The organism is Hydrogenophaga palleronii NBRC 102513, from assembly GCF_001571225.1.
Classification (GTDB): Bacteria; Pseudomonadota; Gammaproteobacteria; order Burkholderiales; family Burkholderiaceae_C; genus Hydrogenophaga; species Hydrogenophaga palleronii.
On the sequence record NZ_BCTJ01000001.1, the window covers coordinates 392,611 to 450,281 of the forward strand.

Consider the following 57,671-nt stretch of genomic DNA (forward strand, 5'->3'; position numbering starts at 1 on the left):
ATGAGAAAACCCGAGAACGCGCCCGCCAGCAACCAGAAACGATCACGCGCGCCCCACAGCAGCAAAGCGGCGAACGCGGCGATCAACAGGCCGTGCAGCAAGCCCGGCAGCGGGTGGCGGCGCAGGTCGGCACAGCCGGCGACGAGCCAGCGCAGCGGCGAAATGAGGGTGATGTTGGTGGGGGATGGGGGCACGGTCATGGTGGCTCGGCCGGCGCACCTGCACCGGTCTACGGGTTTTATAGCCCGCACACCCGCGCGCGCGACTGACGCAGATCAAACGCTGCGCACAAAAAAACAAGACCGGATTCAGGCTGCGGCCTGCACCAGGGCGCGGGTATAGGGGTGTTCGGGCGCGCGCAGCACCTGGTCCACCGGGCCGGTTTCGAGCACGGCGCCATCTTTCATCACCACCACCTGGTGCGCCATGGCGCGGATCACGTCCACGTCGTGGGTGATCAGCAGGTAGCTCAGGCCACGCTCGCGCTGCAGGCGTTGCAGCAGGGCCAGCACCTGCTTCTGCACCGTCACGTCGAGCGCGCTGGTGGGTTCGTCGAGCACCAGCAACTGCGGGTCGATGATGAGCGCGCGGGCGATCGCCAGCCGTTGGCGCTGCCCGCCCGAGAACTCGTGCGGATAACGCTGCAGCCAGTCGCCGCCTCGCTGGGGGTCGTCCACCAGGCCGACGTCGGCCAGGGCGGTCACGACACGCTCGCGCCGCTGTGCGACCGACAGGCCGGGCTGGTGCACCAGCAGGCCTTCGCCCACGATCTGTTCGATGGTCAGGCGTGGCGACAGGGAGGAAAACGGATCCTGGAACACCACCTGGATGCGCTGGCGCAAGGCCCGGTCTTGCCCGGCCTTTTTGGCCTGCGCCCAGTCGGTGCCGGCCACCCGCAGGCTACCTTGGTGCGGCAGCAGGCCGAGCGCGGCCAGCGCCAGCGTGGATTTGCCGGAACCGGACTCGCCGATCACGCCCAGCGTCTGGCCCGGCGCGATGTGCAGATCGGCGCCCTGCACTGCCACGAACTCACCTTTCTTGAACCAGCCCTTGAAGCCGGGCAAGGCCACGGGGTAGGACACGCGCAGGCCCTGCGTCTGCAGCACCGGCGCCGCATCGGGTGGCGCCATGACGGGGACCACGTCACGCTCGGGTGTGCTGGCCAGTAGCTTGCGGGTGTAGGGGTGCTGCGGCTGCGCGAACACCTCGGCCACGCTGCCCTGCTCCACCAGGTGGCCGCGCTCCATCACCGCCACGCGGTCGGCGAAACGGCGCACCAGGTTGAGGTCGTGCGTGATCAGCAGCACCGCCATGCCGTGTTCGCGCTGCAGCGTCGACAGCAGGTCGAGAATCTGCCCACGCAGGCTCACGTCCAGCGCGGTGGTGGGCTCGTCGGCCAGCAGCAGCTTGGGCGAGCTGGCCAGGGCCATGGCGATCATGGCGCGCTGGCGCTGGCCGCCACTGAGCTGGTGCGGGAAGGCCTGAGCACGCCGCGCCGGCTCGGGGATGCCGGTGGACGCCAGCAGCTCGACCGTGGCCGCCTGCGCCTGGCGCGGCGTCAGGCCCTTCTTGAGTTGCAGCACCTCGGCAATCTGGTCGCCCACGGTGTACAGCGGGTTGAGCGCGCTCATGGGCTCCTGGAACACCACCGCCACGTCGTCGCCACGCACGCCACGCAGTTCGCGTTCGCCCAGGGCGAGCAGGTCCCGGCCCTGCAACAGTGCCTGACCACTGACCTCGGCGTTGTGCACCAGGCGCAGCAGCGAGAGCGCCGACACGGTCTTGCCCGAGCCCGACTCCCCCACCAGGGCGAGCTTCTCGCCAGCACCGATGGTGAAGTCGATGCCGTGCACCACCGGCTGGCCACCGAAGGCGACGCGCAGGTCTTTCACGTCCAGCAGCGGCGCGTGGTTCATTGGTCCACCTTGCGGGGATCGAGCGCATCGCGCAGCGCGTCGCCCATGAAGGTCAGCAGCATCAGCGTGACCACCAGCACCGCGAAGGTGGAGATGGAAATCCACCAGGCGTCGATGTTGGCCTTGCCCTGGCTCAGCAACTCACCGAGCGACGGTGTGCCCGGCGGCACACCCAGGCCGAGGAAGTCCAGCGAGGTCAGCGCCAGGATGGCCGCGCTCATGCGGAACGGCAGAAAGGTCACCACCGGTGTCAGGCTGTTGGGCAACACGTGGCGCCAGATGATCTGCCAGTTGGACAAACCCAGCGCACGCGCTGCGCGCACGTAATCGAGCTGGCGGTTGCGCAGGAACTCGGCGCGCACGTAGTCGGACAGGCCCATCCAGCCGAACAGGCTGAGCAGGATCAGCAGCAGGCCGATGCTGGGCGAGAACACCGCCGCGAAGATGATCAGCAAATAGAGCTCGGGCATGGCGCTCCAGATCTCGATGAAGCGCTGGAAGGCCAGGTCCGTCTTGCCGCCGAAGAAACCCTGAATGGCGCCGGTGATCACGCCCAGCACCACGCCGATGGCGGTGAGCGCCAGCGCAAACAGCACGCTGACACGGAAGCCGTAGATGAGCTGCGCCAGCAGGTCGCGCCCGCGGTCGTCGGTGCCGAGCCAGTTGTCCAGCGTGGGCGGTGACGGGTTGGGCAGCTTGGCGAAGTAGTTGATGGTCTCCGAGCCGTAGGGGTTGGGTGCGAACAGCGCCCAGTTGCCACCCTGCGCCAATTTCTCCTGGATGAAGGGGTCGAGGTAGTCCGTGGGTGTGTCGAAGTCACCACCGAAGGCGGTCTCGGGGTAGTCCTTGAGCAGTGGGAAGTAGGTTGTGCCTTCGAAGCGCACCACCAGCGGCTTGTCGTTGGACAGCAGCTCGGCAAACAGGCTGCCAACCACCAGCACACAGAAGATCACCAGGCTCCAGTAACCGAGCCGGTTGCGCTTGAAGCGCCGCCAGGCGCGCCGGCCCGGGCTGAGGGAGGCCTGCTGCGGCGCTGCCATCAGTCGAACTTCACGCGCGGATCGACCCACACGTAGCAGAGATCGGAAATCAGCTTGGTGACCAGGCCGATCAGGGTGAACAGGAACAGCGTGCCCATGACGACGGGGTAGTCGCGCCGGATCACGCTCTCGTAGCTCAGCAGGCCCAGGCCGTCGAGCGAGAACAGGGTTTCGATCAGCAGCGCGCCGGTGAAGAAGGCGCCGATGAAGGCCGACGGGAAGCCGGTGATGATGGGAATCAGCGCGTTGCGGAACACATGTTTCCACAACACCTGGCGCTCGCTCAGGCCCTTGGCGCGCGCGGTCATCACGTACTGCTTGCGGATTTCTTCCAAGAACGCGTTCTTGGTCAACATGGCGGTGACTGCAAAACTGCCCAGCACCATGGCCGTGACCGGCAGTGTGATGTGCCAGAGGTAATCGACGATGCGCGCGCCCCAACTGAGCTCGTCCCAGTTGGCAGAGGTCAGGCCGCGCAGCGGGAACCACTGCAGTTGCCCGCCGAAGATCACCAGCAGGGCCACGCCCAGCACAAAGCCCGGGATGGCGTAACCAGCGAGCACCAGCACCGAAGTCCAGAGGTCAAAACGCGAACCGGCCCGCACCGCCTTGGCCACGCCCAGCGGCACGGCAATGGCGTAGCTGATGAGAAAGGTCCACAAGCCGAGGCTGATGGAGACCGGCAGCTTCTCCACGATCAGCTGCCAGACGGTTTTGTTCTGGAAGAAGCTGGTGCCGAGATCAAGGCGGGCAAAACGCCCCAGCATCTGCCAGAAGCGCTCCGCCGGCGGTTTGTCGAAGCCGTACAGCGCCTTGATCTCTTCGATGCGTTTCGGGTCAACACCCTGCGAGCCGCGGTAGGCGCTGCCACCGCCGCCGGCTTCACCGCCCGGGCCCATGGTGGCCGCGCGCGACTCGTTGATGTATTGCTCCACCGGGCCGCCCGGCACGAACTGGATGACGCAGAAGGTGAGCAGGATCACGCCGAACAGGGTCGGCACCATCAGCAGCAGGCGCCGCAGGATGTAGGCGCTCATGGCTGGCGGCCCTCCAGTTGCAGCGGGCTGGCCCACCAGGTGTCCATGGCCCACTGCTCGGCACGCGCGTACGGCGGCATGGGCGCCTGGTGCCGGGTGCGCCAGTCATTGAAGACCAGGCGGTGCGCGGTCATGGTCCACTGCGGGATCAGGTAGTGGCTGTGCATGATCACGCGGTCCAGCGCATGGCAGGCGGGCACCAGTTCTTCGCGCGTCTTGGCGCCGACGACTCGGCGCAGCAGGTCGTCCACGGCCGCACTGCGCACACCGCTGAAATTGTTGGAGCCCTCGGTGGCGGCAGCCCGGCTGCCGAACATGTCCACCAGTTCCTGCCCCGGGTTGTGTGTGCCCTGTGCGTTGATGGTCACGATGTCGAACTCGTAGTGGTCCATGCGCTGCTGGTAGAGCGCGAAATCCACCGCACTGAAGTTGAGCGTGATGCCGAGCTTCTTCAGGTTCTGTATCCACGGCCCCAGGGTGCGGATGCCTCCTTCGCGGCTGTCCAGGTAGGTCAGCACCATGGGCTGGCCCTGGGCATTGCGCAGCGCGCCGTCGCGGTAGGTCCAGCCGGCCTCGGCCAGCAGGTCACGCGCGCGGCGCAGGTTGTTGCGCAGCGACTGGCCCTCGCCCACGGTGACCGGCGTCTCAAACATGGGCCCGAAGGCCGCGTCCGGGATCTTGCCGCGCCAGCGTTCGAGCAGCTGCAGCTCGGCCGGTGATGGCAGGCCTTTGGCCTCGCAGGCCGTGTTGCCGAACAGATCGTTCACACGCGGGTAGCCGTTGTAGAACAACTGCCGGTTCATCCACTCGTAGTCCAGCGCCAGGCCCAATGCTTCGCGCACCCGCACATCGGCCAGCTCGGGCCTGCGGGTGTTCAAAAAATAGCTCTGGAAGCCCGAGGGCATCTGGTGCTCGAACTCGCGCTTGACCAGCTCACCACTGTCGAAGCGGCGGCCGGTGACACGGCGGGCCCAGTCGCCGGCGGAATAGAAGCTCATGAAGTCGAACTCACCCGCCTTGAGCGCTTCCAACCGCGCCGTGTTGTCCTTGTAGATGCGCACGGTGATGCGGTCGAAGTTGGCGGTGCCCTGACGCACCGGCAGGTCCCGGCCCCAGTAGTTCGGGTCGCGCACATAGGTGATGTCGCGGCCGAAGCGCACCGGGCCGATCTTGTACGCGCCGCTGCCCATCGGTGTGTCGGTCACGATCTGGTCGAAGGGTTTGGCCTTGCCGTCCACCACACCCCAAAGCCGGCTGAACACCGGCAGGCTGCCCACCACCAGCGGCAGTTCGCGGTTCGGGCTGGTGAAACGGAAGCGCACGGTGAGCCGGTCCAGCACATCGGCGGACTTCACCTCCGCCAGCAGACTGCCGTACTGCGGCATGGCCTGCGCGCTGCGCAGCATCTCGAAGCTGTGTTTGACGTCGGCCGCCTCCACCGGCTTGCCATCGTGGAAACGCGCTTGTGGGCGCAGGCGGAAGGTGGCGCTCAATCGGTCGGGCGCGACCTGCACGTCTTCGGCCAGCAGGCCATAGGCCGAAGCGGTCTCGTCCATCGATGCCAGCAGCAGGGGTTCGAACAGCAGGTCGAGCAGGTAGGCCGGCGCTGCACCCTTGAGCGTGAACGGGTTGTACTTGTCGAAGGTGGAGAGGCGCTGGTTGCTCACCAGGCGCAGCTCACCGCCTTTGGGCGCGGCCGGGTTCACATAGTCGAAGCGCTGGAAGTCGGCCGGGTATTTGAGGTCGTCCCACAGCGCGTAACCGTGGGCGGCCCAGGCGGCCGCGGGGCTGAATGCCGCCAGCACCACGGCCACGCACAGCGCAGCGAGGCGGCTGTGGTGGCGGGGGGCGGGTGCGTGCATGAGACAATTCTGCTGGATTTTTCACTGGAGTCATGAAACATGGGTTTTCTCACTGGCAAGAAACTGCTGATCACGGGCGTGCTGTCCAACCGTTCCATCGCCTACGGCATTGCCAAGGCCTGCCACCAGCAGGGCGCCGAGCTGGCGTTCAGCTACGTCGGTGAGCGCTTCAAGGACCGCATCACCGAGTTCGCGGCCGACTTCGACTCCAAGCTCATCTTCGATTGCGACGTGGCCGACGATGCGCAGATCGAGCAGCTGTTCACTGACCTGTCCAAGACCTGGCCCAAGTTCGACGGCTTCGTGCACAGCATCGGCTTTGCGCCGCGCGAAGCCATCACCGGCGACTTCCTGGAAGGCCTGTCGCGTGAAGCCTTCCGCATCGCGCACGACATCAGCGCCTACAGCTTCCCCGGCATGGCCAAGGCCGCCCTGCCCTACCTCAACGACAAGGCCTCGTTGCTCACGCTGAGCTACATGGGTTCCATCCGCGCCGTGCCGAACTACAACACCATGGGCCTGGCCAAAGCCAGCCTGGAAGCCTCGGTGCGTTACCTGGCCGAATCGCTCGGCCCCAAGGGCATGCGCGTCAACGGCATCAGCGCCGGCCCGATCAAGACCCTGGCGGCCAGCGGCATCAAGGACTTCAGCAAGCTGCTGAACCTGGTGGCGAGCGCAGCACCGATCCGGCGCAACATCACCATCGAGGAAGTGGGCAACGTGGCCGCCTTCCTGCTGTCCGACCTCGCCTCGGGCGTGTCGGCCGAGATCACCTATGTGGACGGCGGTTACGCCCAGACCACGGGCGTGAGCCGCGACAGCCAGGCCATGCTCTGACGCACCGCCGTGCCCCATGAAGAAAGGCCCCGTAACGGGGCCTTTCTTCTGGGTGGTGGCTGAAGGCCGCTCAGGCCCGCTCAGGCCTTCACGCAGTCGGCGAAGTAGCTCTTGCGGCCGTCATCGCCCACCACTTCCACCAGGCCGTGGATGTCGGTCTCGAAGCCCGGGCACTGCAGGTTGAACTCGCGCGCGAACTTGAGGTAGTCGACGATTTTCTTGTTGAACACCTCGCCCGGGATCAGCAGCGGGATGCCCGGTGGGTACGGCGTCACCAGGCTGGTGGTGATGCGGCCTTCCAGCGCGTCGATCGGCACACGCTCGGTGGTGCGCTGTGCGATGTGCGCAAACGCGTCGGTCGGCTTCATGGCCGGCGTCAGGTCGCTCAGGTACATCTCGGTCGTCAGGCGCGCGATGTCGTAGCGCGCGTACAGCTCGTGCACGTGCTGGCACAGGTCGCGCAGGCCCATCTGCTCGTAACGCGGGTGCTTCTGGCAGAACTCGGGCAGGATGCGCCACATCGGCTGGTTCTTGGCGTAGTCGTCCTTGAACTGCTGCAGCGCGGTCAGCAGCGTGTTCCAGCGGCCCTTGGTGATGCCGATGGTGAACATGATGAAGAAGCTGTACAGGCCGGTCTTCTCCACCACCACGCCGTGCTCGGCCAGGAACTTGGTGACGATCGACGCCGGGATGCCGTTCGCTTCAAAGCGCCCGTCCAGGTTCAGGCCCGGGGTGACGATGGTGGCCTTGATCGGGTCCAGCATGTTGAAGCCCGGCGCCATGTCGCCGAAGCCGTGCCAGTCCTTGTCGCTGAAGGTCACGTCCTTCTGCTTGAGGACCCAGTCGCCGGTCTCGCCCATGCCCTCGTCGGCCAGGTCGTCCGGGCCCCAGACCTTGAACCACCAGTCGTCCTCGCCGAACTCGGCTTCCACCTTGCGCATGGCGCGGCGGAAATCGAGCGCTTCGAAAATGCTCTCTTCCACCAGTGCACGACCGCCGGGCGGCTCCATCATCGCGGCGGCCACGTCGCAACTGGCGATGATGGCGTACTGCGGGCTGGTGCTGGTGTGCATCAGGTAGGCCTCGTTGAAGAGGTGGCGGTCGAGCTTGACGTTCTGCGAGTCCTGCACCAGCACATGGCTGGCCTGGCTGATGCCGGCCAGCAGCTTGTGGATGGACTGCGTGGCGTACACCACCGACTCCATCGGGCGCGCGCGCTTCTTGCCCATGGCGTGGAAGTTGCCGTAGAACGGGTGGAAGGCCGCGTGCGGAAGCCAGGCTTCGTCAAAGTGCAGGTTGGCCACGTAGCCGTCAAGCATCTGCTTGATGGCCTCGGTGTTGTAGAGCACGCCGTCGTAGGTGGACTGGGTGAGCGTGAGCACGCGCGGCTTCACGGTGGCCGCGTCCACGCCGGCCAGCAGCGGGTTGGCGCGGATCTTGGCCTGGATCGCTTCGATCTCGAACTCGCTCTGCGGGATCGGGCCGATGATGCCGTAGTGGTTGCGCGTGGGCTTCAGGAAGACGGGGATCGCGCCCGTCATGATGATGCTGTGCAGGATGGACTTGTGGCAGTTGCGGTCCACCACCACCACGTCGCCCGGGGCCACCGTGTGGTGCCAGACCATCTTGTTGCTGGTGCTGGTGCCGTTGGTGACGAAGAAGCAGTGGTCGGCGTTGAAGATGCGCGCCGCGTTGCGCTCGCTGGCGCCAATGGCGCCGTTGTGGTCCAGCAGCTGGCCCAGTTCTTCCACCGCGTTGCAGACGTCGGCGCGCAGCATGTTCTCGCCGAAGAACTGGTGGAACATCTGGCCGACCGGGCTCTTCAGGAACGCCACGCCACCGGAGTGGCCCGGGCAGTGCCAGGAGTACGAGCCGTCTTCAGCGTAGTCGAGCAGCGCCTTGAAGAACGGCGGCTGGATGCCTTCGAGGTAACTCTTGGCCTCGCGGATGATGTGGCGCGCCACGAACTCCGGCGTGTCCTCGAACATGTGGATGAAACCATGCAGTTCGCGCAGCACGTCGTTGGGCAGGTGGCGGCTCGTCTTGGTCTCGCCGTAGATGTAGATCGGCACGTCGGCGTTCTTGCGGCGCACTTCGTCGATGAAGTTGCGCAGGCTCAGCACCACCGGGTCGATGTCCTCGCCGTGGCTGAACTCCTCGTCGTCGATCGACAGGATGAAGGCACTGGCGCGGCTTTGCTGCTGCGCGAACTGGCTCATGTCGCCATAGCTCGTCACACCCACCACCTCGAAGCCCTCGGCCTCGATGGCTTGCGCCAGCGCGCGGATGCCCAGGCCCGAGGTGTTCTCTGAGCGGAAGTCCTCGTCGATGATGACGATGGGAAAGCGGAATTTCATCGTGTTCTCCAGCCGCTCTGTGCGGCCATGGGGAAAAGGCACCGCGGACCCTCTTGGGCCATCGGTGGCAAAGCAGGCGCGAAGTGTACGGAAATCGTGTGGCACCCACCGGAACGTGCCGGGCTTTTGTCGCAGAATGTGGCGCAAGGCACACATTCACCACCCGGTGGATGGCGATTGGGTCAAACCCAGCCCGTTTCGTTCACAAGACAGGAGCATTCATTCATGGCGGATTCAACCTTGTGGTGGCTGTTGACAGGCGCGACCGTGGCCGTCGAACTGTTCACCGGCACCTTCTACCTGTTGATGCTGGCCATCGGCATGGCCGCGGCCGCGTTGGCGGCTCACGCTGGCGCCAGCACCACGGTGCAGCTGGTGGTGGCCGCGCTGGTGGGCTCCGCGTCCGTGGTGGGCTGGTACCTGATCAAGAAGCGCCGCGCGGGCGATGCATCGGTGCGCTCCATGCGCAGCGTCAATCTGGACATCGGCGAGCTGCTGCAGATCGATGAATGGAACGCCGACGGCACCGCCACCGTCAAATACCGCGGCGCACAGTGGACCGTGATCCAGCGCCCGGGCAACGCCGCCACGCCGGGCAGCTACCGCGTGGCCGAACTGGTGGGCAACCGCCTGCTCGTCGACAAGGTCTGAAGCACTGCCATCTGCTTGCGCTACCCTCCGACATCCTGAAACTCTCTCGAGATCCCAAGCCATGGAAATTGCCATCCTTCTTTTCATCATCGCAGTCATCTTCATCACGCGCTCCATCAAGGTGGTGCCGCAACAGAACGCCTGGGTGGTGGAGCGACTCGGCAAATACCACGCGTCGCTCGCGCCGGGTTTGAACTTCCTGGTGCCCTTCATCGACAGGGTGGCCTACAAACACAGCCTGAAGGAAATTCCGCTGGACGTGCCCAGCCAGGTCTGCATCACGCGCGACAACACCCAACTGCAGGTGGACGGCATCCTTTACTTCCAGGTCACCGACCCGATGCGCGCCAGCTACGGCTCGTCCAACTACATCGTCGCGGTGACGCAGTTGGCCCAGACCTCGCTGCGTTCGGTGATCGGCAAGCTTGAACTCGACAAGACCTTCGAAGAGCGCGACATCATCAATGCCCAGGTGGTGCAGGCCATCGACGAAGCCGCGCTGAACTGGGGCGTGAAGGTGCTGCGTTACGAAATCAAGGACCTGACGCCGCCGGCCGAGATCCTGCGCTCCATGCAGGCGCAGATCACCGCCGAGCGCGAGAAGCGCGCGCTGATCGCCGCCTCTGAAGGCCGCCGCCAGGAACAGATCAACATCGCCACCGGCGAACGCGAAGCCTTCATCGCCCGCTCCGAGGGCGAGAAGCAGGCAGAAATCAACAAGGCGCAAGGCGAAGCCGCAGCCATCCTCGCCGTGGCCGAGGCTTCGGCCGGCGCCATCCGCCAGGTCGCAGAAGCCATTCGCCAACCGGGCGGCCAGGAAGCCGTGCAGCTCAAGGTCGCCGAGAAAGCCGTCGAGGCCTACGGCAAGGTGGCGGCCGATGCCACGACCACGCTGATCGTGCCCAGCAACATGACCGAAGTGTCGGCTCTGATCACTTCCGCCATGAAGATGGTCGGCACGGGCAAGTCGGTCTGACGCGCTGACGGGAACAACAGACAGGAGAGAGCAGCATGAGCTTGTCGCGCAATGTGCTGGGCGGGGAGCTCGTGCCCTGCTCTTACGATCCCCTCACCGGCTTCTATCGCGACGGCTGCTGCGAGACCGGCGCCGCTGACCACGGCGCGCATGTGGTGTGCACCCGGGTCACGGCCGCCTTTCTCGGTTTTTCGCGCGCCCAGGGCAACGACCTGAGCACACCGCGCCCCGAATGGCGCTTCGCCGGCCTGCAACCCGGTGACCGCTGGTGCGTGGGCATACAGCGCTGGCTGCAGGCCCTGGACGCAGGCGTGGCGCCACCCGTGGTGCTGGACAGCACACATGCGGCGGCATTGCAGCATGTGTCGCTGGAGGTGCTGCAGCAAAATGCTTGGCACAAGTCACCCGACGGAAGCCGGGCCGCCTGAAAAGTGTTCTCGCAGCCTGCTACAATCGTGGGCTCCACGGAGAGGTGGATGAGTGGTTTAAGTCGCACGCCTGGAAAGCGTGTGTGGGCTAATCCCCACCGCGGGTTCGAATCCCGCCCTCTCCGCCAGTTATTGCAGTCGGCCCCTTTCAAGAGGCTGTGCAGGCAAGCAGAAAAGCCCCGTATCGCGTTGTGATGCGGGGCTTTTTTGTTTTTGCCAGGGCTTCATGTCAAAGCAAATTCCGGTTCGCGGCCCCGGTGTCGGAGCATTTGATCCAGCGAACTCTGCGCGTGCCCCGGGCGCTCCTGCAAGCCAAGAAGGACCGGGCCGCGCAAGCCCGGTCGAAAGCTCAGTAGTAGGCGTTGCCAATGGGCGCATCGTCCTTGTTCAGGACCACACCCAGCAGATTGAACTTCGAGAGCCGGCTCATGGACTCCTCGATTTCCTTGCGCGTGGACACACCATTGCCCACCACCATCAGCACGCAGTCGATACGCGGCAACAGCGCCAGCACGTCATCGGCCGCGAGCACGGGCGGCAAGTCCACGATGACGATGCGGTCCGCATAGTGCTCACGCAGCTCGCCCATGAGCGCGGCCACTTTGCTGGAACCCAGCACTTCGGCCGAACTGGGCACAGGACGCTGCGTGGGCAACACGACAAACCGCGGAATGCCCGGGTTCACCATGGCGTCTTCAATGGGCGCGCCTTCGGTGAGAACCTGGTTCAGCGAAACCTCCCGCTGCAAGCCGAGCAAGGTGGCCACACGCGGGCGTCGCAGATCGAAGTCGACCAGCAACGAGGTCCTGTTGGTTTGCTGTGCGATGCCGATCGCCAGATTGATCGCCACCACGGACTTGCCCGACTCCATGGTTGGCGAGGTGACCGCCAGGGTGCGCCAACCGTTCTCGTCCATTTTTTGCAGAACCTGCGTCCGCAGCAAATCAAAGGCCCAGGACACCGGGTGCGACTTCTGGTGAGCGACGATGCGGCTGTTCTCGAGGTGCGCCAGATCCAGCTCAACCACCGACGTCTTCTGGTAGTGCACGTCTGGGTCAGCAACTGTCAGCGCCTCGGGCGAGGTGGCGGATGCTTGCCTGATTGCCGACCGGGCTGCCTGTGGCGATGCCTCAGATGCCTCGCGTTGTGTCTTGGCCTTTTCGATGGCCTCTTTGATGCGTTCCATGGAGCAACCAGTCCTCAGTCTAGGCGGGAAGTGACAAAAATCAGGGCGTTTTGCAGCGGCATGACCCAGAAATGGAACATCAGCAGCGCACAGACACCGGCCAGTGCCGCGATCAGGATAGTGCGCTTGCGCCACTTCTCGAGATTCGGGGCCTCGGCTCCGATGGTGATGTAGGGAATCACCGCCAGCGGCCGCTGGTTCACCACCGCCGTCAAAGCGTTGACACCCCAGACCCGCGCCAACAACACCTCCAGCAGGAAGGCCACGGCCAGCGCGGCGCCGACCGCTGCGATAAAGCCGGCTGCAACCACCTTCTTGCGGCTGGGCTTCACCGGGTACTCCGCGAGCAACGGTGGCTCCAGCAAGGTGAAACGTTCGGCCTGTTGGCCACCTTCGAGGTTCTCCACCACTTGCGCCGACAACAGTTGTGTCCGCAGCTCTTCGTACTTGGTCTTTGCCGCGTCGTAATCTCGCTGCAAGCCCGCAAGCTGCCGCTCCAGTTGAGGGGCCCTGCTGGTCTGAACACGAACCTGCCCGATGCTGGCGCGCAGGCTGGACTGCTGGCTGGCCAGCAAATCTGCCCGGGATCGTGCAGCTTCCACTTGTGCTTCCAGGCGGGATGCTGCCAGGCTGGCCTGCTCTCGCGCCGCCGTTCTCGCTGGCGTCTGGATGCGCGCCTCATTGACCACGGCCTGCTCCAGGCTGGGAATCCGGCTCAACAAGGAGCGTACGTCTGGATGGTTGTCCGAGTAAACGGCACGCAGTCCGGCCAGTTCAGCGCGTGCACGCTCAAGCTCCACCTCGGTCTGGCTGGGGCCCAGGCTGGCCACCACGCCTGGCGCCATCACCCCGCGTCGGGCGGCGGCCAGGTCGACCTCCAGCGAACGCAACTCGCTGACAGCCAGACGGTAGTCGCGCTCGACGGTGCGCAAATCAGCCTCCATGCTTGGAAGCCCACCCGCCGCCAGCGCCGTGCTTTCTGTCATGGCGCCAGGCTGCTGCGACTTGAACGTCGCGATTTTGGCCTCGAGCGACTCCAGCTCCTTGCGGACCCGCTCGGATTCGACACTCAGAAATTCCGTGGTGCGCGAAGCCTGGTCCACGCGATCACGTCGGTTGCTGGAGAGAAACAGCTCAGCCAACTCGCGCGTCACGGCAAGCGCTTTTTCCGGGTCGCCGTGTTGAAAGGTCAGGTTGAAGGAAATGGCGGCCGGCCGGGGAGCCCACGGATCACCGGTCACCCCCATGAGATCAAGCCGGATGCTTTGGCGCATGGCATTGACCACATCGGTGTCCGACAGGCCTTTCTCACCAGTTTCTGCGAACAGGTGGTTTTCCTGAGCCACGCGAATCAGGTTCTCCCGCGTCATGAGCCGTTGCCGGATCAGGTTCACGCGGTCTTCAGGGCGAGGCCTGTTGGCATTCTCCTCCGCTGCCACCTTGATCTGAGGTCCATCAACCAGGATGGTCGCCGTGGATTCGTAAGCGCGTGGCAATACAAATGCAAGCACCACCGAAGCCGTCAGCACGGCGCCGAAGGCCAGGATCATGGCAAGCGCACGTCGACGCAAGATGGACAGATAGTCGTGCAAACTGAGCTGGTAATCACCGAACATGAACGTTGCCCTTAGCGGCCTGTAAACAAATAAACCAACCCTGCTCGAACCGCCCAGCCTCTGCCCGAGACGCCCGCCACATCTTTGGTCCTGCGATCTTCAACACCGAGTATCGAGTTCCAGTTCGTGCCGATTTCATTCTCGAGTGTCAGGTTGGACACACTTCCAATCCCGCCCGCGACGTCAACCGCACGACTGCGTGCGGTGCTGGCGGACAGCGTGGCGCCCTCCGTGAGGCGATACCCGACACGCAAGCGCACGGCTTCGGTCTTGACGTAGCCTGTCGTGAAACCGACGGCATCCACGTCTTTCACCCACTCGGCCGAAGACGTCCAGCGGCTGCCTGCGTAGGTCAGCAACACGCCCCCCACTCCACTCGTGCTGTTCTGCGGGCGGCCGGTGCGCGCCTGCCCCGCCGAGGCAGAAAGCGACCATGCAGGAGACAACTCCCGCACTGTCCCAACGCGCCAACGGTTCACGGTCGATGCAGCCCCGCCTCCTGCCGGCGTCAATCGCCCATGAACCGGCTCGACATAGTAAGAAGCCTGTTCGCTCTGCTCCCAGCTCAACCGGGTAGAGATCTCCTGCTCACGGTAGTCCACCAGCAAAGGCGAATCGTAGGTGACGCGGTTGTTCTCGGCACCTACCGCCAGCCGCGTACGTGAAGTCAGCTCTTTGGTCCACGTGGCGCCAGCGGTCAAAGCACGCTCCCGGCTGTCGACCGTCACACGGCCTGAATCCCGCAACTCCGAGTTCCGTGTGGCCGACTCCGCCAGGTTGGCGCGCAGCTCAAGGCTCGCCGTGGGCCAGGCGTACGCCCACGTGTAGCCCAGGCTGGGGTACTCGCGGCTCGCCAGCAACTGGGTGTTGCTCGAACGCTCGATCACCGCGCCCGCGGTGAACCTGGAGCGGATACGGTCACTTTCCGTCTCGAACGAATAGTTGGGGATCAGACGCAGCACGGTGGCGCCACCGGGGCTGACGGGCGCGAGCAGCGGGTTTTCGATCCGCTCAAGCTCCACGGCCACCGTCGTGGAATGCTGCGCGTGCGCGGCACCCGTGCCGGCGCACAGCGCTGCGGCAAAGAAAAAGGAAGGATGGGCGCGCATCATGTTCACGGCACCAGAATGGTGTCACCTGGCTGCAGGACCACGTTCGTCTCGAGCGCGTTGCCGCGCATCAGGTCGTTGTAGCGAACCGGCAGCACGGTCGACACGCCGTTGACCTGGCGCAGCACACGGATGGCATTCGCGTCGGCAAACCGGTCAACGCCACCGGCCTGGCTCAACACCTGCAGCACCGTGGTGGAAGGCGACATCAGGGTCACCAGGCCCGGCGTGGTGACCTTGCCCAGCACATACACACGGCTGCCGTCGATACCGGTCACGGCCACGGTCACCACGGCTTCCTTGATGTATTCCTTGATTTTGGCTGCGATGCGTTGTTCGGCTTGCGGCGTGGTCAACCCCGCCACCTCGACACGACCGGCCAGAGGAAAGGTGATGCTGCCGTCAGGCAACACCCGCACCTCCATGCGCAATGCGTCCTCTTTCCAGACCGAGACCGTCAGGGCATCGCCATGGCGCAACAGATAAGGTGATGCAGATTGCGCAGAGGCCACCGCGCCCACCAGGACCAGACACAGGAACACAAAAGACTGCAGTGCGGATTTCATATTCGACTCCCAGGATGAATGACGCGCCGATGTTGAAATCGGTGCAGGACGACAGCAGCTTCGAACCCGAGCTGCATGCATGGCAGGATAAAGGCACAAGACTCAACCTCTGCGATGAGCAGAAGCCATGTCACAATTTGTTGTTACCCCGAGGATGGTAAACCAACGAGAGTTGGCTCAGGTGTGAACAGATGCACAATCCGTCCACGCCCAACCACCTCGCCGATCGGCGAACGCAAGCTCATCAAAAACGGTCTCATGGCAGACGGGTATGAGTGAAAGACCTGAGATGACATTTTCCACGGTGCCTCCGCACCAACTCAGCGCAGTGGAACCCGACTGGCAACGCGAGCGGTTGGGTTTTTGCGAATGGAATTCCGGCAAACGGTTGCTGCGCAGTATCCGCGACTATCAGCGCCTGCGGCAGCAAACCGTCCTTTTTTACCCATTGCGTGTGCTGGTCGTGTTACGGCATCGGTTCTGGAGTGTGGTCAGCGGGGCCGACATCCCGTTGAACTGCTGCCTTGGTGGGGGGTTGCTGCTGCCCCATCCGAACGGGGTGGTGATCCACCCGGACGCTGTGGTGGGGCCGAATTGCATGATCCACCATCAGGTGACACTGGGGACGGTGGCATCGGGCGGGGTGCCAACACTGGCGGGTCGCGTGGACGTGGGTGCGGGCGCGAAGCTGCTCGGACCAATTGTGATCGGGCCTCACGCCAGCATCGGTGCCAACGCCGTGGTGTTGACAGACGTGCCGCCCGAGCACGTGGCAGTCGGGATTCCCGCACGCTGCCGTCCACGACGAGGCAACGCATAAGAAAAACGCGCCGCCCGTGGTGTTCGGTACGCCGCCGGCGTGCCTCAACGGTCGGTGCACAGCACGCGCTGGCGATAATGGCCCGCCGCTCCCCTCCCCACCCATCACCCATGTCCAAACCGCAGATCGCCGTGGCTTTCCCTGTTCGCGTTCGCAACCGCATGCAGCGGCAGCTCGGTGCCCTCCACGCCGAAATGAGAGGCCAGCGTTGAACGACGGTCTGAAAACCGGTCAGGCCGGCGCTGAGGACGTCTCGGCCCGCCCCCTGGTGGGCGCGGTGGTCATTGGTCGCAACGAAGGCGACCGGCTGCGCGTCTGTCTTTCATCGGTGTTGCCCCACATCCGCGCGGCGGTGTATGTGGACTCCGGTTCGACGGACGGATCGGTGGAAATGGCACGGGGCATGGGCGCCGACGTGCTCTCGCTGGACATGGGCAAACCCTTCACCGCTGCACGAGCGCGCAACGCGGGTTACCAACGCCTGCTGGAGCTCCACCCGCAGCTGCGTTATGTGCAGTTTGTGGATGGCGACTGCGAAGTGGTCTCCGGATGGATCGAGGCAGCACGCCTTCACCTTGAAGCAGAGCCCGACTGTGCCGTGGTCTGCGGGCGCCGCCGCGAACGCTACCCAGAGCGCTCCATCTACAACCACATGTGCGACCTGGAGTGGGATACGCCGGTCGGCGACACCAACAGCTGTGGCGGAGACGCCCTGTTCCGTGCCGAAGCGTTTACGCAGGTCGGTGGCTTCAGAGCGAGCCTGATCGCAGGCGAAGAGCCCGAACTGTGCGTGCGCCTTCGCGGCGCAGGTTGGCGCATCCACCGCCTGGACCAGGAAATGACGCTGCACGACGCGGCCATCACACGCTGGTCTCAATGGTGGCAGCGCACCGTCCGGGCTGGCCACGCGTTTGCCGAGGGGGCCTGGCTGCACGGAGCACCGCCAGAGCGACACTGGGTGCGCGAAACCTTGCGCGCCGTGCTCTGGGGCCTGCTGCTGCCCCTAGGCATCGCGCTGCTGGCCGTGTTCGTGGATGCCCGCGCCGGTCTGCTGGCGCTGCTGTATCCCGTGCAATGGGCACGGCTGGCGATCCGCAGCGGCTCGCCCGGCATTGCGTTTTTCACACTGGCGGGCAAGTTTGCCGAAGCCCGCGGTGTGCTCAAGTTCTGCGTGACCAAGCTGCTCGGGCGCACCGGGCGGCTGATTGAATACAAGTAGGTGGAGAGCAGCTGCGCATGAATCAGCACTGGATTGGCAACTGGTCTCCGGGCATCGGCGACCCGACCATCGGCGGATGGGTCACGGTCGCACTGTACGTCCTGGCCGCCTGGGCGTGTTTTGCGGTGCTGCGCCGCGAAACACAGCAGCGAATTGTGATGAGCGTGAACGAGCGGCTGATCTGGCGCCTGCTGACCGTGGCCATGATTGCGTTGGGCATCAACAAGCAGCTTGACCTGCAGTCTGCCGTCACCGAATGGCTCCGCATCTCCGCCATGCAGCACGGCTGGTATGACAATCGACGCCAGTACCAGGAGGCCTTCATCGCGGCCTTGCCCGTGCTGGGACTGACCACCTTGTCGGCCATCATGATGCTGGTCTGGAGCGCGCCAGCGCCGAGCTTGTGGGCTTGTGCCGGGACGGCGGGCCTGATGATGTTTGTCGCCATCAGGGCGGCGTCCTTCCACCATGTGGACGAGATGCTCGGCTGGCACCTGGCCGGCTTCACCCTCAACTGGTTGCTCGAAATGGGCTCGCTGGTGGTGATCGCCTGGAGCGCATTTGCAAGAGCACGGACAAGAACATGAAGATCGCCTATTTCATCAACCAATACCCCAAGGTCAGCCACAGCTTCATCCGGCGCGAGATCCTTGCGCTGGAGCGCCAGGGCGTTGAGGTGCAGCGCCTGGCCCTGCGCGGCTGGAGCGAGAAGCCTGTCGACCCCGACGACATTGCCGAACAAGGCAAGACCTTCTACGTGCTGCGCGCGGGAGCGGCCGGCCTGCTCGTGGCCGCGCTGACGCAGTTGCTGCGCACGCCCGCCGCTTTCGTCCAGGCACTGCTGATGGCCTGGCGCATGAGCCGCGGGTCGGACCGCGCCCTGCTCTACCACTTGGCCTACCTGGCAGAGGCCTGCCGCGTGGTCGGCCAGCTTCGCAAGCACCCGGTGGACCATGTGCACGCACATTTCGGCACCAACTCGGCCGAAATCGTCATGCTGGCACGCGCCCTCGGCGGGCCGCCCTACTCCTTCACCGTGCACGGACCGGAAGAGTTTGATCAGCCCGCAGCACTGCACCTGAAGGACAAGATCGAGAACGCGGCCTTCGTGGTCGCCATCAGCTCCTATGGGCGCAGCCAGCTGTACCGCTGGGTGGGCCACGAACGGTGGAACCGCATCCACGTGGTGCACTGCGGCCTGGAGCGCAGCTTCCATGAAGGCGCCGAGTCCGTGCCAATGAGCGACACGCCGCGGCTGGTCTGCGTGGGCCGGCTGTGCGAGCAAAAAGGCCAGCTGATCCTGCTGGAAGCCGTGCGACGCCTGAAGGACCAGGGTGTGCACTTCGAACTGGTGCTGGCCGGCGACGGCGAGATGCGGCCTGAGGTGGAGCGCATGGTGGCCAGCCACGGCATGCAGCAGCAGGTGCGCATCACCGGCTGGATCAGCAGCCAGCAGGTGCGCGAAGAACTGCAGGCCGCCCGAGCCATGGTCCTGCCCAGCTTTGCCGAAGGATTGCCGGTGGTCATCATGGAGGCCATGGCGCTGGAGCGCCCTGTGGTCACCACCACGGTGGCCGGCATCCCGGAACTGGTGCGCCATGGCCTGGACGGCTGGCTGGTCGCACCCGGAGACGTGGAAGCGCTGGCCACCGCGCTGGCCGACGCGCTGCGCAGCGACGTGACACACCTGAAGGGCATGGGACGCCAGGGCCGACAGCGCGTCATGGCGCGCCACGACATCGACGTGGAAGCCGCCAAGTTGATCCGGCTGTTTGGAGGCTCGGCATCGTGAGCGCGACGTCCGCACCAGCATCGCCCGTGGCCGCGTCTGGGGCAAGGCCCGGGCTGAGCATCATTCTTCCGGCCAACAACGAAGAGGCTTATCTGGCCAACTGCCTCCGTGCCTTGATGACCTCGGAGCCGGCAGACACTCCGGTCCAGGTGCTGGTGGTGGCCAATGCGTGCAAGGACCGCACCGTGGAGGTGGCGCGCTCGTTCGAAGCCGCAGCCTCCCGCATCGGCTGGACCCTGCAGGTGCTGGACCTCGCACAACCCGGCAAACTCAATGCCCTGAACGTCGGTGACGAGCTGGCGACCGGCGAGCTGCGCCTCTACCTCGATGCCGACGTGCTGGTCAGCCCCGCACTCGTGCGCATGCTGGCCGAGGAACTCGGCAGCACGAGCGCAGCGCGCTACGCCAGTGGCAAGCCACACATCTCTCACGCGCAGTCTGCCGTGACGCGCGCGTACGCGCGCTTCTGGCAGATGCTGCCGTTCGCGCGCAGCGAGGCGCCCGGTTTCGGCGCCTTTGCGGTGAACGCCGCCGGCCGGGCCCGCTGGGGCCGGTTTCCAGACATCATTTCCGACGACACCTACGTGCGTCTGCTGTTTGCGCCCCACGAACGCAAAGGCGTTCAGGCCAGCTACGAGTGGCCGATGGTGGAAGGCTTCAGCCGCCTGGTGAAGGTGCGCCGCCGGCAGGATCAGGGCGTGAAGGAAATAGCCCGGAAGTGGCCCGAACTGTCGCGCAACGAAGGCAAAGCCACGCCACGGCGCAGCGAGCTGCTGGGTATGGCGCTGCGAGAACCCTGGGGTTTTGTCGTGTACGCGGCCGTGACGCTGGCTGTACGCTCACGGCGCGCTTCTGCGCAGTGGACGCGCGGTCGCTGACAACCCGCGCACTTCCCACGCGCTCAGGCCCACGCTAAAGTCACCGCCTATGTCCAAATTCCCGAGCTCTTCCCGCCGATCCCAGGTGTTGCGCTGGGGCCTTGTGCTGGCCGCACTGGGTGGAGCAGCCCTGCTGGTGCTGCGGCGGGACGATGTGCTCGCGCCGGCCCGGCCCGTGCCCCCTGTCACCGACACCGCCGACCGCATGGCCGCGGAGCTGCTGCAAGCGGCGCAGCGCGCCGACATGTGCACCTCCGCCAACCCGGCGGGCGTAGGACTGCGCGGCGAGTACTTCGACAAGGCCTTCCTGAAGGGCTCACCCCGTCTGGTGCGCACAGACGGCGTGGTGGACTTCGACCAGGCGGTCAAATGGCCCTCCGGCACCACTCAAAAGCCGGTCTCTTCCGTGCGATGGAGCGGCTGGGTCCGTGCGCCCATCAGTGGCGGATACCGCTTTCATGCCGATGCCCCCGGCATGCGCGTTCTGATCGCGCGCAAACTGGTCGCAGGCGGGGACGCACCCGCCGACGAAAAGGTCGAGCTGGCCGCTGGGCGCTTCTACCCGATTGAGGTGACCGTGGATCGGCTCGCCAACTCGGTCGCACGCATCCGCCTCGAGTGGACGGCACCACATGGCGCGCGCTACGTGGTGCCCAAGGCGCTGCTGAACCTGCCCACCGAAACAGCAACGGCGCCCAAGGCCTGAAGCCAGGGGCGCCGTCGCGTTGTACGGGCTGAGCGTCTGTTTCAGATCGCTCTCAGCCCGCCTTCCTCAAGATCAATTGATGATCAATAGATGGCCCGGCCGTCACCCAACAGGTGCGAGTGGCAGTCCAGCGCCGTGCGGTCGCAGTTGGCCACGAAGGTCTCCATGATGTCCGGCCTCCAGCCATTGAACCAGTCGCCGTGGGCCGAGTAGCCGCCGGGGATGGAGCTGCTGTAGTTGTCCGACGACAGGCGCCAGCGCCGGGTCGAGTTGGCCTCGCTCACCGGGTAGATGATGTTGAAGGTGATCTCCGGCAGCGGCACCGGATGCGACGCCGGGCAACCCCGGCCCGTGATCGGATACGACATGTGGCTCTTGTGGTCTGGCGAATCCAGGTTCACGCCGTCCCAGCACTGCGGGAAGTAGATGTGCTGCCAGACCTCCGAGCCCACCGGGCAGTTCGGAATCGACGGGCCTTGTTGCTCCGGCACGCTGGCGCCATTGGTGCCGTGGCAGCTGTACGCAAACGGGCCGCTGGGCGAGAAGTTCTTCATGTCGCCCGCGATCATCCGCAGCCCCGCCGGCATGGCGCGCACGGTGCTGGGCACCACACCGCGGTAGCCGGTCTTGTAGTAGAACTGCGACGAGGACGGCTTGAGCGGCGTACCGTCTCGCGTGTCGATCATCGCCGGCACCCAGTAGGAGCTGCGGTTGATGACGCCACCGCGGCAGGTGGAGTTGCCGGTGTTGGCAATCGACGCGGCGGTCGAATTGCCGTTGACCGCGGTGTTGCCGAAGAACGCGTGCAGGTGCGAACGCCCTGGCTGGCCGGGGTAGACGATCGGGTCGTCGAAGGCCATGTGGCTGTAGTCGCACGAGGTGCGGAAGTTGCCCGTGCCATCGCTGGCACTGGGCCTTTCGTTCGTGGCCTGCATGTTCTCGGTCGAAACCCCTGGATTGCCAGACGGAATGCGCGCCGCGTTCACCGCCGGGAGTTGGCTCGGCCCATCGGAATCCGGCGCCGGGCTGGGCGACGCTGCACCCGGGGCTGGGGCTGGGGCTGGGGCTGAGGGGGGCGCTCCCGCACTTAGCCCGCTGTCCGTGGTACCACCGGCGGCAGACCCACCGCCACCTCCGCCACAGCCCGCGAGCACGCTCAGGAAAAGCACCGACACAACGGCCAGCTTCGGGCCAGAGGGTTGCGTGAACATTGAATTCATCATGAATAGAGCATTACATTGATCAGGCACCCGCTTCTGACGGGCGCTCTGTAGAGCGAAATCGGCGAGTGATTGGGTTGCCTGTTTCCTCGGCCGCGCCAACATGAATAAGGTCACAGCGACAGACGGGACTCTCGGCACCATCAAAGCATCGGCATACCATCAAACGGCAATAGGCCGCCAGGCGCTGGCAAATGCAATTGGGGTGCCAGTGCATTGAAGACGTCGATAGACGAACAAGCGAGACTGGCGGTCGCCACTTTCATGGCCAGCGGATTATCCGGCCTTCCGAAGCGCTCCAGAATTCGGATGTTACAAGTTGCTTGTACTGCTAGTGTCGGGGCGCCAAGAGGATGCACCGTGCAAAACCGAGAGTAGACGGTGCTCACCTCGGCAGAAACACCCAACCAAGCTGGTAGCGCCTGGACAATTGCTCCACCTGATTCCCTACCATCAAAACAACGTCTGTTGCGGACGCTTACGAGGGGTGTAATTCCTTCTCTGTACATGCGCTGCGTTAATTCGTGGACCATCTGCTCTCGTGGCCTCTCGCGAAACACGCTGCTACCGCATTTCCATCAACCATTGGAAGACGTTTTGCCCACATTGGACCTCTCTTCAAAGAGCAAATTCGACAGTCGCCGCGCCATTGTGCCCACATTGGGTTCGTCGAGCATCGAAATATGGCCGCCTGGAATCGGCAATAAATCAATACGCCCGGTACCATACCTGCGCCACCCCATTCCAGAGGCGATCGCCTTGTCGAGATCGAAGAAGGGCTCGTCTTCAGGATAAAAAATCACCATGCGACCGGCGTAGGTGCCGGGACTGTAGCGACTGACGGCCAGCGCCAGATTCTGTACGAACGCATGGTCCGCAGGATGGTCAAAGGCTTGGCCTCGCGTCATGTTGAATGCTCTTCCCAGCAAGAGGCCGATTCGCCCCTTCAGACCGCCCGCATTGGTCAGCCGGATCACCGTGCGCTCGATCAAGTAGCGCGGCCCCTTCTTGCGAAACTGTTGCCAGTGCAGGGCGAGGACGCGAGATTTTTTCTGAATCGAAGGCCGCCCATCGGGACCTTCCGAGTCAAAAAGCACAAGGTAGGCCACCTCCCGGCCCGCGTCCGTCAACTGTTTGGCTAGCTCATAGGCGATATAGGCACACATCGATACGGCCGCGAGCACCAGCGGACCCGCTGGTTGGTGTTTCTGTACGTCGTCACGATAGAGCTGCGCCAATTGCTCGACGCTGAGCGCATCCTCGTGGAGGTGCGTGTAGCCGGAAGTCAGGCCGAACACGGGTTGATCTGCACCGAGCCGTGCGGCCAGCGGCCGATAAAAACGCTCGCGGTGTCCGAGACTGTGCACGCCATAGATGGGGATGCCCTTGCCTTCGGGCTGGATGGCCACCAGGAACTGCGGGGCGTCGTCCCCACTGCCCTCGCTCAGCGCCGCATGCAAGGCCGCCGGTGTTGGGGAAGCCTTGAGCGTGCCCACCGACAACTGGCACGAGAATTCGCGCTCCACCGCGGCAATCAGGCTGACGGCCAGCAGGGAGTTACCACCCAGGTCAAAAAAGGAAGCCTCTGGCGCCACTGTCTTCCGTTTGAGCACTTGGGCAAAAACAGCCGTCATTCTCTGGAGCTCGTCTGACAACGGAGCTGCGGCCGAATCCGTGTCGACATCCTGCTCCAGAAGATCGCGCTCCACCAGTTGGCGGTAGTCGATCTTGCCGCCCGGAGTGATGGGCAACTCGTCAATCACCGCCAGTGTGGGACGCATGTGTTCGGGCAAGCGGTGCGCCAGCTCGGTGTTGAGCGTCGCGACGTCCAGCGCCTGTCCGACATGCGCGGGCAATACCCATGCAAGCAAACGGGCCGCGGGCGTATTGGGCATGTCCACCTTCACCACCGCACGCCCCACACCCGGCAATGCCGCCAGCGCCGATTCCACCGCTTCGAGTTCCACGCGGAACCCCCGCACCTTCACCTGCCGATCGGCACGACCGTGGTACAGCAATTCGCCGTCGTCACTCCACGAAGCGAGATCGCCCGTGCGGTAAATACGTGGCTCACGCACGGCCTCCCAGACCGGATCAAGTCCGCCGGTAGTCATGAATTGACGCGCGGTCAGCTCCAGTTGTCCGTGGTATCCAAGCGCCAGGCACGGCCCACCCAGACACAACTCGCCCCTCACGCCAGGTGGCGCCAGAGACCCGTCCGCGGCGACCACATAGGCGCGGGCATGTCCCAGCGGCTTACCGATGGGGATATCTGCATTCGGCGGCAGCGGCTTGTCCGCCAGCGCTTCGTAGAAGGTGCTGGTGATGGTCGCTTCGGTCGGCCCGTAGCCGTTGATCCAGCGACATTCAGGCACTGCCTGACGCCAACGATCCAGCGCCTGGCGAGACGCCTTTTCACCACCAACCACCAGCAGGCGCACACACGCAGGCATCCGTGCCCGCCCATGCTCAAGCTGGTCTACACAGGTATGCCAATAGGCGGTCGGCAGGTTCAGCACGGTCAACTGGCGTTGCTCGACCGCGGCCCACAATGCAGAGACAGACTCTGCCACCGCCGCGTTGCGCAAAACGAGCTCAGCACCCGCCAACAGCGTGGGCACGATTTCCTCAATCGAGACATCAAAGCTCAGGCTTGCAAACTGCAATGCACGGTCGTGCTCGGTGAGCCCGTACGTTGCGGTGACTGCCGCTGCATGAGCGACCAGGGCGTGCTGCCCCACCACCACCCCTTTGGGCTTGCCGGTGGAGCCTGAGGTGTAGATAACGTAGGCTGGTCTGTCATGACCCTGGCCAAGCGGATCGGACCACGTCGACGGGAGCTTCGCAAGCTCATCGGCCAGCGTGTGCAGCCTTACGGTACGGGCCACTCCCGACGCCTCCCCCCCCGCTCCGGCCAACTGCAACACGGCGCCACTGTCGCTCGCCATGTGCTCCTTCAGTTCGGCCGGATAGCCAGGATCGATGGGCACATAGGCCGCACCGGCCTTCATGATCCCCAGCATCGCAACCACGAACTCCGGGCTGCGAGGCATGCAGATCGCCACACGATCGCCCTCTTCCACCGACTGGCGCCGCAGCCAATGGGCCAACTGGCTCGAACGTGCATCCAGTTCGGCATAGGTCAGCTGGGTCTGTTCGCCCAAGACTGAAATGGCCACGGCGGACGGTCGCCGGCGCACCGTGCGGGCAAACCGTGCCATGGTGGCGCAATTGGCCGAGGCAGAGACACCATCCGGAGGCGCAGCCCAAGCCTGCAGGTGACCGCGGTCTTCGGGCGTCAACATATCCAGCGAAGCCACGGTCTGATCACTTGTGGCCCGCGCCATGTGCCCGAGCAGGATTTGCAGGAGCGCCATCAGCCGCTTGGCCGTCTCTGCATCGACACGGCGGCTGTCGTACTCCAGATGAAGGTCCAGGCCACCACGGACATATACCGCCAGCGTCATTTCCGCGGCGCCTTCCTCATGGAGCTCGAAACGCCGCTGCAGCCACGGACCACCCAGGCTTTGCAAGCGCTGCTCCAGCGGCCAAGGTTCGAACATCACGACGCTTTGCAGCCGGCCTTCGCTGGCAAAGCCCTCGCTCCAGGCCTGCAGGTCGCTCAGGAAAACGTGCTCATGTGGACGCATGCCCAGCATGTAAGTGCGCATGGCACGCAGCAACTGGTCTATGGATACGCCCATGCCAAGGGCAACGCGAACGGGCAGCGTGTTGATCAGGCAGCCCACGGTGTCACGAGCCTGCGGCACGATGTGGCGCCCCGAACGGACCACGCCGAATACGGCATCCCGCTGCCCACCCACGCGGGAAAGCAGAATGCCCCAGGCCACCTGCACGACCGTACCCAAGGTGGCGTCCGAGGCCAGCGCCAGTGCCCGCAAGCCATCGACCTCTGCCGGCGTGATGGATCCCTCGACGCTGGCCATGGGCTCCAACGCATCGGTGCCGTCTGCAGACGGCGCATCGGCCTGCCCCATCGTCTCAGCGGACTGCTCGGCAAACACGCCGTGCAACTGCGCCTCAAAAAACCGGCGCGCCTCATCTTGTGCATCGACATTACATCGGACAGCGTCCAGGGCGTGACAGTAGTCGCCGAAGTCCAGCGGACTCAATGTCACTGGCACATGTGCTTCGCCCTGCAATCGAGCGGTGTACCCCTCCAGCGCCTCCTGCAGCAGCAGAGCGAAACTGGTACCGTCCAGCATGATGTGATGGAAGGTCCAGTACAAACTGGATCGGCGATCTCCCCAGCGAAACCAGGTCAGGCGCCAATTGGAGGCCTTGTCGAGACGCACACCGCGCCTGCGATCTGCATGCCTCCACTCCTCCTGTACTTCTTTTTGCTGCTCAGGAGCGAGCGCACGCAAATCGTGCTGTTCAAACTCGAACTCGATGTCCGCAACCACCTCCTGGCTGGGCACACGAACATCCCGCCAAACGTAGACCGATCTAAGCACTTCGTGCCGACGAACAAGCGCCTCCCACGATTGCTTCATGGTGGCCACGTCGAACGCTTCGTCATCCAGGTGACAAGCGACTTGTTCCAGATTCACACTGGTGCGTTGGGACAGCAGGCTGTCGTACAACAAGCCCAACTGCAGAGGCGTCAGGGGCCAGGACCGGACAACTTCTTGCCTCATCGAATATCCCGCTCACGCGGTCGGAAAGTCAACACGAATCTCCCCCTCTTAAAGCTTATCGACACCTTACCGCCTTCAACACCCTTGTTGCGGAAAGATGGGAGCGGCCGTTCTTAGCGACCTCAATTGTCAGAAGATGTAAAACAACGATACAAACCTCTTCATTATGATAAGCCCATGAATGCCAAGAAATCGCTGACTTGCCTCGTTTTATGGAGCCTGGCGGCCTGCGGCTGGCAGAAGGGCCTGGATTCGGTTGCACTGGCAAGTCTTTACACGGTGCCAATGCCGCCACCCACCACACCTCTGTCCGTCTACCACATCGGCCACAGCCTGGTGAATCGCGACATGCCCGCCATGCTGGAACAGCTGGCCGGCGAGGGTCATGGCCATCGTTCTCAACTAGGCTGGGGCGTCACACTGCGCTCGCATTGGGAGCCAGGCGAAAGTATCAATGGCTTCGAGCAAGAAAACGACCATCCCAGATACATGGACGCCATGTCTGCGGTCAGGGGTGGGAAGTTCGATGCATTGGTGCTGACCGAAATGGTGGAGATCAAGGACGCCATTCGGCATTTTGACAGTCCCGAGTACCTGCGCCGCTGGGCGCGGGAAGCGCGCGCAGCCAAGCCCGCAATTCGCGTGTATCTGTATGAGACGTGGCACCAGCTGAACGACCCGAAGGGATGGCTGGAGCGCCTCGACGAAGATTTGCCGCTTTATTGGGAGGGTGAGTTGCTGGCCAAAAGCCTTGCCCACAATGACACGGGGGGCCCGATCTACGTCATTCCTGCCGGTCAGGTGATGGCACAGTGGGTGCGCCGCATCGAGGGGCCGGGAAAACTACCCGGTATGAGTACGCGACAGGATCTTTTTGCGCGCAACGCCGATGGCACGCAGGACAACATCCACCTCAACGACCTGGGCAACTACCTTGTCGCATTGACCCACTACGCTGTTCTCTACCACCGAAGCCCCGCCGGTTTGCCGCACCGCCTCAAACGCGCGGATGGCAGTGAGGCAACAGCGCCGGAGCCGGAGACAGCACGAGCGATGCAGGAAACCGTGTGGGAGGTGGTAACGCGCTATCCCAAGACAGGCGTCCGTCAGGTGGACTGAAACCCGGAGCACACGCAGCCGCAGTCGTCGAGAAATTCACGTTGGAGCAGGTTGTGCTGCTTTGGCGTGAATCATCCCCGAGACTCACTGGTTTTGCGCTGCTACCATCCCGGGCAACACCGACTTTCAACCACGCGGACGTGCCCCTGTTGCTGCAGACACGCATTTTTTTGAAGCTGCTCCAACACATTCCCGTCCCATCCAGGGTATTCAAAACCCGCAGTAGGCTCCCGCTGTCGGCCATTGTGCCAACGGCGGGTCCAGCGCCACGCGGTGACATCGGATGGGCAACGCCGTGCCGACGGCCACTCACTCGCCAGGAAACCCTCGAAACCGGTGCGGCGCAGCCATGATTCAAGACCTCAAGACGCTCGCCATCGTTCTGACACTGGGTTCACTTGCCTTCATTGTTGGCAAGCGGTTCTGGCTGCAGGTGATGTCCCAGGAAGATTTTCGACTGCGACGCAACGCTTGGTTTGGATTGACGATCCTGGCCTTCCTCAGCCCCAGCTTCTTGCTTTTCTGCTTGATTGCGGCACCAATACTGGTGTGGCTGGGGCAACGAGACTCCAACCCATTGGCTCTTTATGTGCTCTTGCTGCACATCATTCCCCCCGTCAGCGTGTATATCCCGCTGGTAGGGGCTGGATACCTCATTGACTTCAACAACTACCGACTGCTAACGCTGACGGTTTTGCTGCCGTATGCCTGGAAATTGATGCACACGCGGCAGACTGAAAAACTTCGGCAACCTGGGCTTGGACTCCCGTACTTCCTGATTTTCTGCTTCAGTGCGCTGCAGATCATCCAATTAATCCCCTTGGAGAGTCTCACAAATACGTTCAGACGCCTTCTTCTCGTCTTTCTGGACAGCATCCTGTTGGTCTACGCATTCAGCCGAGGAGCATCCTCGGAACAGAAAATCCGGGAAATTCTTGGCACCTGCGCCCTGATCATGGCGGTGGCGGCACCTATTGCGATGTTCGAGTCGCTGAGGGGCTGGCTCATGTACGAGAACGTGGTGAGAAACTGGGGTATCCCGATGGATTTTGCCTTTCTCATGCGCGGCAATTCGCTGCGCGCCCAAGCGTCCACTGGTCACGCCTTGGTACTGGGTTACATGACGGCCATCGCCTTTGGCGTGTGGCTCTATTTGGCAAGGTACCTCAAAGTCTCGAAATTTCAGCTGATCGCAGGAAGCATCTGGTTCTGGGTTGGCCTGATTGCTGCATATTCCCGGGCGCCATGGCTCACTGCGGTATTGATCCCATTTGTTTTTGTATTTTTGCTGCCTCGCGGAATGATTCAAGCAATAAAAATGGGAATTCTGGCCACCATTGGCGGCTCTGTAATTCTGGCATTGCCACTGGGTGGTCGAATTGTTGCCAGCCTCCCATTCATCGGGACAATCGACACGGAGAACGTCACCTACCGCCAGCGCTTGGCCGAGGCTTCTTGGGATCTGGTTATGCAATATCCCGTTTTTGGCACGCCCCGTGCCCTTGAGTACCTGGAACATCTGCGTCAAGGGCAAGGCATCATCGATCTTGTGAATGTGTACGCCACCGTTGCCGTATTTCATGGTCTCGTCGGGCTGTCTCTGTTTTGCGGCTATTTCCTGATCAGCCTTTTCCGAACCTGGAGCACGACGGCCTTGTTTCGCAAAACGGACCCGGCGTTCTCCAGCCTGGGGGCTTGCCTGGTGGCATTGCTCTTGGGCACCTACTTTTTCATGGCCACTGGCAGTTTCGGCACCGGACTCGCACAGATGGCATGGATCCTGTCGGCGCTGGGTTTGGCATATGCCAGGCTCCAACCGTCTAACAACAATAGTCAGAGCAACGCTTGATCAAACACCTGGTCAATTTCAAGGGAGAACTCTTCACCGCGGCGGCGACCTCAGCCGGGGTGGCGGTGGTTCGACTGTTCAGCAGCGTCATCCTGACCCGTTTGCTCTATCCGGAAGCATTCGGACTGATGACGATCGTGGCTTCCATCGCCTTCATCGTGGAAATGGTGTCGGATGTGGGCATTGTCGGCCTGACCATTCGCCACGCCAAGGGCGACGAGCCCCAATTCTTCCACACGTGGTGGTCGGTTCGATTTGTACGCAGCCTGTTCAATGCCGGCTTGATGTTTCTGCTCGCCCCCTATCTGGCCGAATGGTATGGTCAACCCGATCTCACGCTGGTATTGCGGATTTTTTCCATCTCCTTTGTTCTCATGGGCCTCGAGTCCATGTCAATTCCGCTGTCAATTCGGCGGCGTCAGACACAGAAGATGCACTACATCGAGCTCGGCTGCCTAGTGCTGTCGACTTGTTTTTCCATCATCTGGAGTTATTTCAGCCGCGACTATTTCGGCATTCTGTACGGCACCCTGCTCAATCAGCTGTTGATGACCACCGCCAGCTACGTACTTTATACCGACAGCCGCGCACAATTCCGGTTTCATCGCGAAGCGTTGCGCGAACAATTCCATTTCGCACGCTACGTCATGCCCTCCAGCATGATCACCCTGGTAGTGAGCCAGTTCGACAAGCTATTGTTCTTGAAGCTATTCGACCTGCAACTGATGGGTCTTTATGGATTGGCGGTCAATATCCTGACACCCGTCGACGCACTGATCACGCGCTTGAGCCGAAACATGCTCTATCCCCGTTGTGCCGAGAATTTCCGAGATGACGAATCGACTTTCGTCGAAAAATACTACACGCAGAGTTGGAAACTGCATGCGCTGGTCTTGGCTGTGCCCGCGCTGTTGTGCGGCGCCGGCGCCTTTGTGGTCCATGTGCTGTACGACTCGCGATACGCCCAAGCCGGCCTCATGGTGCAGTTGTTTGCGATGCGATCGGTGATCCACGTGTTTTCATCGACAGCGGAAGATCTGCTGGTGGCCAGTGGAATGTTGCGTGTACAACTGGCGGGCAACGTCATCCGCTTGCTCTGGTTGGTTCCGGCGGTGTTGCTCGGCTCACACTACTTCGGCCTGCCAGGCTTCCTCGCCGCCATGATGCTGGAGATGGCCCCTACCCTTGCCTACTATTTGCGCACCTTGTCTGCACGCGGCATGGTGATCTGGCGCTATGAAGGCGTCCGCCTGCTGTACACGTTGGGCCTTGTCGCCGTCGGGGCACTTTCTGCATGGGTCGGTGGTGAACTACTTGCCGCCCTTCGCGCATCCTGAGGTCGAGGCGCACGCGATGTATCAGGAACTGGTCAGTTGCAACGATTCGAGAGGCTCAGCTTGCATATAGCTTATTTTGTGTCCGGTTGGCCGCTGTCCGCCCGGGCAAGCGGCATCGTGACATACATCGACATCATGAAGCGGGAGCTCGAACTCATGGGCCACGAGGTGTCGATCCTGTGTGGTGAGGTGAATCCCGAGGCCTGCGACGCGAATGTGCACAAGGTCGAGGACGAGCGCTTTGGAAGTCTTTGGGACCGGCTGGCGGAACGGCTGTCGAGAACGCCTGACCGGGCGGTGTACGCCTACGGTCGTAGCATCGCCAAAGCCGCCGCCAGCATTCATGCGCGCAAGCCGATCGATGTGTTCGAGATTGAAGAGTCCTTTGGCTGGTCTCGTGATCTGCAGGCGCTTAATGCTTTTCCGGTCGTGGTCCGCTTGCACGGTCCTACATTCCTGGTTCAGGGACGGCTTGTCGGCGCCGATGATTCGGTGGATCACAAGATCGAGCGCGAGGGGGCGGCCCTGAAAAAGACCAGAATCATCACCGCTCCGTCCCGGTGCACGCTGGATGAAACCCTTGCCCGCTATGCACTCCATCCCGCCGTGGCCCAGACCATCCCCAATCCGTATGTGGTGCCTGAGACCGAGCCATCGGGGCACAGCACCAAGACAGCGGTCAACGAGCTGCTTTTCGTCGGGCGACTTGATCTCGTCAAAGGTGCTGACTGGCTGCTGCAAACCTTTGCGCTGCTGGCAAAGCGCCACCCAGACTTGCGCTTGACGTTTGCCGGACCAGACGTCGGAATACCCGATGCCGATGGACAGATCCTCAAGTTCGCGCCTTACGTTCAGGCACATTTTGACGAGGGCGTCCGCAACCGCATCCAGTTCCTGGGTCAACAAACGCCAGATCAGATCCGAGCACTGCGAGCCCGGCGCACCGTGACCCTGGTGACCTCGCGCTGGGAGAACCAGCCCTACGTGGCCCTGGAGGCGATGGCGCAACGCTGCCCAGTGGTGGCGTTCGCAGCGGGGGGCGTTGGTGAAGTGGTCCAGCACGAGCGCAATGGGCTCTCTGCGCCGCCAGGAGATGTTGCAGAACTCGCTCGGCAAGTTGAACGCCTGCTGGTGGATGCAGACCTGCGAGACCAACTGGCGGAAGAAGGATTCCGCTACGTGAGCGACGTGCACAATCCCAAGCGTGTCGCCGAAGCCATGTTGGGCATCTATCAGACGGCCAAGACGCCCTGATTTCCAGCCCGATTGGCTCGCCACCCGAGGCTCACAGCCTTACCGGCGTGAATCGTGAACATCAGCACATTCAATGTGCGGCTGCATGCTTTTCCCGTCGCAACCACAGATTGCACACCCCCCCGCACACCTATACTCCGCAACATGGCTCTTCCCAAGAGACCCCTCAGGTCCATCCTCAAACGTCGCGGCAGCATTTCCACAGCAGTACAGGCCGTGCTCGATCTGGCGGCAGTCATGGGGCTGGCGTTGCTGTTGTTGATCCGGCAGGAGATCGGCGGACTGACGGCCGAGTATTCCGTGATGCTGCTCCTGCTGGCCATCGGCATGATCTTCGCCTACGACCAGTTCGGGGTGTACCGCAGCAACAGCAGCTTCGCACGCAAGGCCTTGACGCTGTTCAAAGCCTGGTCGCTGGCGTACGGTCTGCTGCTCGTGGTGGGCTTTGTGACCAAGCAGACCGACACCTTTTCCCGTTTGCTATTGGGACAGCTGTATGTGGGCGGCTACCTGTTGCAGTTGCTGCTTCAGTACCTCTCTCGCGAGGTTCAGACCCGCGTCATGCGCCATGCCGTACCGGTCGAAAACGTGCTGATCGTCGGCACGGGAAAACTCGCACGCTACCTGCAAAACAAGATATCGGGCAATCCGTGGCTCAACCAGAAAGTGGTGGGCTGCCTGGAGCTGTCCGCGGACGACGACTCCTACACCTCGGAAACCAGCGCCCCGCTCTACGAAACGTCGGACTTTGCGTCTCTTCACGAGGCCAACGTCATCGGCCCGGTTGATGAAATGCTCTCCATCATCGACCGTCACGATCTGCGCACGGTTTACTTTGCGATTCCGCTGGGCAAGTCGTCCCTGATTGAGGACACCTACTTCCAACTGCTGGACCGCCACGTGGCGGTTCATTGGGTGCCTGATATCTTTTCGGTCCTGCTGGTCAACCACAGCGTTCGCGAGATCGCGGGCCTGCCGGTGCTGACACTGTCGGAAACGCCGCTGACAGGTACCCGTTTGCTGTTCAAGGCGATCGAAGACTTTGTGCTGGGCACCCTGATCCTGCTGCTCATTTCACCGCTGTTGTTGATCATTGCGATCGCCATCAAGCTGGACAGCCCTGGCCCGGTGTTCTTTCGCCAGGCACGCAAAGGCTGGAGCGGCAAGGTCTTCCACATCTGGAAGTTCCGCAGCATGTTCGTGCACCAGCCTGAGGCGGTTGTGCAGCAGGCCACCCGGAACGATCCACGCGTGACCCGAGTGGGGGCCTTCCTGCGGCGGACCAGCCTGGACGAACTGCCCCAGGTGTTCAACGTCATCAAGGGTGAGATGTCGCTGGTGGGCCCCCGCCCGCACGCCGTGCAACATGACGAGGTATATTCGCGCCGGATCGACGCCTATTTCGCACGCCACAACATCAAGCCAGGGATCACGGGGCTGGCACAAGTGCGCGGCCTGCGCGGTGAAACCAGCGAGATCGAAAGCATGGAGCAGCGCATCGAGGCCGACATCGAGTACATCAACAACTGGTCGCTGTGGCTCGATCTGACGATCCTGGTCCGCACCGTCGGCGCACTCACGGGGAAAAACGCTTACTGAGTTCGCGGGCTTTTTCGACAAACGGGCGTGCCCGGCTCAGGCGCCGCCCGACCCGCTGCGACTTGAATAGCTGCTACGACAGGCCCAGCAATTCCAATACGCGTGATCCCGCTTTGGCGCAGCCTTTGCTGCTGCACGGAAGAGCCCGCTTCAAGGGGCGGGAAGCCACCTGCTGCTGTCGGTTGATGCGTTGAAGTAAAACGGATTGTTTTGCGCCGTACCAGAGAAGGTATTTGGGCAAGTGCCAACCAGGTCGGACCTATTCGTGAAGTTGTAGAACGCTGGGCACACGGAGTCGCGCATGACCGCACGGCACTGTGCGTTGTCTGGCTCGCTGTAGGTGGTGAAATGGGCTGTCACCGCTTGCCAGGCCGCGTCTTGCAACGACCGCGCTTGCGTTGCAGTCACGCCCGACGGTACCCACGCCCCCACAGGCGACTGCCGGTACACCGATGCGTAGTTGACCAGTGCCATGTAGTAAACTCCCAGAGACGTGAGGTGCACGTCGTCCGAGAAAAGCCGGTCGACTGTTTCACGCACGCTGGCGCCGGTCACGCCTGCGACCCCCGAGCCCTGTGTGGCCTGCTCGACCAGGCTGGCCAGCGCAAGGCCGGCGGGCAGGTACACCACACGATCACGACGACCGACCAGCGCCAGGGACTCGTTGACACGCGCGGCAACACATTGCCACGCGGGTGCCACAGCACGCTCGAAGTTCACCCAGTTTCTGGGGGCGTTCTTGTCGGGCATACCCAGCCAGGAATGGTAGAGATAGGTGCTCGCCAGCGGGTTGCCCTCGATCAGACGATCGTGAAAGTGGCGGGTATAGCCGATCGTGTTCTCCCAGACGATCGTGTTAACGATGTCGTGGCGCTCGGTGATGATCAAGGTGTCGTAGCGCTGACCACCGATGGTTTGCGGATTGCGCAATTCACTCACGACATCCATGCCCGATCCAACACGGTTCTTGCCCTCGCGGTAGCCGGGAAAGGCCGTGCCGCTTGAGTCGTTGCCGCGCGTTCGGGCGGCGATCGGCGAGCCAACGATGTTCTGCTGGTTCCACCAGGCGGTTGCGCGCAAACTTTGTGCAATGGCGGTGACGTACTCTGGCAGTGGATTGTCCGTGAGGCTGTGCCCCGAGAAGAACATGCGCGCCGAGGTGCGCGGCTCACCCAGCGTCGGTGGCGTTTGCGGAGCAGGAGCCGGGCCTGGAGCAGGAGCCGGACCTGGTGCAGGAGCCGGCACCTCAGCCACATGGTCAGGCGTGGCAGCAGTGCCGCCGCCCCCGCCACCACAAGCAACCGCCATGATCAACAGCGACACAGCCAGCGGCAAGCGTGCCAGTTGACGTGACGAAACAGTGTGTTTATTTGAAGGAGTGGTCATGGGTTTCTCGAAAGTTTCTCGCTGAATTCGACCGACGTCTTCTATGCCTGTCATGCGATCGACTGCAAATCGCTGCTGCGCATGCGCGCCAGAAAGGCATCGAACGCCATCCTAAACGCTGCTGAAAGGGGGTGTGACTGAGGCACGAAGCCTATAGGGTAGCAGCGGAGCGCCTTGAGCGCGCCAGCAACCCGCCTCCGAACTCAGCCTTGAAGCACCTACAACCCAATAACAGTGCCCATCTGACGCCATCACCCTGCGTCAAGGTGACCCTCAAGCCCGGTCGAACCGTCGCAACCAAACACCATGGTCGAAATGGAAATGCTGGGGTCAAACGCGTCGTGCTGTCGGCAGCACCGCGACCGGCCGGGCGCTGCGCCGCTGCTGCTGCCAGATCGACGCACCAAACACCACCAGCCCCCCCGCCGCCAACAAGGCCCCGACCCAGCCGGTGGACGTCCATCCCATGCCGGCGGTGATGGCCGCGCCGCCGAGCCAGGCGCCGAGGGCGTTGGCCATGTTGAAGGCCGAGTGGTTCAAGGCAGCGGCCAGTGCCTGCGCCTCGCCCGCCACGTCCATCAGCCGGATCTGCAGTGCCGGCGCCAAGGCAACGACGGTGCCGACCAGCAACACATTGAACGACACCGCGATGGCATGCGGCGCGGTCACCAGCATCAGCAGGAGCACCACCATCGACCACACCAGGGTGCCGCCGATGGTGGGCAGCAAGGCCTTGTCGGCCAGGCGCGCTCCGACCAGGTTGCCCAGGATCATGCCCACGCCGAACAGTGCCAGCACCAGCGGCACCGCCCCCAGCGACAGACCTGAGACCTCGGTGAGCGTGGGCTTGATGTAGCTGAAGACGGCGAACATGCCGCCGAAACCCACCGCACCAGTGCCCAGGGTGAGCCAGACCTGCGGGTTGGTCAGTGCGCCCAGTTCACGCAGCGGACTGGCGCCCTCGGCCGCGGGCAGACGCGGCAGCGCGCGGTGCACCAGCACACAGGCCAGCAGCGCAATCACACCCACCAGCACAAACGCACTGCGCCACCCGAGGTGTTGTCCGAGCCAGGCTGCGGCGGGCACGCCGAACAGTGTGGCCCCGGTCAGCCCCAGCATCATCATGGCCACGGCGTGTGCACGCCGCCCGGGCGGTGCGAGCGACGCCACCACCAGCGACGCGACCCCGAAGTAGGTGCCGTGTGGCATGCCGGCGGCGAAACGCAGCAGGTTCAGGCTCAGATAACCCGGCGCGGCTGCACTGGCCAGCGTGCCGAGCGCGAACAAGGCCATCAGCGCCACCAGCAACAAACGCCGCGGCCAGTGCGCGGTGACGACCGCCAGCAAGGGCGCCCCGACCACCACACCGAGCGCGTAGGCGCTGATGACGTGCCCGGCCTGGGGGATGCTCACGCCCAGATCGGCGGCGACCTCGGGCAGCAGGCCCATGATCACGAACTCCCCGGTCCCGATGGCGAAACCACCCACACCGAGCGACCACACGGTAGAACGGAACGAGGGATCGAATGCGTCTGTGGCGGTGACGGCGGTGTTGCTGGGTTCGGTGGCGACGGTGTGCATGGCGCAATTTTGCTGCAATGCAACATGGCTTGCGGCGCGCGGGGACATTGCGTTGTGGTCGCCGTGATGAACGCCCGACAGCGCTGCGCACTCGCCGCTTCGCCTGCTCGCCACGCACGCAGGAGCACCCCGCAGCCACCGCGTGAATAAGAAAAGCCACCCGAAGGTGGCTTTTCAGGGGAACCGGGAGCGCTGGATCAGCGGATCACGGCCAGGGTCGTGCGTTGGCCGCCCTTGTAGGTCATCAGCGTCAGGGCGCCGTTCTTGATGTCGCCCTTTTCGTCAAAGGCGATGTTGCCGGTCACGCCCTTGTAGTTCGTGGCCTTCAGTGCGGGCAGGTAGACCTTGGGATCGGCCGAGCCGGCAGCGACCATGGCGTTGGCCATGACCTTGACGGCGTCGTACACGTAAGGGGCATACACCTGCACGTCGGCGTTGAACTTGGCCTTGAAGTCGGTGCGGAACTTGTCCATGCCGACCTTTTCCTCGCCTTCCACGCCACCGGCTTCCGCGCAGAAGACCTGGTCGTCGGCCATGCCGTCGCCGGCCAGCTTGGGCAGTTCGCTGGTGCAGATGCCGTCGCCGCCCATCAGCTTGGCATTGATGCCGAGCTGCTTCATCTGCTTGAGCATCGGGCCGGCCACGGCGTCCATGCCACCGAAGAACACCACGTCGGGCTTCTTGGCCTTCAGGGTGGTCAGGATGGCGTTGAAGTCGGTCGCCTTGTCGTTGGTGAACTCACGGCCCACCACCTTGCCGCCGGCGGCGATCACGCCCTTTTCGAACTCGTCGGCCACGCCCTGGCCGTAGGCGGTGCGGTCGTCGATCACGGCCACGTTTGCGGCCTTGAGGGTTTCAACGGCGTACTTGCCCAGCGTGCCACCCAGGTGCACGTCGTCGGCCACCACGCGGAACGCACCGGTGTAACCCTGGCGGGTGTACTTGGGGTTGGTCGCGGAGGGCGAGATCTGCGGGATACCCGCGTCGTTGTAGATCTGCGAAGCGGGGATGGTCGTGCCCGAGTTCAGGTGACCGATCACGCCGGCCACCTTGGCGTCCACCAGCTTGGTGGCAGCAGCGGTGCCTTGCTTGGGATCGGCAGCATCGTCTTCGGCCAGCAGCTCGAAGGTCACGGGCGCGCCGCCCATGGTCAGGCCGGCGGCGTTGAGTTCTTCGATCGCCATCTTGGCGCCGTTTTCATTGTCCTTGCCGAAGTGGGCGATGGCGCCGCTGGTGGGACCAACGTGACCGATCTTCACGACCTGGGCGGCGGCAGCCGGTGCAGCTGCAGGCGCGGCGGCAGGAGCAGCCTCTTCTTTTTTGCCACATGCGGCAAGAGCGACAGCCGCCGCGATGACGGCCAGTTTGGTGTTCAGTTGCATGGTTTTCCTCGGAAGGGATGAAGTAAGAATGCGGAGCGAATTTTTTTCTCCACGCGCAAAGATACTCCAAAAATCCCCGGGATTTCGCATTCCGGCAGGCCTGGCGGCCCGACCGCGGGCTTACCCGAATGCCCATCATTGCTCCGAATGACACATAAGTGCGGCGTATGCAACACGGTGGGGCACGCCGCCCCAGACCGGGCGGCCACGCTCAATCCTGGGGCGCCAATTGCAGGTCGTGGCGCTGCGGCTCGATGCCCTGGGCCTTGTAGGCCTTCCAGCGTTCGCGCGCCTGAGCCCGGTCGGCATCGGCACCGGTGACGACCTCGATCACCCGGGCGAAGCGCTGGTAGTCGGGCGGCAGTTCGGCGCGCAGGTTCACCAGCACGCTGGCGGTGTGGTGCGCCGAAGGCTGGCCCGCGATGTGGATGGGCGAACGCGCCTGCACCTGCGGCGGGTCGGCCGGCCCGCTGTGCGGCACGAACTCGCCCACCACCGTGGTCCAGAGTGCGGCGTCCAGCGTGGCACGCTCACCCTCCTCCACCAGCACCAGCACGCGCGCGCCCTTCAGATAGGCCTTGCGCAGCAAACGGCAGGCGTAGCTGCGCTTGTCGGGCGCATTGAAGTGAAAGGCGACCTCGGTCATGGTGCGGGGCAAAGCGGGCTGGCCTGCCTCAGACCTTGGCCGCTTTCTTCGTCCGGGCCTTTGCGCCCTTGCCAGCGCCGGCCGCCAGGGCATCGGCCTGGTCAATCAGGTACTGCAGCAGCAGCGGCACTGGGCGCCCGGTGGAGCCCTTGGCCGCACCGCTCTTCCAGGCCGTGCCCGCAATGTCCAGGTGGGCCCAGGGTAGTTCGGCGGTGAACTTCTGCAGGAACTTGGCCGCGGTGATGGCACCGCCAGCGCGGCCCGCCACGTTGCCCATGTCGGCAAAGTTGGACTTCAGGCCCTCGGCGTACTCGTCGTCCAGGGGCAGGCGCCAGCACAGATCTTGCGCCGTCTCACCGGCCTGTTGCAGCGCCTGGGCCAGGTCGTCGCGGGTCGAGAACAGGCCCGAACGCACACCACCCAGCGCGATCACGCAGGCCCCGGTGAGCGTGGCGATGTCGATCACGCTGTGCGGCTTGAAGCGCGCGGCGTAGGTCAGCGCATCACACAGGATGAGGCGGCCTTCGGCGTCGGTGTTGAGGATCTCGATGGTCTGGCCGCTCATGCTGGTGACCACGTCACCGGGTTTGACGGCCAGGCCGTCGGGCATGTTCTCGCAGCTGGGGATCAGGCCGACCACGTTGATGGCCGGGCGCAGCTCGGCCAGCGCGGCAAAGGTGCCCAGCACGCTGGCAGCGCCGCCCATGTCGAACTTCATTTCGTCCATCTCGGCCGCCGGCTTGATGGAGATGCCGCCGGTGTCGAAGGTGATGCCCTTGCCCACCAGCACCACCGGCGCGCTGCCCTTGGGGCCGCCGTTGTAATGCAAGACGATGAAACGCAGCGGCTCGGCCGAGCCTTTGGCCACCGCCAGGAACGAACCCATGCCCAGCGCCTCGACCTGCTTGGGGCCGAGCACATCGGTCTTCAAGCCGGGCAGCCGGCCCAGCTTGCGCGCGGCCTCGGCCAGGTGCGTGGGTGTAGCGTGGTTGGCCGGGCGGTTGGCCCACTCCTTGGCGAACTCCACGCCGGTGATGAGCGCGCGGCCGGTGTCGAAACCGGCCCGCACCGCGGCCGCCTGCGACACCCCCACCACCACCTGCTGCAGCGCGCGCGCCTTGGCCGACGGCTTCGTGGTCGTGTAGACATAGGTGGCGTCGGCGCAGCACTGCACCGCGGCGCGCACCGCGTCGTTGCTGGCATCAAACAGGCTGAGCACCAGGCCGAGCTTCTTCACGCCCGCGGTCTTCACCGCGGCCAGGCCGGCCGTCAGGGCCTTGCGCACCAAGGCGGCAGAACCATCGCCCACACGCACCAGCAGCACCCGCGAGGCCTTGAAACCCGGCGCGCGGTAGCAGGACAGCAGCTTGCCCACGCCCTGCTCCAGATCGCCCAGGCGGGTAGCGCCGGCGATGAGTTCCTGCAGCGCGCCGCTGGCGGCCTTGTCGGTCTGCGTGTCGGGCACCAGCACCAGCAAGGTGTCGGTGTTGAGCTGCGCGGCCTGGCTGGGTGAAAGGGATTTGAGTTCGAAGTTCATAATCGTGTTTTCCTGTTCTCGATCGATGTTATTCCATTCTTCCATTCGCAAAGAGCTGGCCCGCAGTTTCGGCGGCACGCTGGTGGTGTTGTTCACCATCGTGCTGACCATGCTGCTGATCCGCACCCTCGGCCTGGCGTCGCGCGGCAGCGTGAACCCGCAGGAGATCGCGCTCGTGCTGGGCTACACGGTGATCGGCCGCATGCCGACCATCCTCACGCTCGCGCTCTTCATTGCCATCGTGTTCACGCTCTCTCGCATGTACCGCGACAGCGAGATGATCATCTGGCTTTCCGCCGGCCGCTCGCTCGGGGGCTTTCTGGCGCCGGTGTTCCGGTTCGCCTGGCCTATCCTGCTGGTCATCACGGTCATGGTGTTTTTCGTCTGGCCCTGGGCCAATGCGCAGACCGACAACCTGCGCGACCGCTTCGAGCGCCGCGGCGATCTTGAGCGCGTGGCACCCGGCCAGTTCCAGGAATCCTCCAGCGGCCGGCGCGTGTTCTTCATCGACAAGGACACCGCCGATGGCACCGAGGGCCGCAACATCTTCATCTCCAGCACCGAGAGCGACGGCAGCGAGACCGTGACTTCGGCGCGGTCGGGTCGCGTCGAATGGCTTGGCGAGCAGCAGTTCCTGATGCTCAGCAACGGCCAGCGCCTGGAAACGGCGGCCGACCAGAGCAGCCTGAAGGTGAGCGAGTTCGAGGAGTACGGCACGCAGATCGGCTCGTCCGAAATCAGCCAGCGCGGCGAAGCGCTCAAGGCGCGGCCGAGCTGGGACCTGATCAAGGACCCGAACCGCGCCAACCTGGGCGAGCTGGGCTGGCGTGTCGGCATGGCGCTGACCGCCATGAACTTCGTGCTGCTGGCCGTGGCCACCACCACCGGCAACCCGCGCGCCGGTCGCGGCGGCAACCTGTTCTTCACCCTGTTCGCCTTCGTGTTCTATTACAACCTGCTCAACCTGGGCCAGAGCTGGGTGGCCAGTGGCCTGTTCGGCCTGGCCGGCTACATGATCACGCTGCACGGCGGCGTGTTCCTGCTGTCGGTGCTCTGGCTGCTCAAGCGCCACCACAACCTGAGCTTGCGGGGCTGGCTGAGTGCCCGCCGCGCACAGCGTGATGGCGCCCAGGGAGCCAGCGCATGAAGACCATTCGCCGACTCATCTACGGTGAAGTGTTCGCAGCGGTGGCCTTCGTGCTGGTGGCTTTTCTGTCGCTGTTCTTCTTCTTCGATTTCGTCGACGAGCTGCCGGCCCTGGGCAAACCGTCGGCACTCGATCCGTCCCTGGTCTATGAGGTGCCGCACGCCCTGCTGTATGTCGCGCTGCTCATGCCCAGCCGCATTTACGAGCTGCTGCCCATCGCCGTGCTGATCGGTTCCGTGTTCGTGCTGGCGCGCCTGGCGCAGGGCTCGGAATACACCATCCTGCGCACCAGCGGCCTGGGCCCCTGGCGCGCGCTGCGCACCATGCTCGGGCTGGGTGCGGTGTTCGTGGTGCTCACCTTCGCCATCGGCGACTACCTATCCCCCTTGTCGGACAGGACGGCGCAACTGCTCAAGGCGCGTTACCAGGGCAACATCAGCCTGGGCCAGACCGGGGCCTGGTTGAAGGAGAAGCAGCCCTACAGCAACTTCTCGGTCAACGTGGGCTCGATGTCGCCGCAGGGCGAACTCGGCAACGTGCGCATCTTCGAGTTCAACAATGAAGGTTTTCTGGTCTCCACGCTGCAGGCGCAGACCGGGCAGATCGAGAGCGACGACTCCTGGACGCTGCACCAGGTGCAACGGCGCGAGTTCGACGCTGCCGGCCTGGCCTCGGGCCGTGTGCAGCGCAGCGCGCCCGACACCTTCCGCTGGCCCAGCGGCATCAATGCCGAGATGGTGTCGGTGGCCCTGCTCAAGCCGGACCGCATGCGCACCGCCGACCTGTACGGCTACATCAGCCACCTGGAAGCCAACGGCCAGACCGCGCAGCGCTATGAGATCGAGTTCTGGCGCAAGGTGTTCTACCCGCTCAGTTGCCTGGTGATGGTGGTGCTGGCCCTGCCCTTTGCCTACCTGCACTTCCGCTCCGGCAGCATCACGGCCTATGTGTTCGGCGGCGTGATGATCGGCATCAGCTTCTTCCTGCTCAACAACGTGTTCGGCTACATCGGCAACCTCAACCAGTGGCAACCCTGGCTGGCGGCGGCCTCGCCCGCGCTGATCTACTCCATCGTCTCGCTCGGCGCCTTCGGGTGGCTGGTGCTGCGAAGGTAGGGTGCACCAGATGCTCGGAGTGATCGTGTTTGCCCACGGCTCGCGCGACCCTTTGTGGCGCTTGCCGGTCGAGTCGGTGGCGCGACAGATCGCCAGTGCCGATGCCTCGGCCCTGGTGTCCTGCGCCTACCTGGAACTCTGCGAGCCCGACCTGGCCAGCGCCGCGCGCGACCTGGTGGGCCGGGGTGCCACGCGGGTGCGTGTGCTGCCGCTGTTCTTCGGCATGGGCAAACACGCGCGCGAAGACCTGCCGGTGCTGATGCGCGAACTCGCCGCCAGCCATCCCCAGGTGCCTTTTGAACAATTGCCGACCGCGGGCGAAGACCCGCGCCTGACCGCCCTGCTCGCCCACATCGCGCTGGAGACCACCGCATGAACTTGCACCAGTTCCGTTTCGTGCAGGAAGCGGTGCGCCGCAACCTCAACCTCACCGAAGCCGCCAAGGCCCTGCACACCTCGCAGCCCGGCGTGTCCAAGGCCATCATCGAGCTTGAGGACGAACTCGGCATCGAAATCTTTGCCCGCCACGGCAAACGCATCAAACGCGTCACCGAGCCGGGCCTGCAAGTGCTCAAGAGCATCGACATCATCCTGCGCGAGGTCAACAACCTCAAACGCATCGGCGAGCAGTATTCGGCGCAGGACAGCGGCACCCTGTCCATCGCCACCACCCACACCCAGGCGCGTTACGTGCTGCCGGGCCCGGTGGCGGCGCTGCGCCAGGCCTACCCCAAGGTGGCGATCAGCCTGCACCAGGGCTCGCCCGACCAAGTGGCGCGCATGCTGATGGAAGAGGTGGCCGAGATCGGCATGGCCACCGAATCGCTGGTGAACTACCCCGAGCTCATCACCCTGCCCTGCTACGAATGGCAGCACGTGCTGGTGTTCCCGTTCGACCACCCGCTGCTCGAACGCGAACGCATCACGCTCGAAGACCTGGCGCAGGTGCCGCTGATCACCTACCACCCGAGCTACACCGGCCGCACCCGCATCGACCAGGCGTTCACCCTGCGCCACCTGCAGCCCAACATCGTGCTCGAAGCGATCGACTCGGACGTCATCAAGACCTATGTGAAGCTGGGCATGGGCGTGGGCATCGTGGCCGAGATGGCGATGCAGGGCGACAACCAGACGCCCGACCTCGTCTCGCGCCCCGCCGGCCAGCTGTTCGGCCACAACCTGGCGCGGGTCGCGTTCAAGCGCGGCACCTACCTGCGCCACTTCGTGATGCGTTTTGCCGAACTGTTGAGCGACCGTCTCTCGCGCGACCTGATCCTGCGCGCCATGAGCGGCACGCCCGACGACTATGAGCTTTAAACCATCCCTCTCGCTTGCTCAGTGCGTGTAGCCGCATCCCCCTCCAGGGGGCAACACCTGCGGCCTGGCAAAGCCAGTTCCGCGGGTTTTCTGGACGATGCACCGCACTCCCACGATTTCGCAACAACGCCATGACCTCTCCCGCCGTCCACACCCCCGCCCTCACCTCGCGCCTGCCCAACGTCGGCACGACCATCTTCACCGTCATGTCGGCGCTGGCGGCCGAGCACAAGGCGGTGAACCTGGGCCAGGGCTTTCCGGACTTTGATTGCGACCCGGCGCTGGTGGACGCGGTGACCGCGGCCATGAAGGCGGGCCACAACCAGTACCCGCCAATGACGGGGGTGCCGGCACTGCGCCAGGCCATGGCCGCCAAGATGCAGGCGCTGTACGGCCTGCGCTGCAACCCCGACACCGAGATCACCGTGACGGCCGGTGCCACGCAGGCCATCCTGACCGCCATACTCGCCGTGGTGCAGCCGGGTGACGAGGTCATCGTGCTCGAACCTTGCTACGACAGCTACGTGCCCAACATCGAACTCGCCGGTGGCGTGCCGGTGCGCGTGCCGCTGATCCCCGGCAGCTTCCGGCCCGACTTCGACCGCATCGCCGCCGCCATCACGCCGCGCACCCGCGCGCTCATCATCAACAGCCCGCACAACCCCAGCGGCATGGTCTGGAGCGCAGCCGACATGCAGCGCCTGCAAGACCTGCTGGCGCCCACCGAGGTGCTGCTGATCAGCGACGAGGTGTACGAGCACATGGTGTTCGACGGCCAGGCGCACCAGAGCGCGGCGCGTTTCCCCGGCTTGGCCGCGCGCGCCTTCATCGTCAGCAGCTTCGGCAAGACCTACCACGTGACGGGCTGGAAGGTCGGTACCGTGGTCGCGCCGGCCGCGCTCACGGCCGAGTTCCGCAAGGTGCATCAGTTCAACGTGTTCACCGTCAACACCCCGGTGCAACACGCGCTGGCCAGCCACATGGCCAACCCCGCGCCCTATCTGGAACTGGCGGCCTTCTACCAGCACAAGCGCGACCTGTTCCGCGAAGGCCTGGCCGCCACGCGCTTTCGCCTGCTGCCGGGCGAAGGCACCTACTTCCAGTGCGTGGACATCTCGCAGCTCGCAGTGCCCGAACGCGAATTGCCCGAGGCCGAGTTCTGCCAGTGGCTGACGAAAGAGATCGGTGTCGCCGCCATCCCGCTCTCGGCGTTCTACGGCAACGGCTTTGACCAGCGCGTGGTGCGCTTCTGCTTCGCCAAGAAAGACGACACGCTGCGCGAGGCGCTCCAGCGGCTGGCCCGCCTGTGACGCGCCGCCGCTGACCGCACAGGCTCAGCGGCTCAGCGGCTCAGCGGCGCACGCGCGCTTCGGGCCAGGTTCAACGGTTCAACAGCGCCCAGGCCTTGTGGCGCCGGCATCACATGCCCTTCGGGAAAATGTGAGCATCACCGAAAGCGCGGGGTCAACTGTTCAGTTGCACCCAGCACTTTTCCAACCGCTTCAGGCTCACCGGCTGCGGCGTGCGCAGCTCCTGCGCGAAGAAACTCACGCGCAGCTCTTCGAGCAGCCAGCGCAACTCCTGCAGACGCGCGTCTTGCACACCCTTGCGCTCGGCCACCAGACGCCAGAAGCGCTGGTCCTGTGGGCGCAGTTCGGCCAGCTTGCCGGCATCGCGCGCCGGGTCGGCACGCAGCTTGTCGAGCCGCAGCTGCACCGCCTTGAGGTAACGCGGCAGGTGCTGCAGTTGCGCGTAAGGCGTCTGCACCAGAAAACGTTTGCCCACCAGGCGCTGCAGCTGCTGCGTGATGTCGCTCGCCACATCCGCCGGCGGCTTGCCGTCCTTGAGCTTGCGTGCAGCGGCAGCGTACTCGGTAAGCACGGTGCCGGCGCTGCGCGCGATCTCGTTGGCGATCAAGGTCAGGCGTCCGCGCCCTTCTTCCACTCGGCGCTTGAAGGCGGCCTCATCGGTCGGCAACGGATCACCGAGGAAGGCGCGGTCCAGCGCAAGCTCCAGGATTTGCGCACGCAATTCTTCGAGAGTGCCGCCGGCGCCGCTGTCCTTGCCGACCTGCATGTAGGCCACGCCCATGGTCTGCAGGCCGGGCAGGTTTTTCTCCAGGTACTTCAGCGCGTCCTTGATCTGCAGCGCGAACAGGCGCCGCAAACCCTCGCGATGGCGCGCCTGCGCCACCTCGGGTTCGTCGAACACCTCGATGCGCACGGCATCGCCATCGTCCACCAGGGCGGGGAAACCGATCAGGGTTTGTTTGCCCTGCTGGATTTCCATCAACTCGGGCAGTTCGCCGAAGGCCCAGGTGGTGTGGCGTTGCGTGGCGCTGGGGCGGTTCGCCGATGAAGCCTTCGCGCCCTCTCCCGCTGACGGGGGAGGGTTGGTGTGAGGGCCTCGCGCCTGCACGGTACCCGCACCCTGCCCTCTGCCGCCAGCGGGAGCCGGTGAAGGCTCGTTCGCCGGCGCGAGCTTGAGTTGCGCCAGCGCCTGGAACGCGCCGCGCGCCTGCGCGCCGAGTTCGGCTTTCAGCGCGCCCAGGTTGCGGCCCTGCCCCAGTTGGCGGCCATGTTCATCGACCACGCGCAGGTGCATGAAGTGGTGGGCGCTGAGCATGTCGACCTTGATGTCGTTGCGCACGATGTCGAGCTGCGTGGCCGCGCGCACCAGCTTGAGCAACGCGTCCATCAGGTTGCCGGTGCCGAACGCGGTGGGTTCGCACAAGGCCTGCGCGAACTTCTCGGCCGTGGCCGGCAGCGGCACCAGGCGCGAGCGTGGGCGCTGGTGCAATGTTTTGAGCAGCGCGAGCACCTTGTCTTTGAGCATGCCGGGCACCAGCCAGTCGCAGCGGTCTTCGCTGGCCTGGTTGAGCGCGAAGATCGGCAACGTGACCGACAGGCCGTCGCGCGGGTCGCCCGGTTCGTGCAGGTAGCTGCAGGCGCAATCCACACCGCCCAGGCGCAGGGTCTTCGGGAAGGTCTGTGTGGTGATGCCGGCCGCTTCGTGGCGCATCAGCTCTTCGCGGGTGAGCAGCAGGAGCCTGGGGTTCTCGCGCACCGCGTCGCGGTACCAGCGCTCCATGGCCGCGCCGTTGCAGATGTGCGCGGGCAATTGCTGGTCGTAGAAGGCGTAGATCAGTTCGTCGTCCACCAGCACGTCCTGCCGGCGCGACTTGTGCTCCAGCTCGGCCACCTGGCGCACCAGTTTCTGGTTGGCGGCCAGGAACTGCAGGCGCGTGTCCCACTCGCCGGCCACCAGGGCTTCGCGGATAAAGATCTCTCGCGCGCCGGCCGGGTCCACGCGGCCATAGTCGGTGCGCCGGCCGTTGTAGACCACCAGCCCGTACAGCGTGGCGCGCTCCAGCGCCGTGACCTGCGCGGCTTTCTTTTCCCAGTGCGGATCGAGCAGTTGCTTCTTGATCAGGTGGCCGCCCACCTGCTCCAGCCACTGCGGCTCGATACCGGCGATGCCGCGCCCGAACAGGCGCGTGGTTTCCACCAGCTCGGCGCAGACGATCCAGCGTCCCGGCCGCTTGCTCAGGTTGGCGCCCGGGTGGCGGTGGAACTTGATGCCGCGCGCGCCGAGGTACACGTCTTCGGTTTCGTGCTTCTGCCCCACGTTGCCGAGCAGGCCGGACAACATGGCCAGGTGCAGTTGCTCGTAGCTGGCGGGCTTGTCGTTCAGCCGCCACTTGTGTTCGGCCACCACCGTGTGCAGCTGGCTGTGGATGTCGCGCCACTCGCGCACGCGCCGCACGTTGATGAAGTTTTCGCGCAGCAGGTTCTCGTACTGGCGGTGGCTCAGCTTGTGCGTCTCGCCGTGCCCGCCCCGGCTGTCTCCCAGCCATTTCCATAGCTTGAGCGTGCCGCTGAACTCGCTCTTCTCGTCGTCGAACTTGGCCTGCGCCTGGTCGGCCTGGGCCTGCTTGTCCAGCGGCCGGTCGCGCACGTCCTGCACGCTCAGCGCCGAGGCAATCACCAGCACCTCGTCGAGCGCACCGCGCTGTTGCGCTTCGAGAATCATGCGGCCCACCCGCGGGTCCAGCGGCAGGCGCGAGAGCGTCTGGCCGATCGGCGTGAGTTCGTTGCCGTCGTCCACCGCGCCCAGCTCCGACAGCAACTGATAGCCGTCGACGATGGCGCGTTTCTGCGGTGCTTCGATAAAGGCGAAGTCTTCCACCGCGCCCAGCCTCAGGGCCTTCATGCGCAGGATCACACCGGCGAGCGAGCTGCGCAGGATTTCCGGGTCGGTGAACGCGGGGCGGCCGGCAAAGCCCGCCTCGTCATAGAGGCGGATCGCAATGCCGTCGGCCACGCGGCCACAACGCCCGGCGCGCTGGTTGGCCGCGGCCTGGCTGATGGGCTCGACCATCAGCTGCTCGACCTTCTGGCGGAAGCTGTAGCGCTTGACGCGCGCGGTGCCGGCATCGATCACGAAACGGATGCCGGGTACGGTGAGCGAGGTCTCGGCCACGTTGGTCGAGAGCACGATGCGCCGTCCGTGGTGGTCCTGGAAGATGCGGTCCTGCTCGGCTTGCGACAGGCGTGCGAACAAGGGCAGCACCTCGGCGTTGCGCAAGGTCGGGATGTGGCTCAGGTGTTTGCGCAGGTGGTCGGCGGCCTCGCGGATCTCGCGCTCGCCGGGCAAAAAGACCAGGATGTCACCGCCCGCAGGGCCGCGCCAGAGTTCATCCACCGCGTCGGTGATGGCGCTGTTGAGGTCATACTCACGGCTCTCTTCGAACGGGCGCCAGCGCACCTCCACCGGGAAGGTGCGGCCCGACACCATCAGCACCGGTGCCGGCCCTTTGGTTGAGGCGAAATAACGCGCGAAACGGTCGGCGTCGATGGTGGCGGAGGTCACCACCACCTTGAGGTCGGGCCGGCGCGGCAGCAACTGGCGCAGGTAACCCAGCAGGAAGTCGATGTTGAGGCTGCGCTCGTGCGCCTCGTCGATGATGATGGTGTCGTAGGCCCGCAGGTCGGGGTCGGTCTGCGTCTCGGCGAGCAGGATGCCGTCGGTCATCAGCTTGACCGACGCGTCCTTCGAGAGCCGGTCCTGGAAGCGCACCTTGTAGCCGACCACATCACCCAGCGGGGTCTTGAGCTCCTCCGCAATGCGCTTGGCCACGCTGGAAGCGGCGATGCGCCGCGGCTGGGTGTGGCCGATCAGTTGCCCCCGCTGGCCCGGCTTCGCGTTGCATTTTCCGCGGCCCATGGCGAGCGCGATCTTGGGGATCTGGGTGGTCTTGCCCGAGCCGGTTTCACCGCAGACGATCACCACCTGGTGCTCGCGCATCGCGGCCTCGATCTCGTGGCGGCGGGCCGAGACGGGCAGCGTCTCTGGAAACTCGATGTGCAGCGGTGTGGAGGACAAGGGGGAACTTCGGTCAAAATCGGGCAGCCGGCCATTATCCGCGCCCGGCCCACCGCCTGCCCGACCACCAACCCATGTCCACTGTTTTCAACTTCACCTTCGTCCCCTGGTTCCGCTCGGTCGCGCCCTACATCCACAAACACCGTGGCAACACCATCGTGGTCGGGATCGCGGGCGAGGCCATCGCCGCCGGCAAGCTGGAGAAGCTGGCGCAGGATCTGGCGCTGATCCAGAGCATGGGCGTGGACATCGTGCTGGTGCACGGTTTCCGGCCGCAGGTCAACGAGCAGCTGCGCCTCAAGGGGCACGAGGCCCGCTATTCGCATGGCATGCGCATCACAGACGCCGTGGCGCTGGACTGCGCGCAGGAAGCCGCCGGCCAGCTGCGCTACGAGATCGAAGCCGCCTTCAGCCAGGGCCTGCCGAACACGCCCATGGCCGGTGCCACGGTGCGGGTGATCTCGGGCAATTTCATCACCGCCCGCCCGGTGGGCCTGATCGATGGCGTGGACTTCATCCACTCCGGCCTGGTGCGCAAGGTCGATACCGACGGCATCCAGCGCACGCTCGACATGGGCGCCATGGTGCTGCTCTCGCCTTTCGGCTTCTCGCCCACCGGCGAGGCCTTCAACCTCACGATGGAAGACGTGGCGACCTCGGTGGCGATTGCGCTGCAGGCCGACAAGCTGATGTTCCTGACCGAAGTGCCGGGCATCCGCGTAGACAACACCAATCCAGAAAGCGACATCGACACCGAGTTGCCGCTGGCAGACGCCAAAAAGATGCTGGCTGCCCTGCCCATGGCCACCCAGCCGACCGACACCGCGTTCTACCTGCAGCACTGCATCCGCGCCTGCGAAGGCGGCGTGGAGCGCAGCCACATCCTGCCGTTCGCGGTGGACGGCGCGCTGCTGCTGGAGATCTACACCCACGATGGCATCGGCACCATGGTGGTGGACGAAAAGCTGGAGAGCGTGCGCGAGGCCACCATGGACGACGTGAGCGGCATCGTGGCGCTGATCGAACCGTTCGAGAAGGACGGCACGCTGGTCAAGCGCGACCGCACCGAGATCGAACGCGACGCCGGCAACTACACCATCATCGAACACGACGGCGTGATCTTCGGTTGCGCCGCGCTCTATCCCTACCCGGAAGAGCGCACCGGCGAAATGGCCGCGCTCACGGTCTCACCACACACCCAGAGCCAGGGTGATGGCGAACGCCTGCTCAAGCGCATCGAGGCGCGCGCCAAGGCACAGGGCCTGCAAAGCATCTTCGTGCTCACCACCCGCACCATGCACTGGTTCGTCAAACGTGGCTTCGTGCAGGTCAGCGCCGACTGGCTGCCCGAGGCGCGCAAGCGCAAGTACAACTGGGACCGCAAGAGCCAGGTGCTGGTGAAGAAGCTCGGCTGAGGGCCCGCGCGGGCGCGGGCCGCGTCAGGCGGCGGGCCGCTTCACCCAGAGCGCCACGGCCAGCGCGATGATGGCCGAGAAGCACAGGAACGACCAGTTCGCGATCGACAGGCCGAGGAAGGTCCAGTCGATCACCGAGCAGTCGCCGCTGCCACGAAAGATCATGGGGATCGCCCGGCGCAGCGGGAAGGCTTCGATCATGCCGAAGAAGTCGCGCCCGCAACTCATGATCTCCGGTGGGTTCCATTGCAACCAGCTCTGGCGCGCGGCCGTGAAGGCTCCGAAGACGGCGAGCAGGCCCATCAGCGCTACACCACTGTGGCGTGCCACGCGGCCCTTCAACAACGCCGAAAGACCGGCCACCAGCGCCACCGCCACCAGCGCGTAACGCTGCACGATGCACATGGGGCACGGCTCCAGCCCGACGACGTGCTGCAGGTACAGGCCGAAGGCCAGCATGGCGGCGCAGGCGGCCGCGATCAGGCCGAGGATGCGGCGCGGGTGTTGGGTCAGCAGCGAAGGCCGGACCGGGGCAAGAGGGGCGTTCAAGGGAAGTCCTGAAGTGGAGTGGCGGCAGCCGCCGAGGGCGACAGAGCAATGAGCCCTGCAGTCTGCCGCAAGTTCCCTCGCCTCAGCCGACGAAGGCGCGTTCGATCACGAAATCCCCCGGCGTGGTGGTGTTGCCTTCCTTGAAGCCGCGCTTTTCGCACAGGGCCTTGAGGTCGCGCAGCATCTCAGGGCTGCCGCAGATCATCACGCGGTCTTCGGCTGGGTTCAGCTGCGGCAGGCCCAGGTCTTTCGCGATCACGCCATCGGCCAGCAGTTGCGGAATGCGGCCCTGGTGCATGAAGGGCTCACGGGTAACCGTGGGGTAGTACAGCAGCTTCTGCTTGATCATGTCGCCCAGGAACTCGTCCTGCTTGAGCTGTTCGGTGATCAGCTCGCGGTAGGCCAGCTCCTTGACCTGGCGCACGCCGTGGATCAACACCACCTGTTCGTAACGCTCGTAGGTCTCGGGGTCGCGGATCACGCTCATGAACGGCGCCAGCCCGGTGCCGGTGCCCAGCAGGTACAGGCGCTTGGCCGGCAGCAGGTAGTCGATCAGCAGCGTGCCCGTGGGCTTGCGCCCGACCAGCAGGGTGTCGCCCACCTGGATGTGTTGCAGGCGCGAGGTGAGCGGACCGTCCTGCACCTTGATGCTCAGGAACTCCAGGTGGTCGGCCCAGTTGGCGCTGGCGATGCTGTAGGCGCGCAGCAGCGGCTTGCCATCCACGCGAAGGCCGATCATGGTGAAGTGGCCATTGGAGAAACGCAGCGAGGTGTCGCGCGTGGTGGTGAAGCTGAACAGCCGGTCGGTCCAGTGGTGAACGCTGAGCACGCGCTCTTCCAGAAATGCACTCATGAAAGTTCCTGAAGGGGAAGGGGTCGAACCCCGTATTGTAAAAAAGCGGGTCGGCCCGGCGGCTGGCGGGGTGATCGGCAGGCCCCACCGGCATGGCGGGCTCCGAAACCTTGCTACAGTGGCGGGCTTCCCGGGTGCCCCAGGGGCCCCGCGACCACCACCGGCGAACTGCGCCGACGAACAAAGAGTCCCGGATCATGCCGCCGTTTTGCCGGCCCGGGAACGATTAATTTGTTCCGACCGTTATAACCAAACCATCTAACCCACTTCCGAGGATTTCGCCATGGCACGCACCGTTCACTGCATCAAACTCGGCAAGGAGGCCGAAGGCCTGGACTTCCCTCCTTACCCGGGCGAGATGGGCAAACGCCTGTACGAAAACGTCAGCAAGGAAGCCTGGGCCGCCTGGCTCAAGCACCAGACCATGCTGCTCAACGAGAACCGCCTGAACCTGGCCGACGCACGCGCCCGCCAGTACCTGGCCCGCCAGATGGAAAAGCACTTCTTCGGTGACGGCGCCGATGCCGCTGCCGGCTATGTGCCGCCGGCCGAAGGCAGCTGATCGTTCCGGCGCGGCGCCGCCGCCGCGCCCTCCCCTGTGCCCACCACTCCACAACGCCACGCCCTGGTGATCGGTGCCGGCCTGGCCGGGGCTGCTGCCTGCGCCGCGTTGGCGCGGCGCGGCTGGCGCCTCACGCTGCTGGATGCCGCCGACGGCCCCGCCCGGGGTGCCTCCGCTTTGCCGGTCGGCATGCTCAGCCCGCACGTGACCCGCGCACCCACGCCCTTGTCGCGCCTGTCCGCACTCGGTGTGGCCAGCACGCTGGCCGAGCTGCAGCGCCTGGTGCCGCAGGGCCAGGGCTGGCAGGCCTGCGAGGTCGACAACCGCGGCCACGATGCCGGCCGCTGGCCCGCGGCCATGGTGCGGCCCGCCGCCCTGGTGCAGGCCTGGCTGGCCGAGGCAGCGCACGCCAGTCCCTTGGAGATGCGGTGGAACACACGGGTGAATCGTTTGGAGCACCGCGACGGCCTTTGGCTGGCGCAGGGGCCCGACGGCCAGACCCTGGCCGAGGCCCCGACGGTGGTCGTGGCTTCGGCCTACGGTAGCCAGGCATTGGTCGCACAGGCTTCCCGGCTGGTGCCGGACGAGGCCTTGCCGCTGCGCCCGGTCAAGGGACAGATGAGCCTGGCGGCGCTGGACGGCGAAGCGCTGGCACCCAGGCCGCAGCGCGACAACGGCGTGTTTGTGCCCCTGTACGAAGACACGGGGCTGCCACCCCGCTGGCCGGCGCGCCTCTGGGCCATGGGCTCGACCTACGACCGTGGCGAAGACAACAGCAGCCTGAACGACTCCGCCCACGAACGCAACGCCACCAGCCTTGAAGCGCTGTGCCCTCCGGCCGCATTGGGCCTGCGCAATGCGCTGGCCTCAGGCCGCCTGCTGGGCTGGGCCCAGGTGCGCTGCGCCTCACTCGACCGCCTGCCGCTGGCGGGCGCCCTGCCCGATACCGCTGCGCTGCACACCCTGATGGCCCATGCCGGCCCGCGCCGCGGCCGTGTGGCGCTGCAGGACACGCCGCGCCTGCCCGGCCTGTTCATGCTGAGCGCCATGGGCTCGCGTGGACTCACGCTGGCGCACTGGTGCGCGGAGCAGCTGGCGGCACGAATGAATCAAGAGCCGGCATCCGATGCCTGGGCCGATCTGCTGGCGGCGATCGATCCCGCGCGCTTCGCCTGGAAACAGGCCCGGCGCCAGCAGCCGGCGGCCTAAATCAGGTCCAGCCAGCTCGAGATCTGGCGCGGCTGGAACGGTCGCTCCACCAGGGCCGTGATGCCCACCCGGTGCGCGTCGCGGCGCACACGGCGTCGCCGCCACCAGCCCGCCAGCGGGCCCGCCAGCTCGGTCGAGGCCAGCGTGAGCGCTTGCGGGTTGCGCTGCACGAACAGGCTCATCATGGCCCAGACGTCCATGCGGTGGTCGTCCAGGTTGAACACGCCGCAGACATAGCGGTAGCGCTGCATCAGATCGAGCGCGGACTGCACGTCGACCGCCTCGTCCACAAGCCCCACCTTGGCCAGCGCCAGCCGCGTGCGCAGGTAGGTACCTTCCTGCTCGTCGGCACCAACCACCAGGGCTCGCCGCACGGTGTGGACCGGCTCATCCACGTCCATTTCCAGATCAAAGTCGAGGGGGCCGGGCAAGGTCACATCCAGATCAAGATGGCCGGAGTCGACTTGCCGGGCGGCAAACACGAGGTCCAGATCGTGCAGCACCGCTGCCCATTCAATGGGACGCTGCAACACACGCCAGGCGTGCTCGGGGGCATCGGCACCGACCCAGATCAGCCTCTGCCCCGCCGGCATTCCCTTGGCGTGGGACAGCACCGCCTCCAGGCTCTCGCCATCCACCAATACCACTTGAGCCGCCACCGGGGCCACCGCGCCCGTGGCCGTCATCGGCATCCACGGTTTGTAAGACAGCTCCCGCTCCTGGGAAAGGCGGAACACGGTGTTGAGCGCATGGCGCTCGACATCCGAAAACCCCACCACATGGACCAGGACACGCTGTTTTGGCATTGCGCGCATGTTACGCCCAGCCAGGCGATGCTCGGTCGATTCGAAGCGATAAACGGCCGCCGCTCGTGCATTTCGGCACGCGTCCATTTTCTTATGCCTGTCGGCTATATCCCCATGAGCAAAAAATCGTTTGGGATATATCACCTCGTCTTTAAAGTCCCGCCCATGCCTGACATCGCCATCATCCTGGCCGGATTCGCCGTGGGACTCATCGTGGGTCTCACGGGTGTGGGCGGCGGTTCGTTGATGACCCCGATCCTGATCTTTTTCTTCGGCATCAAACCGTACCTGGCAGTCGGCACCGACCTGCTGTTTGCCGCCGTCACCAAGATGGGTGGCACGGTGCAACTGGCGCGCCAGAAGCTGGTGCCCTGGCGCGTGGTGGGCCAGCTGAGTGCCGGCAGCCTGCCCGCGGCGCTGTTGACGCTGTTGCTGCTGCGCCAGCTGGGCCCGGCCAGCCATGCGGTGCAATCCATCATGACCAACACCCTGGGTGTGGCGCTGCTGCTGACCGCAGCTGCCATGCTCTACAAGGCCGCACGTGGCAAACAGCTGCCGCGCGACCTCCCCACCGGCCAGCTGGCGCAAGCCACGCAGGCGCGCCACTGGAGCCTGCCGGTGCTGTTCGGTGCGGTGATCGGCACCCTGGTCACGCTCACCTCGGTGGGCGCGGGCGCCATCGGCGTGTCGGTGCTGTTGCTGTTGTTTCCCCTGCTGCCCCTGCCTCGCATCGTGGCCGCTGACATCGCCTATGCGGTGCCGCTCACGCTGGTCGCGGGTCTCGGCCATGCCAGCCTGGGCTCGGTTGACTGGCCACTGCTGGGCAAGCTGCTGGCCGGCTCCCTGCCCGGCATCTGGCTCGGCACAAGACTGATGCGCCACACCCCCGAACGCCTGGTGCGCTCCGCGCTGTCGGTGCTGCTGGCTTATGCCGGCACCAAGCTGATCGCTCTCTGATTTCTGAAGCTCCACGAAAACGATGTACCAATATTCCGACTTTGACCGCCAGTTCGTGCACCTGCGTGCCGCCCAGTACCGCGACCAGCTCACCCGCTGGCAGGCCGGCACGCTCAAGGAAGACGAGTTCAAGCCACTGCGCCTGCAGAACGGCTGGTACGTGCAGCGCTTCGCGCCCATGCTGCGCGTGGCCGTGCCGTATGGCGAGATCTCCAGCCCGCAGTTGCGTGTTCTGGCCAAGATCGCGCGCGACTACGACCACAAGGAAGATCACGACGTGTCCAAGGCCAACGCCGGCCTGAGCGAAGTGCCCACCCTGCCCGACCGCTGCGGCCACTTCACCACGCGGCAGAACGTGCAGTACAACTGGATTCCGTTGTCGCGCTCGGCCGACGTGATGGACCTGCTGGCCAGCGTCGGCATGCACGGCATCCAGACCAGCGGCAACTGCATCCGCAACATCACCACCGACGCGCTGGCCGGCATTGCGGTTGACGAGGTGGCAGACCCGCGCCCGTTCGCGGAAATCCTGCGCCAGTGGAGCACGCTGCACCCCGAGTTCGCCTTTCTGCCGCGCAAGTTCAAGGTGGCCATCACCGGCGCGCGCGAAGACCGCGCGGCCACGGCCTGGCACGACGTCGGCCTGCGCCTGCTGCGCAATGTGGACGGTGAGCTGGGCTTTCAGGTGCGTGTGGGCGGTGGCATGGGCCGCACGCCCATCATCGGCAGCGTGATCCGCGAGTTCCTGCCCTGGCACCAGATCCTCAACTACCTCGAAGCCGTGGTGCGCGCCTACAACCGCTTCGGCCGCCGCGACAACATCTACAAGGCCCGCATCAAGATCCTGGTGAAGGCCGAGGGCCAGGCCTACACCGACCAGGTGGAAGCCGAGTACCGCGATATCGTCGAGAAAGACGGCGCACCGCACACCATCAGCCAGGCCGAACTGAACCGCGTGAGCGCTTTCTTCGTGCCGCCCCAACTGCGCTGCGACCGCAAGAGCGCCGACGCCAAGATCGCCCACATCCTCAAGGCCGCGGCCGAAGACGATCTGGAGTTCAGCCGCTGGCTGCAGCAGAACGTGAAGCCGCACCAGAACCCCGATCTGCGCGCGGTCACGCTGTCGTTCAAGCGTTTCGGCCAGGCCCCTGGCGACGCCACGGCCGACCAGCTGGAACGCGCCGCCGATCTGGCCGAACGTTTCTCGGCCGGTGAAGCCCGCGTGACGCACGAGCAGAACCTGCTGCTGCCCTGGGTCAGCTGCGACCAGTTGCCCGAACTCTGGCGCGAGGCGCGCCGCCTCGGTCTGGCCAAGCCCAACATCGGCCTGCTGACCGACATGATCGCCTGCCCCGGCGGTGATTTCTGCGACCTCGCCAACGCACGCTCGCTGCCGCTGGCGCAAGCCATCCTGGGCCGCTACACCGACCTCGACGAGCTGCACGACCTGGGCGAGATCGACCTGCACATCAGCGGCTGCATCAACTCCTGCGGCCACCACCACAGCGGGCACATCGGCATCCTGGGCGTCGACAAGGACGGCCAGGAGTGGTACCAGGTCACGCTGGGCGGCTCCGATGGCGCACGCCTGTCGGGCGAGCCGATGCCCGGCAAGGTCATCGGCCCGTCGTTCGCCGCCAGCGAAGTGCCTGACGTGATCGAAGCCCTGCTCGACACCTACCGCCTGCAACGCAACGGCAACGAGACCTTCGTGTCCACCCTGCGCCGCACCGGCGCCGACCCGTTCAAGACCGCCGCCAACGCGGTGCGCACCAGCACGGCACGCGCA

At 64.6% G+C, this 57,671-nt stretch carries 46 protein-coding genes and 1 tRNA gene (2 of these 47 only partly in view); 26 read left to right on the top strand and 21 right to left on the bottom strand.

Features of this window, described 5'->3' with window-relative positions; genetic code table 11:
• The 5 genes from HPA01S_RS01805 to HPA01S_RS01825 form a co-directional block, all read right to left on the bottom strand.
• Positions 1 to 200, bottom strand: partial view of a DUF2189 domain-containing protein gene (locus tag HPA01S_RS01805; RefSeq protein WP_066265853.1) — the beginning only. The gene continues 562 nt to the left of window position 1, outside the view; the window shows 200 of its 762 coding nt (coding positions 1-200); the start codon lies at positions 198 to 200; the stop codon falls past the left edge of the window.
• Positions 201 to 308: 108 nt separating this feature from the next.
• Positions 309 to 1,916, bottom strand: a complete 1,608-nt coding sequence (locus HPA01S_RS01810; protein ID WP_066265854.1) for an ABC transporter ATP-binding protein — start codon at positions 1,914 to 1,916, stop codon at positions 309 to 311.
• Positions 1,913 to 2,956: an ABC transporter permease gene (locus HPA01S_RS01815; protein ID WP_066265855.1), complete on the bottom strand. Its 1,044-nt coding sequence runs from the start codon at positions 2,954 to 2,956 to the stop codon at positions 1,913 to 1,915. The genes HPA01S_RS01810 and HPA01S_RS01815 overlap by 4 nt, the downstream gene beginning before the upstream one ends.
• On the bottom strand, positions 2,956 to 3,993 hold the full coding sequence (locus HPA01S_RS01820; RefSeq protein WP_066265857.1) for a microcin C ABC transporter permease YejB: 1,038 nt from the start codon (positions 3,991 to 3,993) through the stop codon (positions 2,956 to 2,958). Before HPA01S_RS01820 ends, HPA01S_RS01815 begins: the two co-directional genes overlap by 1 nt.
• On the bottom strand, positions 3,990 to 5,855 hold the full coding sequence (locus tag HPA01S_RS01825; RefSeq protein ID WP_066265859.1) for an extracellular solute-binding protein: 1,866 nt from the start codon (positions 5,853 to 5,855) through the stop codon (positions 3,990 to 3,992). The genes HPA01S_RS01820 and HPA01S_RS01825 overlap by 4 nt, the downstream gene beginning before the upstream one ends.
• A gap of 39 nt (positions 5,856 to 5,894) precedes the next feature.
• Between HPA01S_RS01825 and fabI the strand changes: the two genes are divergently transcribed.
• Entirely contained in the window at positions 5,895 to 6,692 is a 798-nt protein-coding gene (gene fabI, locus HPA01S_RS01830) for an enoyl-ACP reductase FabI (RefSeq protein ID WP_066265861.1), read from the top strand.
• An 80-nt stretch (positions 6,693 to 6,772) separates the two neighbouring features.
• Here fabI and HPA01S_RS01835 read toward each other — a convergent pair whose 3' ends face one another.
• The gene (locus HPA01S_RS01835; RefSeq protein WP_066265863.1) at positions 6,773 to 9,049 is read right to left on the bottom strand and encodes an arginine/lysine/ornithine decarboxylase; all 2,277 of its coding nucleotides are present in this window, start codon (positions 9,047 to 9,049) and stop codon (positions 6,773 to 6,775) included.
• Between the two features lie 225 nt (positions 9,050 to 9,274).
• Here HPA01S_RS01835 and HPA01S_RS01840 point away from each other — a divergent pair, with 225 nt between their 5' ends.
• From HPA01S_RS01840 to HPA01S_RS01855, 4 genes are all read left to right on the top strand, one after another.
• The gene (locus HPA01S_RS01840; protein ID WP_066265867.1) at positions 9,275 to 9,700 is read left to right on the top strand and encodes an NfeD family protein; all 426 of its coding nucleotides are present in this window, start codon (positions 9,275 to 9,277) and stop codon (positions 9,698 to 9,700) included.
• A 61-nt stretch (positions 9,701 to 9,761) separates the two neighbouring features.
• Complete coding sequence (locus HPA01S_RS01845) at positions 9,762 to 10,676, top strand: SPFH domain-containing protein (protein WP_066265868.1); 915 nt, start codon at positions 9,762 to 9,764, stop codon at positions 10,674 to 10,676.
• Positions 10,677 to 10,711: 35 nt separating this feature from the next.
• On the top strand, positions 10,712 to 11,104 hold the full coding sequence (locus HPA01S_RS01850) for a DUF2237 family protein (RefSeq protein WP_066265870.1): 393 nt from the start codon (positions 10,712 to 10,714) through the stop codon (positions 11,102 to 11,104).
• A 38-nt stretch (positions 11,105 to 11,142) separates the two neighbouring features.
• A tRNA-Ser gene (locus HPA01S_RS01855) sits at positions 11,143 to 11,232 on the top strand.
• Between the two features lie 221 nt (positions 11,233 to 11,453).
• Here HPA01S_RS01855 and HPA01S_RS01860 read toward each other — a convergent pair.
• From HPA01S_RS01860 to HPA01S_RS01875, 4 genes are read right to left on the bottom strand one after another with little or no spacing between them, the layout of a single operon-like run.
• Positions 11,454 to 12,290 (bottom strand): CpsD/CapB family tyrosine-protein kinase, encoded by an 837-nt coding sequence (locus HPA01S_RS01860; protein ID WP_066265872.1) that lies wholly within the window; start codon positions 12,288 to 12,290, stop codon positions 11,454 to 11,456.
• 14 nt (positions 12,291 to 12,304) lie between these two features.
• Positions 12,305 to 13,906, bottom strand: coding sequence for a GumC family protein (locus HPA01S_RS01865; protein ID WP_066265875.1), 1,602 nt, complete (start codon positions 13,904 to 13,906; stop codon positions 12,305 to 12,307).
• An 11-nt stretch (positions 13,907 to 13,917) separates the two neighbouring features.
• Entirely contained in the window at positions 13,918 to 15,018 is a 1,101-nt protein-coding gene (locus tag HPA01S_RS01870) for a TonB-dependent receptor (RefSeq protein WP_066265878.1), read from the bottom strand.
• Between the two features lie 2 nt (positions 15,019 to 15,020).
• Entirely contained in the window at positions 15,021 to 15,581 is a 561-nt protein-coding gene (locus HPA01S_RS01875; RefSeq protein WP_066265880.1) for a polysaccharide biosynthesis/export family protein, read from the bottom strand.
• Positions 15,582 to 15,870: 289 nt separating this feature from the next.
• On the opposite strand from HPA01S_RS01875, the gene HPA01S_RS22505 reads away from it, so the two are divergent.
• The 6 genes from HPA01S_RS22505 to HPA01S_RS01900 all read left to right on the top strand — a co-directional run bounded on the left by HPA01S_RS22505 (position 15,871) and on the right by HPA01S_RS01900 (position 20,996).
• Complete coding sequence (locus HPA01S_RS22505; protein WP_084360383.1) at positions 15,871 to 16,401, top strand: serine O-acetyltransferase; 531 nt, start codon at positions 15,871 to 15,873, stop codon at positions 16,399 to 16,401.
• Between the two features lie 208 nt (positions 16,402 to 16,609).
• Positions 16,610 to 17,620, top strand: coding sequence for a glycosyltransferase family 2 protein (locus HPA01S_RS01880; RefSeq protein WP_245638545.1), 1,011 nt, complete (start codon positions 16,610 to 16,612; stop codon positions 17,618 to 17,620).
• 17 nt (positions 17,621 to 17,637) lie between these two features.
• Positions 17,638 to 18,207: a hypothetical protein gene (locus tag HPA01S_RS01885; RefSeq protein ID WP_066265882.1), complete on the top strand. Its 570-nt coding sequence runs from the start codon at positions 17,638 to 17,640 to the stop codon at positions 18,205 to 18,207.
• Positions 18,204 to 19,412: a glycosyltransferase family 4 protein gene (locus HPA01S_RS01890; RefSeq protein WP_066265883.1), complete on the top strand. Its 1,209-nt coding sequence runs from the start codon at positions 18,204 to 18,206 to the stop codon at positions 19,410 to 19,412. Before HPA01S_RS01885 ends, HPA01S_RS01890 begins: the two co-directional genes overlap by 4 nt.
• On the top strand, positions 19,409 to 20,290 hold the full coding sequence (locus HPA01S_RS01895) for a glycosyltransferase family 2 protein (protein ID WP_218005310.1): 882 nt from the start codon (positions 19,409 to 19,411) through the stop codon (positions 20,288 to 20,290). The genes HPA01S_RS01890 and HPA01S_RS01895 overlap by 4 nt, the downstream gene beginning before the upstream one ends.
• Positions 20,291 to 20,339: 49 nt before the next feature.
• Positions 20,340 to 20,996, top strand: a complete 657-nt coding sequence (locus HPA01S_RS01900) for a PA14 domain-containing protein (RefSeq protein ID WP_084360384.1) — start codon at positions 20,340 to 20,342, stop codon at positions 20,994 to 20,996.
• Positions 20,997 to 21,079: 83 nt separating this feature from the next.
• Here HPA01S_RS01900 and HPA01S_RS01905 read toward each other — a convergent pair whose 3' ends face one another.
• Positions 21,080 to 21,931 (bottom strand): DUF1996 domain-containing protein, encoded by an 852-nt coding sequence (locus HPA01S_RS01905; protein WP_066265886.1) that lies wholly within the window; start codon positions 21,929 to 21,931, stop codon positions 21,080 to 21,082.
• Positions 21,932 to 22,794: 863 nt separating this feature from the next.
• A complete protein-coding gene (locus HPA01S_RS01910; RefSeq protein WP_066265889.1) occupies positions 22,795 to 26,877 on the bottom strand; it encodes a non-ribosomal peptide synthetase in 4,083 nt (1,360 codons plus the stop codon).
• 177 nt (positions 26,878 to 27,054) lie between these two features.
• Between HPA01S_RS01910 and HPA01S_RS01915 the strand changes: the two genes are divergently transcribed.
• The 5 genes from HPA01S_RS01915 (at position 27,055) to HPA01S_RS01935 (ending at position 34,035) form a co-directional block, all read left to right on the top strand.
• Positions 27,055 to 27,996, top strand: a complete 942-nt coding sequence (locus HPA01S_RS01915) for a hypothetical protein (protein WP_218005311.1) — start codon at positions 27,055 to 27,057, stop codon at positions 27,994 to 27,996.
• Positions 27,997 to 28,345: 349 nt separating this feature from the next.
• Entirely contained in the window at positions 28,346 to 29,845 is a 1,500-nt protein-coding gene (locus HPA01S_RS01920; RefSeq protein ID WP_066265892.1) for an O-antigen ligase family protein, read from the top strand.
• Positions 29,842 to 31,182, top strand: coding sequence for an oligosaccharide flippase family protein (locus tag HPA01S_RS01925; protein WP_066265893.1), 1,341 nt, complete (start codon positions 29,842 to 29,844; stop codon positions 31,180 to 31,182). Before HPA01S_RS01920 ends, HPA01S_RS01925 begins: the two co-directional genes overlap by 4 nt.
• Before the next feature lie 117 nt (positions 31,183 to 31,299).
• Positions 31,300 to 32,436, top strand: coding sequence for a glycosyltransferase family 4 protein (locus HPA01S_RS01930; protein ID WP_157084862.1), 1,137 nt, complete (start codon positions 31,300 to 31,302; stop codon positions 32,434 to 32,436).
• Positions 32,437 to 32,580: 144 nt separating this feature from the next.
• On the top strand, positions 32,581 to 34,035 hold the full coding sequence (locus tag HPA01S_RS01935; RefSeq protein ID WP_066265898.1) for an undecaprenyl-phosphate glucose phosphotransferase: 1,455 nt from the start codon (positions 32,581 to 32,583) through the stop codon (positions 34,033 to 34,035).
• A 150-nt stretch (positions 34,036 to 34,185) separates the two neighbouring features.
• On the opposite strand, the gene HPA01S_RS01940 is transcribed toward HPA01S_RS01935, so the two are convergent.
• The 5 genes from HPA01S_RS01940 to HPA01S_RS01960 form a co-directional block, all read right to left on the bottom strand.
• Positions 34,186 to 35,421 (bottom strand): hypothetical protein, encoded by a 1,236-nt coding sequence (locus tag HPA01S_RS01940; RefSeq protein WP_157084863.1) that lies wholly within the window; start codon positions 35,419 to 35,421, stop codon positions 34,186 to 34,188.
• A gap of 330 nt (positions 35,422 to 35,751) precedes the next feature.
• Positions 35,752 to 37,002, bottom strand: coding sequence for an MFS transporter (locus HPA01S_RS01945; RefSeq protein WP_066265902.1), 1,251 nt, complete (start codon positions 37,000 to 37,002; stop codon positions 35,752 to 35,754).
• 197 nt (positions 37,003 to 37,199) lie between these two features.
• On the bottom strand, positions 37,200 to 38,384 hold the full coding sequence (locus HPA01S_RS01950; protein ID WP_066265905.1) for a branched-chain amino acid ABC transporter substrate-binding protein: 1,185 nt from the start codon (positions 38,382 to 38,384) through the stop codon (positions 37,200 to 37,202).
• A 211-nt stretch (positions 38,385 to 38,595) separates the two neighbouring features.
• Positions 38,596 to 39,030, bottom strand: a complete 435-nt coding sequence (locus tag HPA01S_RS01955; RefSeq protein WP_066265906.1) for a DNA polymerase III subunit chi — start codon at positions 39,028 to 39,030, stop codon at positions 38,596 to 38,598.
• A 28-nt stretch (positions 39,031 to 39,058) separates the two neighbouring features.
• On the bottom strand, positions 39,059 to 40,567 hold the full coding sequence (locus tag HPA01S_RS01960; RefSeq protein WP_066265908.1) for a leucyl aminopeptidase: 1,509 nt from the start codon (positions 40,565 to 40,567) through the stop codon (positions 39,059 to 39,061).
• 25 nt (positions 40,568 to 40,592) lie between these two features.
• Between HPA01S_RS01960 and lptF the strand changes: the two genes are divergently transcribed.
• From lptF to HPA01S_RS01985, 5 genes are all read left to right on the top strand, one after another.
• On the top strand, positions 40,593 to 41,714 hold the full coding sequence (gene lptF, locus HPA01S_RS01965; RefSeq protein ID WP_066265910.1) for an LPS export ABC transporter permease LptF: 1,122 nt from the start codon (positions 40,593 to 40,595) through the stop codon (positions 41,712 to 41,714).
• Positions 41,711 to 42,829, top strand: a complete 1,119-nt coding sequence (gene lptG, locus HPA01S_RS01970) for an LPS export ABC transporter permease LptG (RefSeq protein WP_066265913.1) — start codon at positions 41,711 to 41,713, stop codon at positions 42,827 to 42,829. The genes lptF and lptG overlap by 4 nt, the downstream gene beginning before the upstream one ends.
• A 10-nt stretch (positions 42,830 to 42,839) precedes the next feature.
• Positions 42,840 to 43,205: a sirohydrochlorin chelatase gene (locus HPA01S_RS01975; RefSeq protein ID WP_066266209.1), complete on the top strand. Its 366-nt coding sequence runs from the start codon at positions 42,840 to 42,842 to the stop codon at positions 43,203 to 43,205.
• Complete coding sequence (locus HPA01S_RS01980; protein ID WP_066265915.1) at positions 43,202 to 44,146, top strand: CysB family HTH-type transcriptional regulator; 945 nt, start codon at positions 43,202 to 43,204, stop codon at positions 44,144 to 44,146. Before HPA01S_RS01975 ends, HPA01S_RS01980 begins: the two co-directional genes overlap by 4 nt.
• Before the next feature lie 131 nt (positions 44,147 to 44,277).
• Positions 44,278 to 45,456: a pyridoxal phosphate-dependent aminotransferase gene (locus HPA01S_RS01985; RefSeq protein ID WP_066265917.1), complete on the top strand. Its 1,179-nt coding sequence runs from the start codon at positions 44,278 to 44,280 to the stop codon at positions 45,454 to 45,456.
• Positions 45,457 to 45,610: 154 nt separating this feature from the next.
• Here the strand turns inward: HPA01S_RS01985 and hrpA are convergent, their stop codons facing one another.
• A complete protein-coding gene (gene hrpA / locus HPA01S_RS01990; RefSeq protein ID WP_370670974.1) occupies positions 45,611 to 49,453 on the bottom strand; it encodes an ATP-dependent RNA helicase HrpA in 3,843 nt (1,280 codons plus the stop codon).
• Positions 49,454 to 49,605: 152 nt separating this feature from the next.
• On the opposite strand from hrpA, the gene argA reads away from it, so the two are divergent.
• The gene (gene argA, locus HPA01S_RS01995) at positions 49,606 to 50,946 is read left to right on the top strand and encodes an amino-acid N-acetyltransferase (RefSeq protein ID WP_066265922.1); all 1,341 of its coding nucleotides are present in this window, start codon (positions 49,606 to 49,608) and stop codon (positions 50,944 to 50,946) included.
• 24 nt (positions 50,947 to 50,970) lie between these two features.
• Here the strand turns inward: argA and HPA01S_RS02000 are convergent, their stop codons facing one another.
• Both HPA01S_RS02000 and HPA01S_RS02005 read right to left on the bottom strand, forming a co-directional pair.
• A complete protein-coding gene (locus HPA01S_RS02000) occupies positions 50,971 to 51,462 on the bottom strand; it encodes a disulfide bond formation protein B (protein WP_245638552.1) in 492 nt (163 codons plus the stop codon).
• 115 nt (positions 51,463 to 51,577) lie between these two features.
• Positions 51,578 to 52,348 carry a ferredoxin--NADP reductase gene (locus tag HPA01S_RS02005; protein ID WP_066265926.1) on the bottom strand — a complete coding sequence of 257 codons (771 nt, stop codon included), beginning with the start codon at positions 52,346 to 52,348 and terminating at the stop codon, positions 51,578 to 51,580.
• A gap of 283 nt (positions 52,349 to 52,631) precedes the next feature.
• Here HPA01S_RS02005 and HPA01S_RS02010 point away from each other — a divergent pair, with 283 nt between their 5' ends.
• Together HPA01S_RS02010 and HPA01S_RS02015 are read left to right on the top strand one after the other, a co-directional pair.
• Complete coding sequence (locus tag HPA01S_RS02010) at positions 52,632 to 52,910, top strand: oxidative damage protection protein (protein WP_066265928.1); 279 nt, start codon at positions 52,632 to 52,634, stop codon at positions 52,908 to 52,910.
• Positions 52,911 to 52,946: 36 nt separating this feature from the next.
• Entirely contained in the window at positions 52,947 to 54,119 is a 1,173-nt protein-coding gene (locus HPA01S_RS02015) for an FAD-dependent oxidoreductase (protein WP_066265930.1), read from the top strand.
• Here HPA01S_RS02015 and HPA01S_RS02020 read toward each other — a convergent pair.
• The gene (locus HPA01S_RS02020) at positions 54,116 to 54,925 is read right to left on the bottom strand and encodes a hypothetical protein (protein ID WP_066265932.1); all 810 of its coding nucleotides are present in this window, start codon (positions 54,923 to 54,925) and stop codon (positions 54,116 to 54,118) included. The genes HPA01S_RS02015 and HPA01S_RS02020 overlap by 4 nt on opposite strands.
• A 165-nt stretch (positions 54,926 to 55,090) precedes the next feature.
• On the opposite strand from HPA01S_RS02020, the gene HPA01S_RS02025 reads away from it, so the two are divergent.
• Together HPA01S_RS02025 and HPA01S_RS02030 are read left to right on the top strand one after the other, a co-directional pair.
• Positions 55,091 to 55,882 carry a sulfite exporter TauE/SafE family protein gene (locus HPA01S_RS02025; RefSeq protein ID WP_066265935.1) on the top strand — a complete coding sequence of 264 codons (792 nt, stop codon included), beginning with the start codon at positions 55,091 to 55,093 and terminating at the stop codon, positions 55,880 to 55,882.
• A 22-nt stretch (positions 55,883 to 55,904) separates the two neighbouring features.
• Positions 55,905 to 57,671, top strand: the 5' portion of a protein-coding gene (locus HPA01S_RS02030; protein ID WP_066265937.1) for a nitrite/sulfite reductase. The gene runs 9 nt beyond the window's last position; 1,767 of the gene's 1,776 nt are visible here — the first part of the coding sequence; its start codon is at positions 55,905 to 55,907; its stop codon lies beyond the right edge, outside the window.

Coding starts and splice junctions, on each gene's coding strand:
- HPA01S_RS01810 (WP_066265854.1), bottom strand. CDS start 1,916: ATGAACCACGCGCCGCTGCTGGACGTGAAAGACCTGCGCGTCGCCTTC.
- HPA01S_RS01815 (WP_066265855.1), bottom strand. CDS start 2,956: ATGGCAGCGCCGCAGCAGGCCTCCCTCAGCCCGGGCCGGCGCGCCTGG.
- HPA01S_RS01820 (WP_066265857.1), bottom strand. CDS start 3,993: ATGAGCGCCTACATCCTGCGGCGCCTGCTGCTGATGGTGCCGACCCTG.
- HPA01S_RS01825 (WP_066265859.1), bottom strand. CDS start 5,855: ATGCACGCACCCGCCCCCCGCCACCACAGCCGCCTCGCTGCGCTGTGC.
- fabI (WP_066265861.1), top strand. CDS start 5,895: ATGGGTTTTCTCACTGGCAAGAAACTGCTGATCACGGGCGTGCTGTCC.
- HPA01S_RS01835 (WP_066265863.1), bottom strand. CDS start 9,049: ATGAAATTCCGCTTTCCCATCGTCATCATCGACGAGGACTTCCGCTCA.
- HPA01S_RS01840 (WP_066265867.1), top strand. CDS start 9,275: ATGGCGGATTCAACCTTGTGGTGGCTGTTGACAGGCGCGACCGTGGCC.
- HPA01S_RS01845 (WP_066265868.1), top strand. CDS start 9,762: ATGGAAATTGCCATCCTTCTTTTCATCATCGCAGTCATCTTCATCACG.
- HPA01S_RS01850 (WP_066265870.1), top strand. CDS start 10,712: ATGAGCTTGTCGCGCAATGTGCTGGGCGGGGAGCTCGTGCCCTGCTCT.
- HPA01S_RS01860 (WP_066265872.1), bottom strand. CDS start 12,290: ATGGAACGCATCAAAGAGGCCATCGAAAAGGCCAAGACACAACGCGAG.
- HPA01S_RS01865 (WP_066265875.1), bottom strand. CDS start 13,906: ATGTTCGGTGATTACCAGCTCAGTTTGCACGACTATCTGTCCATCTTG.
- HPA01S_RS01870 (WP_066265878.1), bottom strand. CDS start 15,018: ATGATGCGCGCCCATCCTTCCTTTTTCTTTGCCGCAGCGCTGTGCGCC.
- HPA01S_RS01875 (WP_066265880.1), bottom strand. CDS start 15,581: ATGAAATCCGCACTGCAGTCTTTTGTGTTCCTGTGTCTGGTCCTGGTG.
- HPA01S_RS22505 (WP_084360383.1), top strand. CDS start 15,871: ATGACATTTTCCACGGTGCCTCCGCACCAACTCAGCGCAGTGGAACCC.
- HPA01S_RS01885 (WP_066265882.1), top strand. CDS start 17,638: ATGAATCAGCACTGGATTGGCAACTGGTCTCCGGGCATCGGCGACCCG.
- HPA01S_RS01890 (WP_066265883.1), top strand. CDS start 18,204: ATGAAGATCGCCTATTTCATCAACCAATACCCCAAGGTCAGCCACAGC.
- HPA01S_RS01900 (WP_084360384.1), top strand. CDS start 20,340: ATGTCCAAATTCCCGAGCTCTTCCCGCCGATCCCAGGTGTTGCGCTGG.
- HPA01S_RS01905 (WP_066265886.1), bottom strand. CDS start 21,931: ATGCAGGCCACGAACGAAAGGCCCAGTGCCAGCGATGGCACGGGCAAC.
- HPA01S_RS01910 (WP_066265889.1), bottom strand. CDS start 26,877: ATGAGGCAAGAAGTTGTCCGGTCCTGGCCCCTGACGCCTCTGCAGTTG.
- HPA01S_RS01915 (WP_218005311.1), top strand. CDS start 27,055: ATGAATGCCAAGAAATCGCTGACTTGCCTCGTTTTATGGAGCCTGGCG.
- HPA01S_RS01920 (WP_066265892.1), top strand. CDS start 28,346: ATGATTCAAGACCTCAAGACGCTCGCCATCGTTCTGACACTGGGTTCA.
- HPA01S_RS01935 (WP_066265898.1), top strand. CDS start 32,581: ATGGCTCTTCCCAAGAGACCCCTCAGGTCCATCCTCAAACGTCGCGGC.
- HPA01S_RS01940 (WP_157084863.1), bottom strand. CDS start 35,421: ATGACCACTCCTTCAAATAAACACACTGTTTCGTCACGTCAACTGGCA.
- HPA01S_RS01945 (WP_066265902.1), bottom strand. CDS start 37,002: ATGCACACCGTCGCCACCGAACCCAGCAACACCGCCGTCACCGCCACA.
- HPA01S_RS01950 (WP_066265905.1), bottom strand. CDS start 38,384: ATGCAACTGAACACCAAACTGGCCGTCATCGCGGCGGCTGTCGCTCTT.
- HPA01S_RS01955 (WP_066265906.1), bottom strand. CDS start 39,030: ATGACCGAGGTCGCCTTTCACTTCAATGCGCCCGACAAGCGCAGCTAC.
- HPA01S_RS01960 (WP_066265908.1), bottom strand. CDS start 40,567: ATGAACTTCGAACTCAAATCCCTTTCACCCAGCCAGGCCGCGCAGCTC.
- lptF (WP_066265910.1), top strand. CDS start 40,593: ATGTTATTCCATTCTTCCATTCGCAAAGAGCTGGCCCGCAGTTTCGGC.
- lptG (WP_066265913.1), top strand. CDS start 41,711: ATGAAGACCATTCGCCGACTCATCTACGGTGAAGTGTTCGCAGCGGTG.
- HPA01S_RS01975 (WP_066266209.1), top strand. CDS start 42,840: ATGCTCGGAGTGATCGTGTTTGCCCACGGCTCGCGCGACCCTTTGTGG.
- HPA01S_RS01980 (WP_066265915.1), top strand. CDS start 43,202: ATGAACTTGCACCAGTTCCGTTTCGTGCAGGAAGCGGTGCGCCGCAAC.
- HPA01S_RS01985 (WP_066265917.1), top strand. CDS start 44,278: ATGACCTCTCCCGCCGTCCACACCCCCGCCCTCACCTCGCGCCTGCCC.
- hrpA (WP_370670974.1), bottom strand. CDS start 49,453: ATGCGCGAGCACCAGGTGGTGATCGTCTGCGGTGAAACCGGCTCGGGC.
- argA (WP_066265922.1), top strand. CDS start 49,606: ATGTCCACTGTTTTCAACTTCACCTTCGTCCCCTGGTTCCGCTCGGTC.
- HPA01S_RS02005 (WP_066265926.1), bottom strand. CDS start 52,348: ATGAGTGCATTTCTGGAAGAGCGCGTGCTCAGCGTTCACCACTGGACC.
- HPA01S_RS02010 (WP_066265928.1), top strand. CDS start 52,632: ATGGCACGCACCGTTCACTGCATCAAACTCGGCAAGGAGGCCGAAGGC.
- HPA01S_RS02020 (WP_066265932.1), bottom strand. CDS start 54,925: ATGCCAAAACAGCGTGTCCTGGTCCATGTGGTGGGGTTTTCGGATGTC.
- HPA01S_RS02025 (WP_066265935.1), top strand. CDS start 55,091: ATGCCTGACATCGCCATCATCCTGGCCGGATTCGCCGTGGGACTCATC.